Origin of the sequence: Meiothermus cerbereus (genome assembly GCF_051297115.1) — a bacterium.
GTDB classification, from domain to species: Bacteria; Deinococcota; Deinococci; order Deinococcales; family Thermaceae; genus Meiothermus; species Meiothermus cerbereus_A.
Genome location: NZ_JBEVAL010000007.1, coordinates 1 through 56,172, shown reverse-complemented (window position 1 = coordinate 56,172; position 56,172 = coordinate 1). Strand labels below are relative to the sequence as shown.

Here is a 56,172-nt window from a genome sequence, read left to right as displayed (position 1 = left end):
AGTCGGGGTGGTTGATGCCCATCAGCTTACGGCAGGCTTCCAGGGCGTAGGTGGCCGGGCTCAGGTAGGCCAAAGGCTGCACCCAGGTGGGCAGCACGCTCACGGGATAGTAGATGCCCGAAACCAGGAGCAAAATGCCCTGGAAGATGTTGGTGGCCTGGGCCCCATTCTCGGGCGACATCACCGGCAGAATGGCGGCCATCAGGCCCAGGCCCATAAAGGCCAGGCTGGCCACCAGCAAGACCACCAGCACCCCCAGCAGGTTGGCCCCATTCACCGAGACCTGGATGAAAAGCACCAGGCCCACCAGAATTACAATGGTTCGAACCACGCTGAAGATGATGGCAAACAGCGAGACCCCCGAAAGGTGGATGAGCCTCGAGACCGGGGCCATGAAGGTGTACTCGAGCGTACCCTCCCAGCGCTCGTAGCTGATGGAGTTGGCAATCTCGTTGTACATGGCCGACAAAAAGGACCACAACAGCACCCCCAGCAAAAGCGTGAGGGTCAGGCGAAAGTCGTCCTGGGCCTTGCCGATGAGGGCAATGGTGGCCGAGTTGACGATGGCGTAAAACACGAACACCACCACCCAGCTCATATAGCGCCGGGTCAGGTGCCAGTCACGGAAGACAAAAGCCCACATGGGGCGGATGTATCGTTCAAGCATAAAACTCCTTTCGCTCGGGAGCCCAGATTTCTGGCTATCTCTGAGCGCTTAAGGCCTCCGGCCACGCCAAGCTGTCCGCTAGATGGCGGCCTCTTCGTCCAGCTCCTCGCCGGTAAGGGCAATAAAGGCCTCCTCTAAGTCGGGGCTGCCTGCCTGGCGCTTGAGCTCCTCAGCCGTGCCCTCGGCCACCAGCCGTCCGTGGGCCAGGAAGCCAATGCGGTGCGAAAGGCGTTCGGCTTCGGCCATGTCGTGGGTGGTGAGCAGGATGGTGGTGCCTTCGCGGGCCCGCAGTTCTTCCAGGAAGGCCTGCACGTCACGGCGGCTTTTGGGGTCCAAACCCGTGGTGGGTTCGTCCAAGAGCAGGAGCGGCGGGTTGATGAGCAAGGCCCGGGCAATAGCGATTTTCTGCTGCATGCCGCGGCTCATCTCCTCGATGGGGTCACTAAAGCGGCGCGACTCGAGGCCCAGTTGCTCCAGAATCTGCATGGCCCGCTTTTCGGCCTGGCGGGGCTCGAGGCCATAAAGCTGCGCGGCATAGAGCAGGTTCTCCCGCGGCGAGAGCTTCTTATAGAAGGCCGCATCCACGCTCACCCGGCCCATCTTGCGACGCAGCTCCCGCTCCCCTTCGGGCAGGGTATGCCCCAGCATCCGCACCGTGCCCCCGTCGGCGGTGAGCAGGGTGGAAAGGATGCGTATCAGGGTGGACTTACCCGAGCCATTGGGGCCCAGAAGGCCGTAGGTCTCGCCCTCCTGCACGTAAAACGAAACCCCCTTCAGGGCCCACTCTTCCTTGAGGGGGGCCCGCAGCCCGTCGCGCTTGCGGAAGACTTTTTTGAGGTCGGAGACCTCGATGGCGAGCTTGGTTTGGGTAGATTGTATAGTTAGCATAGCTTATCCAGTGCCAGGAAAGTTCTGTGGTTTTAGGGCGGTGGCGGGGTCGGCTCTAGCGCATTCTTCCTCCAAATCAATCGGCGACCCGAAGGCCGCCGAGAAACGCAGAAAGCGTCGTGAATGCGGGTCGGGTGCGGATTTGCTCAGGCACGAAGCCAGGCCATACGGGTGACAATGGGGTCGTTCATGGTTCACCTACCGACTCCAAGTGTACGCGCTGGTTGTCCTGGTATGCAAGAGCAGCGCAGGCTATACGATGTTCTTTTCGAGCGTAGAGGACGCTCTGGAAAAGCGCTCATAGCGCAGCGAAGCGATGTCCAGGCTGTGCGCCTGGCCGTCCACCACCTCCTCGGCCATCAGCCGACCCACCATGGCTGCCTGCTGCACCCCGTGGCCGGAGAAGCCACAGGCGTTGACCCAGCCCTCCACCCCGGGCATCCGGCCCAGGATGGGGTTGTGGTCCGGTGTGACCTCGTAGTAGCCCCACCAGCTGGCCTTGCGGTCGAGCTGAAGCCGCTTTAACCAGGGAAAGCGGGCCAGGCCCACCTCGAGGGTGGGCTCGAGCCAGCTCCAGTCCATGCCTTCTTGGAAGCCCAGGTCGGCTGGGTTGCTGCGGCCAAATATCAGCCGGTCGTGCTCGGGGCGAAACCAGAAGCCACTCGAGAGGTCTATGGTCAGGGGATGCCAGGCCGGGTGGGGTATGGGGGAGGTACAGAAGACCATCCGCCGGGCTGGCTGCACCGGTATGGCTAGTCCGGCCCGGCGCCCCACCTCACCCGCCCAGGCTCCGGCGGCGTTGAGCACCAAGCGGGCCTCGAGCAACCCCCTCGAGGTCTGCACCTGCCAGCCGCCCCCTTTGGGCTCGGCGGCCAAAAACTCGGTCTCGGTGTGCACCTCGGCCCCTAGCTGCCTGGCCCGGCGCAGGTACTCCATACATATGCCATGCGGATCCACAATGCCGTCGGCGGGGCCGTAGGTTGCGCCCAGGATGGGCTCCAGGCCTTCGGCTTGGGGCAGAAAATCGAACCACTGCTGGGCCGCCTCGAGGTCGCGTACCTCGACCGGAACGCCCAGGCTCTGCTGAAGCTCAACCCCGACCAGGTGGGCCCTCCACTGGGAAGCGGGCACCAAAAACAAGTAGCCAATGGGCCGATAAGCGGCCTCCGGCATGGCCCGGTACTCCTGGATGGAGTGCCAGGATAAAAGGACGTTGGTGGCCTCGGTAAACTGCACCCGCACCCCCGCCGCGCTCCTGCCGGTAGAGCCCATCGCCGCAGCCGGGGCCTGCTCTATCACCCCTACCTTCAGCCCACGCTCGGCCAGGCGGTAGGCAGAGGCCGCGCCGATGATGCCGGCCCCCACAATCAGCACGTCGTAGCGAACCATCGCGCCTACTGTAGCGCATTGAACGGGTTGAGCAAAAGCCCAGGGTTGGCTCGCCCTGGTCTCGCGGCCCGCAAGATGCCTACCGCCTCTGACCGAGCGCATTCTTGCCTAGCGGCTCAAAGCCATCAGGCTGGCCCTACACAGCAGCTCCAGATATGCCGCTGGTGTGCTCGAGGGCCCCTGCACGATGCTTTGCACGCCTCGGTAAGGCCGGCTCAGGTCAAGCCAGTGTGTCTCTTTTTTTGCCGGCAGAATCAGCACGCCAGGTGCCAGCCAGGGCACTGCTTTTGCTGCTAGCGCCACTGCCACCCTCGCGGCCACCTGAGCTGTGGCTACTGGCCTGCGGGGAATGGGAGCAAAAGGCTCGTTGATCCACCCCTGCTGGTAGGCCAGTTGCCGATAGGTTGACCAGTCGTCTACGTCCGCAAACCACGGCCCTTCCCCCCACTCCACCACCTCGAGCTGCCCCTGGTAGGCGCGCAGAATGGCCCGTGCCCCCTGGTCTCCTTTTAGTCGATCAATTTCCGAGAAAAGCTTTGCAGACAGATACACCGGGGGATGTGCCTGGCCCTGTCTACCCGCGGCCACCGCCAGCGCCTGGCTACCTGGTCGCAGGATGGCCTTCTGCAGAAGCTCGAGCTTTTCCAGCTCCAGCACCGGCATATCGGCCAGAAATACCAGCACACCAGAAGAGCTGGTCAGTGCCCTTATCCCTGCTTTGAGCGAGGTGCTCTGCCCATGCCGGTAGTGGCGGTTCAATACCAAGACCACCCTCGAGCCAGCCCTGCCCGCCGTTTCCAGCCAGCGCTCTAGGGCATAGCGCGCCACCTTCGATTCTCGCCCCAAAACCACGGCCACGCACCCTTCGACTGCAAGCAAAGCCTGCTCGAGCACCCGGGTCAGTAGAACATGGCCCTCACCCGCCGGCAGCAGAAATTTGGGAACCCCGAACCTCGAGGCCATCCCGGCTGCTAAAACAATGGCATCTACAGGCGGCATACCCTAGCTTATCTGCCAGTCCAGCAGCGCCCTCTGGCTCCAATGGCGGCGCTAACCCAGCACAGCCCGCGCATCCTCTCGCAAGATACAGCAAGCGCAACACCAACAAAAGCCCCTTTACCCCTTACAAAGGGGCCGTCGGAGATGCAGTAAAGCCTTTCTGTGCCCAGCCTGGTGGTAAAAACCAGAGCCTGATAAAAAATGTGAGTTTAAGCAGCTTCCGTTACCCGGTTCTGGCAATAGAGTTAAGCCTGCAAAAGCAAAAAAGGAGGCTGGACTGCATGATACCCGCGGCCTTTGAGTATAAACGCCCATTGTCCCTGGAAGAGGCCCTGAGCCACCTGGCCGAGCATGGCTTCGAGGCTCGGGTGCTGGCTGGAGGGCAGAGCCTTATCCCGGCCATGCGTTACCGCCTGGCCCAGCCCACCGTGCTGGTGGATATCAACAAGTTGCCCAACCTGGACTACCTGCAAGAGGAAGACGGGGTGCTGCGCATCGGGGCGCTGGTACGCGATACCGATGTGGAATTTAGTCGAGAAATACAGACCAGATACCACCTTATTGGCGACGTTTCCATGGTGGTCGCGGACCCCATCGTACGCTACCGCGGTACTGTGGTGGGCTCTCTCTGCCACAACGACCCCTCGGGCGACTGGGCTGCTGCGGCCATTGCAGCACGGGCGCAGATGGTAATCCAGGGCCAGGGTGGGGCACGAGTCGAATCGATAGACCAGTTTTTGGTAGATAGCTTCGCCACTTCAATTGGCGCGGGCGAGATGGCTGTGGAAGTGCGGTTTCCTGCCCCCAATGCGCTCACCTCCGGTGCGTACGAGAAAATAGAACGTAAGGTGGGTGATTACGCTACTGCCGCCGCCGCTGTGCAAATTGAACTTAACCCGGACGGCACCATCAAGGAAGCCGGAATCGGCATTACCGCAGTGGCCCATATGGCCTTGCGCGTCGAGGAGGGTGAGAAAATTTTACGAGGTCAGAAACCTTCGCTCGAGCTGATCCGGGCCGCTGCCGAGGAAGCCCGCAAAATTGCCGACCCCAATCCTGATGCACGCGGTTCTGCCGAGTACAAAAAGGACATGGCAAGGGTATTGGTGGGGCGGGGTCTGATTAAGGCTTTGAAGCGCTTGAATGTGGTAGTGGCCTGAATAGCTTCCAAAGGCTCGGGTAAGCAGTACCCGTCGCCAGGGGCCACCTTTTCACCTGCTTCTAGGAGCACAGCTATGGAAATCACACTGAAAATCAACGGTTCGGAGAAAAAACTAAATGTTGAGCCCCGCACCCTGCTGGTTCACGCCATCCGCGACGCCGGCCTGACCGGAACCCACGTGGGTTGCGATAGCTCGTCGTGCGGGGTTTGTACGGTGGTGCTCGACGGCAAAACCGCCGTGAAAAGCTGCACCATGTTTGCTGTCATGGCCGAGGGCCACGAGATTACCACCATCGAAGGCATGGCCCAGGGCGGCAAGCTCCACCCATTGCAGCAGGCCTTCCACGACCAGCACGGCCTGCAATGCGGCTACTGCACACCTGGCATGATCATGGCGGCCCATGTTTTGTTGCAACACAACCCCAACCCCACCGAGGAAGAGATTCGCTTTGGTCTTTCGGGCAACCTCTGCCGCTGCACGGGCTACCAGAACATCGTCAAGGCCGTTCAGCAGGCCGCCCAGATGTTGCAGCAACCCGCTGGTGCCGCAGCCGATGACTAGTCACCTGGTCAAAAGTTGCGATCAAGTTGATTTGGATTGGCTTTAACCCAACTGAAAGGAGCAGCCATGGCAGTTCAAACCCCCAACCTCGAGCCCAAGGGTATCCAAGGGCTCGGCAAGGCCATTAAGCGCAAAGAAGACGCCCGCTTCATTGTGGGTAAAGGCAACTACCTCGACGACATCAATCTTCCAGGTATGTTGCACATGGCCCTGGTTCATAGCCCCTACGCCCACGCCAGGATTCTCAACATCGACAGCAGCGAGGCCCTCAAAATTCCTGGGGTTAAGGCTGTCATCACCGCCAAAGACCTGGCTGCTGCGGGCCTTTCCTGGATCCCCACCCTGGCCGGCGACAAACAGATGGTACTGGCCGACGGCAAAGTGCTGTACCAGTACCAGGAGGTCGCGGCGGTGTTTGCCGAAACCCGCCAGGCTGCCGCCGATGGTGCAGCCGCGGTGCAGGTGGAGTATGAGCCCCTGCCCGTGGTGGTAGACCCCTACAAGGCCACCGAGCCCGGCGCGCCCGTGCTGCGGGAGGACATTAAGGGCCAGATGGCAGGCGCACACGGCCCCCGACGACACGACAACCACATCTGGAGTTGGGAAGTAGGCTCCAAGGACGAGACCGAAAAAGCCCTGGAGCAAGCCGAAGTCCGTATCAAGCAGCACATGGTCTACCCCCGCAGCCACCCGGCCCCCCTCGAGCCCTGCGGCTGCATTGGCGATATGAACAAGGCCACCGGGCGGCTGACAGTTTACATGACCACCCAGGCCCCCCACGCCATCCGTACGGTGCTCTCGCTGGTGACCAAAATTCCCGAGAACAACATTCGGGTCATCTCCCCCGATATTGGCGGTGGCTTTGGCAACAAGGTGCCGGTCTATCCAGGCTATGTGTGCGCCATTGTGGGCAGCATTGTGCTGGGAGCACCGGTCAAGTGGGTCGAGACCCGCACCGAAAACCTCACCACCACCGGCTTTGCCCGCGACTATCACATGGACATCGAGATAGGGGCCACCAAAGACGGCAAGGTCACGGCCATGAAGGTCTACACCCTGGCCGACCACGGAGCCTTCGACGCTGCCGCCGACCCGAGCAAGTACCCAGCCGGGTTGTTCTCAATCTGCACCGGCTCCTACGACTTCCAAAAGGCCTATGCCCAGGTCGAGGCGGTCTACACCAACAAAGCCCCTGGCGGGGTGGCCTACCGCTGTTCCTTCCGCGTAACCGAGGCCAGCTACCTGATCGAGCGCAGCATGGATGTGCTGGCCCACGAGCTCAAGCTGGATCCCGCGGAATTGCGTCTGAAGAACTTCATCCAGCCCCACCAATTCCCCTATCCTTCGGCCCTGGGCTGGACCTACGACTCTGGCGACTACGAGAAAACCCTAAAGGTTGCGCTCGAGAAAATCGGCTATTACGAGTTGCGCAAGGAGCAGGCCGAGAAGCGGGCCAGGGGCGAGCTGATGGGCATCGGCATCTCCACCTTTACCGAGATTGTGGGGGCCGGGCCCAGCAAGGACTTCGACATCCTGGGCATCAAGATGTTTGACGGAGCCGAAATTCGCGTACATCCCACAGGCGCTGCCATCGTGCGGGCGGGCACCCGCCACCAGGGCCAGGGCCACGAGACCACCTGGGCCCAGATTGTCTCGGAAGAGCTTGGCCTGGACGTGGACAAGATTATCGTGGAGGAGGGCGATACCGACACCGCCCCCTACGGTCTGGGCACCTACGCCAGCCGCTCCACCCCCACCGCCGGCGGGGCGATGGCCCTGGGCGCCCGGCGTATCCGCGAGAAGGCCCGCAAGATTGCCGCGCACCTTCTGGAAGTTGGCGAAAACGATGTGGAGTGGGTGGATAAGAAGTTCCAGGTAAAGGGCGTACCAAGCAAGAGCGTGACCATGAACGAGGTGGCCTTCGCGGCCTACACCAACCTGCCGCCTGGACTGGAGCCTGGCCTCGAGACCACCTACTACTACGACCCCCCCAACCTGACCTTCCCCCACGGGGCCTACATCTGCGTGGTGGACATCGACAAGGGCACCGGCGAGGTCAAGGTGCGGCGTTTTGTGGCCATCGACGACTGTGGCACCATCATCAACCCCATGATTGTGGAGGGACAGGTGCACGGCGGCCTGGCCGAAGGCTTTGCCATAGCCTTTATGCAGGAGATCGCATTTGATGAACAGGGCAACCACCTGGCCTCCAATTTCACCGACTACCTGCTGCCCACTGCGCTCGAGACCCCCAGGTGGGAAACCGGCCATACCGTAACCCCCAGCCCCCACCATCCCATCGGGGCCAAAGGGGTGGGCGAGTCCCCCACGGTAGGCAGCCCGGCTGCTTTCGTGAACGCGGTGGTGGATGCCCTGGCCCACCTGGGCGTGCGCCACATTGATATGCCCATTACCCGCGAAAAGGTCTGGAAGGTATTGCGACAGGCTGGAGTGGATTCGTTCTAGCAGAGGCCAATAGCCCATAGCTGATGGCTCATAGCGAACTGCATGGCTTTCTCTATCAGCCATCGGCTATAAGCTATTTGCGAGGTTGAATATGAAGCTCGAGTACAGCGGACAAGAGAAGGTACAGACCAGCCCGGAAAAAGTGTGGAGCTTTATCCAAGACCCACAAAAAGTGGCCTCCTGTCTTCCCGACCTCAGGTCGGTGGAGATTAAAGACAGCAAAAACATGGTGGCTACAGTTGGCGTAGCAGTGGGCCCCGTGCGGGGTTCGTTCAAGTTGAATATCGAACTCGACCCCCACCCAGAGGAAAACAAGGTCATGGTGCGCATTCGTGGGGGCGGCCTTGGGAGTGCAGTGGATCTAACTGCAAGCGCCGATATCGTCGGCCAGGAAGACCAGACCACTTTGCTGAACTGGCAAGGCCTGGCCACCGTCAGTGGCCCCGCAGCTACCGTGGGGGGACGGGTGCTGGACGCCCAGGCCAAAAGGCTTATCGAGGCGGTCTTCGCCAATATGGGCCAAAAGATGAGCGAAGCCTAGCGGCCTCCAGAAGCGCTGCGGCCCCAAGAGCAAGGGGTCAGAAATTCCGGCCAGGCCTCTACCTTTGTGACCAACTGATGATTTTCCGGAGCCATCTGGCCTTAGCATGAACGGTAAATGGACATCTTCAGTAAAATTGCCGAACTGCGGCACAAGGGCGAGTCCTTTGCGCTGGCAACGGTGGTTTCGCGGCAGGCGCCGGTTTCCTCACACCTGGGCGACAAAGCCATTATCTTCGAAGACGGGCGCTTTGAAGGGTATGTGGGGGGAGCCTGCTCCCGTGAGATAGTGCGCAAGCAGGCGCTGGAGGTACTGCACCTGGGCAAGCCGCGCCTGGTCAAAATTACCCCCGAGGCTGCTGCTAAGGTGGTGCTCGAGCAGGCCGACGAGGTGGTGATCCCCATGACCTGCGCCAGCGAAGGGGCGGTGGAGGTCTACATCGAACCCTTGATCGCCAGGTCGAGCTTGCTGGTGGTGGGTGGCTCGCAAATTGCCCTTTCCACGGCGCAAATTGCTGCCCGCATGAACTATACCGTTACGCTGGCCTGCGATCAGCCCGAGCTGGCCGGGGTGAACCTCGAGTCCGAAATTCAGGTGCTGAACTGGCGCGAGCTGGGGCAGTGGCTCGAGGTTCAGAGCCCCACAAAAACCAGCATCGTAATTGCCTCACAGGGACACTACGACGAAGATGCCCTGGTGCTCATCGCCAAGCACATGCCCAACCCGGCCTACCTGGGGCTGGTGGCCAGCCGTAAGCGCGGGGCCGCCGTGCTGGACAACCTGGAAATCTTGGGGGTTCCCAGAACCACCCTCCCCCGGCTCAAATACCCTGCCGGGCTCGACCTGGGGGGGCGCGGACGCGACGAAGTGGCAGTCGCGATTCTAGCCGAAATCGTCCTGCTCAAAAACCGCCCGCAAGAATCCAGCGTAGAAGCATCAAGCCCGCCCAGGGCCCCCTCGAGCCCAGATCAACCTCGTTCTACACAGCCCGGCGACCTCTTGATCAAACAGGTGGAATCCATTGCGGCCCAAATTCCAGCCGCCAAGCCACCCTCGAGCCTCCCCGCCGGTACGGCCATAGACCCTACCAGCGGCGAAGTGGTTGAAATTGCCAGGGCCGTGAGCGCTGAGTACCTGGGCCAGACCTACTACTTTAGCTGCCCCAACTGCCGCGCCAAGTTCCTCAAGAACCCCGAAAAGTACCTGAGGGGCACCGCATGAGCCAGGCTGAAGTGAACCCGCTGCTCACAAGCGTCGAGGGCATCCAGGCTGTTTTGCGTGAGCATAGCTACATTGCCGACCTGCCCATGGCCACAGCCCTGCGGCTGGTCATGGCCCTGCGCAAGCCCCTGTTGGTTGAAGGCCCCGCCGGCGTGGGCAAAACCCAGGTGGCCAAAACCCTGGCCGAGGTGCTGGGAACCAACCTGATCCGGCTGCAGTGCTACGAGGGCCTCGATACCGCCCAGGCCCTGTACGAGTGGAATTATCCCAAACAGATGCTGCACATTCGCCTGACCGAAAATACCGGTATTGGCGTAGCCGAGCGCGAAGCACAGATTTTCAGTGAGGCTTATCTGCTGCGGCGTCCGCTGCTCGAGGCCATCTCGCAGGACAGGCCGCCGGTGCTGCTCATTGACGAGATAGACCGCACCGACGAGGAGTTCGAGGCTTTTTTGCTCGAGCTCTTGGCCGAGTTCCAGGTCACCATTCCCGAGCTGGGCACCCTCAAGGCCCGCCACCGGCCCTATGTGATTCTAACCTCCAACCGCAGCCGCGAGTTGTCGGATGCCCTCAGACGGCGCTGCTTGTACCTGTGGCAAAACTACCCCAGCTTCGAAAGGGAGGTCGAAATCATCCGCACCAGGCTACCAGGCATCAACGAGCGGCTGGCCCAAAAAATTGCAGCCGTGGTGGCCCACCTGCGCGAACTACCCCTGAACAAAGCCCCCGGCGTGGCCGAGAGCCTGGACTGGGCCGAGGCGCTGGTCTCGCTACACAAAGAGTCGCTCGATATCGGTGTCCTCGAGCAGACCTGGGGTGTGATTATCAAAGACAAAGACGACCTGGCCCTGGTAGAAAGCCACAAAGCCCGCCTCGCCGAACTGGTCGCTTGAGCCCATGTCATTGAGCGATTTTCCACATGGCAGCCTGCTGGAGAACCTGGTGGCCTTCAGCGAGCACCTGCGCCACACCGCCCAGCGGTTCAACCTCGGGCCACAGGAAGTCCAGGACAGCCTGCTTGCGCTCGAGGCCGTTCATCTGGGCAACCTGCAGGAGGTTCGACAGGCCCTCAAGCTGGTGATGTGCAGCAACCTCGAGCAAGAGCGGGTCTTCGACGATTTATTCTTTCAGTTTTTCCTGCAGAGCCGCCAACGATCCTCAACCAGCAACATTCAATCAGCACCCCCCGGTGCCCAGGAAGAAGCCCAGGAGAAAACCCAGGTGGCCCAATCCAACCCCTCGGAATCCTCAAACAGCCAGGAAGACCAGGGGAACAAAGGCCTTGTGCGACCAGACCACGACATTAAGGCCGACTGGGCGCTGCCCCTGCTCAAAGCCATGTTCAGCCGAACCGCGGGCGCCGAGGCGCAGGAGGTGGAAATACCCCAGGAAGACCTCGAGGCCATGCTGCAAGCTGCAACCCAGATGGTCAACCAGGTGCGGCTGGGGCGAAGCCGAGGCTGGGTACTGGCCAGCAAAGGGCTGCGGTTTCACCTCAGACGCACCCTGCGCAAAGCCCTGCACACCGGCGGCGACCCCATCTATCCCGCCTGGCAGCAACACCCCAAACGCCAGCCCCGCTTCTTGTTCGTGCTGGACGGCAGCCGCTCGATGCAAGACTACACCGACCGCCTGTTGCAGTTTGCCCTGGCCTTGCGAATGCGCTGCAACCGGGTCGAGGTTTTTGTGTTCTCCACTCAGCTTCAGCGTGTAACCCGACAACTCGAAAAAGCTAAAGCCCTTCCCGTGCGTCCCAGACTCAGTCGGCTGGGCCAGGCTTGGGGTGGCGGAACCAGCATTGGTGAAAACTTGTTACAGCTCGAGCGGCAGTACAGCGGACTGATCCGAGGCGACAGTGTGGTAATTGTCGCCAGCGATGGACTCGACACCGGAGCAACAGAAATCCTGGATTTGGCCCTGCGCAAAATTTACCAGCGCAGCGCCGCCCTAATCTGGCTAAACCCTCTGCTCAACAGCAAAGACTACGACCCCAGGGCCAACTGCATGAAGACCGCCCTCCCCTACCTCGACCGATTCTGCTCTGCCCAAAATCCCGAAGAGTTCGCCCGGCTCACGCATCGGCTCAAAATGCGAAAATAGCTCAGAATGCTTCTCCGAGTGGCAAAAAAGAGCCTCACCCGTTGGTGAAAAACCGCTTTATCGCACTCTTCACAGACGTTGCCTCCCATCCGGGAGGCAACTGTGCTGTGCAGGACAAAGCAATAAAGTCGTGAGCAGCTCAATATTTGTGAAGAGCGCTCTATGCCAAGTTTGGGTGAACCGTCACATGAAAAGTGAGGGTTCACTCCGAGCGAAGGGGATGGTCTTCGGTCGGGGTAGCCAGCCTCCCGATGGGAGACCATCTACCCAACCTTGGTTTTACTCCAAAATCTGGGCCCAACTGGTGGGCGCACGGGGCCTGGTGTAGTCGGTGTCCATCTGGGCTAGTTGCAGCTTGCCCGAATACTCTTCGTTCACGGCCTGCCAGTAGGTGTATTCCTCGATTACCCAGATGCCGCTTTCGCGCGCCCCATTGCCACTGCCCCGAATACCCCCAAAAGGCAGGTGGGCCTCGGCCCCCACGGTGGAGTTGTTGATGCTGGTCATGCCGGCTTTGATCTCGTTCTTGAAGCGGTAGGCCCAGTCGCGGCGGTTGGTGTACACCGCGCTCGAGAGGCCATAGGGGTGGGCGTTGGCCGCCTGGATGGCCTCGTCTATGCCGTCCACCCGCACCAGGTTGATGGTTGGGCCAAAAATCTCCTGCTCAAACTGCTTCATGCCAGGCCGGGCCTCCCAGACTGTGGGCCAGCCGAACAAGCCCGCCTCCGGGTCGCCCTTGAAGTGGGGGTAAGGGTTGGCGGCGGTAATACGGGCTTTGCCAAACAGCAGGTTGGCGCCCTCGGTCTGGCCCCAGGTGTAGTGCTCAATCCAGCGCTCGTACAGGCGGGCGTTGATAAAAGGCCCGTAGTTTACCTCGGGGTACTGGATCGGGTTGCCCACCACGGTAGACTCGGTCTTTTCCAGGAAGCGCTTTTTGAACTCATCGTAGATGGGGGCATCCACGATGATGTTGCCCGCGCTGGTGCAGCGCTGGCCTCCGGTTGCAAAAGCGCTCCACCAGGCCCCCTCCACCGCCAGATCCAGGTCGCTGTCGCGCAACACCACCAGGGGGTTTTTGCCACCAAGCTCGAGGGTCGGGCGCAGCAGGTTGCGGCCCGCCACCTCGCCAATCCAGCGCCCCACCGCGGTGCTTCCGGTGAAGGCGAATTTGTTCAGCAGCCCCTCGTCCATGAGTTCTACCAGCCACTGGCCGGAGGAGTCCTTGCCCTCACCAAACACCACATTGATGACCCCAGGGGGTAGTCCAGCCTCTTCAAAGAGCTTGACCAGCACATACGAGAGCGCCGGGGAGTCGTCGGAAGGCTTCCACACCACCGTATTGCCGGTCAGTATGGCCGGTATCAGTTTCCAGGAGGGCACCGCAATGGGAAAATTGCCCGCCGTAATCATCCCCACCACCCCGATGGGGCGGCGGAAGGTAAAGAGTTCCTTGTTCTTCATCTCGCTGGGCACGGTCTGGCCGTAAAGACGGCGCCCTTCCGAGGCGAAGAAGATGGCGGTGTCGATGGCCTCTTGCACGTCCCCACCGGCCTCTTTGAAGGTCTTGCCCACCTCGCGCACCATCAGCCGCACCAGAGTTTCTTTCTCGCGGGCCAAGACCCCGGCCAGGTTCATCAGCACTGCTCCGCGCACCGGCGCAGGGGTACGCGACCACTCCTGGAAGGCTTTTTGGGCGGTGAGGGCCGCTTTTCGCAGGGTTTCTTTGGAGGCTTCAGGGAAGCGGGCAATCAGGTCGGCGCGGTCGGCGGGGTTATGGCGCTCGAGCACCCGACCTTCAAAAACCTCTTCCTCTCCTATCAGATGGCCTATTTCCAAGGCTTTGCCGTATTTGCTCTGGTATGTTTTCATACTTTACTTCTCCACGGAGCTGAGCTTTTCCCTAAGGGCCTCCAAGGTAGCGGTAGGCACCAGTTTAGACACGTCGCCCCCGTAGCGGGCGATCTCTTTAACCATGGTGGAAGAGACAAACGACCAGCGGGTGGCCGCCATTATAAAGAATGTTTCGGGGTGGTTGCCGTACTGGCGGTTGAGGTGGGCCATTTGCAGCTCGCTCTCATAGTCGGATACCGCGCGCAGTCCCTTGACTATTACCCTCGAGTTAACCTGCTTCATGTAATCGGCCAGTAAACCACTGAAGGTATCTACCTCCACGTTGGAGAGCCGGGCCGAGGCCACGGCCCGCCGTATTATTTCGACCCGCTCGATGGGCGTAAAGAGCCATACCCCCCGCTTGGAGGGGTTCTCGAGCACCGCCACCGTCACTTTGGCAAAGTGCTTCGAGGCCCGCTGGATTACGTCAAAATGCCCGTTGTGCAAAGGGTCGAAACTGCCTGGGTAAACCACGTGCATAGCGCCTCGCTTTCGGCACGTATCTTCACATAGCACAGCACCCCTGGTCAAACGCTCCAATCTTCAGGGATTCTTACCGAAAATCGCCCTATTGCGGTTGGGCTTGAACCGCCTCTGCCTCGATTATGGTAAGGCAGTTGTAGCCATACTCCCGGCGCTCTCCCGTCGGTAAGTAAAGCTCGGTAGGGTGCTGCAAGATGTACAGGCCCCCAGATTCGACCACCTGGGCCTCGAGCAAACGCTCAAAATCCTGCAACAGGTCATGGGGGTAAGGAGGGGCCATAAAGGCTACCGTAAAGCGCAGACCCTGCCGTTTGGCTTCCAGCAAATAGCGCTCTACCGGCATCCCTTCAATCTTGACCTTCAGGCGGGCTTTGCTGGCGTTTTCACGCAAAAACTGAATCGCCTGGCGGTCTTTTTCCACCAGGGTGGTTTCAAATCCCTCCGAGGCCGCCTCGAGCCCCACCGCACCACTGCCCGCATACAAATCCAGGAAGCGACCCCGACGGGGATAGCGAAAGCGCAAAAAGTCGAACAGGGCCTTGCGCAGCCGCACCGGGCTGGGCCGCGCCGATTCCGGTACCTTTAAGGCCACCCCTCTGGCCGTTCCACCCAAAATTCGCAGCATCACTACACCTTTGCTGCTACTGCCCAGGCACCCAGGTCGGGACTTGCACATTGTCCGGGCTGCGAAAGCAAATCTGCCATCCCCCCATTTGCGTCAAGCGTAAAGCTCCGCTCGGTTACCCAAAGCTTGTACACCGTACCCTGCGCCTGAGCCAATCCAAAAAACCAGAAGATTCCCAGCAAAATGACATCTAATCTCATACGGCTAATGCTACCAAAGCCGGGCTGCCCTGTGCTTTTGTAAATGGGTTGTGTTGGAACCAACCCACCCAACAAAACACAGGCTTTCTTGTTATCACCAGGCTTAGCGGGGGTTGGGCACCAGGGTTGCAATTTGAATAACCTTTGGATTGCGAAACCACAGTTCGCAACGGCTAACTGTATCGAAGTTTGTACGAATCCGCAGCTCAAAACGGGCCGACTCCCCCGGAAGCAGGTTGCGGTCCTGCAAGGGCGCTGAATTGGTTGCCATGCGCAGTCCCGGCCCAATAATCCGGGCATTCACCCGCAGGTCCTGTAAAGGCCTCGAGCTGATGTTTCGCACCGTACCCTGAATCAGGACCCCGCGAGGAAATGCCAGGCAACTCCAGGAAAGAACCCTCAAGCGGTACGGGCTCGACTGTGCAACAGCCATCCCGCTGATGATGAGGGCCACGACAAGAACAAGAAAACGCTTCATGGCTCAACTGTGGTGTGTGTAGATGCCGAAACAGCGACATCGCCGGTATGGTATCTGTGCCTCCAGGGCACCAGTTTACCCCTTCCCGAGTTTCGCCAAACGTTATTTGAATCGGGTGAGAGCTTTGACCTTCAGGCCCGAGATAAAAGAACAAACAGCACAGATTGGTTGGTCGAGGAGACTGGATTCGAACCAGCGACCCCCTGCTCCCGAAGCAGGTGCGCTACCAGGCTGCGCTACTCCTCGGCACCAGCGAGTATTGAGTATAGAGCGGACGCGAAGCTTTGTCTAGGCCGCGCGGGGGCCGTTTGGCAAACAAGCCGCATGCCTTGGTCGGGTTGGTCCAAGCAGGCCTTTGGGGGCCACTTTAGCACTTGATAAAGCAAACCTTAATGCAAGGTCTAGGAATTAAGAGTTACCTCGAGCGTATCCTAAAAGTTAGCTGTGTAAAGGCCCTTGCGGCTGGGGTCTTTCTGCACAACACTATTTAGAGGAGTCTGGATGAAGCGTTGGCTGGGTCTGCTGTTTATCGCTTTTTTGGCGGCTTGTAACACGGATGGCACGGGTGCGCCCTCGTCCAACTGCACCAACCCCAGCCGCAGCGGGCTCTGGTCCGATCCAAACACCTGGCCCGGCGGGCAAAAGCCAAAGGCCGGAGAAGTAGCGGTCATCCCCTGTGGCGTCGCTGTTGAGCTCGACGAAAACGCAGCAGTCAGGGGACTGACCATCAACGGCGTACTGCGCTTTGCCAATAAGGACCTCGAGCTTCGCGCAGACTGGATCATGGTGCATGGCAGGCTCGAGGTCGGTACCCCCGAGCGCCCCTTCCGCCACCGCGCCACCATCACCCTAACCGGCAACAACCCCAGCGAAGACCAGATGGGCATGGGCACCAAGGTGCTGGGGGTCATGGGGGGCATCCTGGAGCTGCATGGCGAACCCCGCAAAGCCTGGACCAGGCTGGCTCAGACCGCAACCCGTGGGGCCAGTCAGATTACCGTGCTGGATGCGCGCGACTGGCGCGTGGGCGACCGCATCGTGCTGGCCTCCACCGACTACAACCCCGAACAGGCCGAGGTGCGTACCATCACAGCAATTTCCGGCAACACCCTCAGCTTGGATCAACCGCTCAGGTACCCTCACTTCGGCGAGATTACCTTTGGGGTAGACCAGCGGGGTGAGGTCGGGTTACTTTCCCGCAACATCCTGATTCGCGGGGATGACTCCTCGAGCAGTTCTGGCTTCGGGGGCCACATCATGGCCATGATGGGAAGCACCATGCGGGTTTCTGGGGTAGAGTTGTACCGCATGGGGCAGCGCAACCAGCTGGCCCGCTACCCCATCCACTGGCACCTTGTGGGCAGGGCTCGAGGGCAGTACATCAAGCATTCCTCCATCCACGATTCCTTCAACCGCTGCGTCACCGTACACGGTACAAACGAGGTCGAGGTGGTCGGCAACGTGGCCTACAACGCCCTGGGCCACTGCTATTTCCTCGAGGACGGCGCCGAAAGCAAAAACCTTATCGAAGGCAACCTGGGTATTCTGACCCGCCGTCCCGACAAGAACAAAGGTGAACTTGGGGTAATCCCCACCGATCAAACCCCAGCCACCTTCTGGATTAGCCACCCCGACAATATCGTGCGCAACAACGTGGCTGCCGGCTCTCACCATACGGGCTTCTGGTACGCCCTGCCCGAACACCCCACCGGCCCATCGGCCACCGCCGCCATCTGGCCCCGTCGTACCCCCCTGGGCGAGTTTTCCGGAAACGTAGCCCATTCCAACTGGGACGGCCTGATGGTGGACCGGGGCCCCAACAAGGACACCCTGGAAGCGGAGCCCTCCGCTTACAACCCCCGCAGCAACCCCGCCAACAGCAGCAACGACAACACCCAAAACCCGCCCGTAATAGCTGAGTTCAAAAACTTCACGGCCTACAAAAACCGCGGCAACGCCGCCTGGTTCCGCGGCATCAACCACAAAATGACCGGGGCAAAACTGGCCGATAATGCCATTGGGGTAACCTTTGCTTCATCAGCAAGTACGCTCGAGGACGCACTTATCGTCGGCGATAGCGAGAATAAGGGCTACCCCGAAGCCTGGGAGTTCCGCGGGGTAGATGGCCGCAGCCTGCCAAGACCCTGGGCCGCGAGCAATGGGGGCCCGATTCAAGACAGCTTCCCGATCCGCGGATTTGAGTTCTACGATGGCAAGATTGGCTTTCGCAACGTGCAGTTTGTCAACTTTCAGCCTCTGCAAATCCAGAATGCCCAAGGCGGACAAAGCGAAACCCGCGAGGCCGGGGCCATGAGCTACCTGCGCTTTACCGCTTTTTCCATTGACAGCCGGAACTTTGCCGAGGGTGCCCGCTTTTCCAACGCCAAGCCGGTATACCTGCCGCCCCGACCCGAACCCACACCCGAAGAAATTAGTAAAGACGAGAACGCCGATGGCTACCGCGGCAGCGTTTTTGTGGACCTCGACGGCTCAGTCAGCGGCAAACCCGGCCACGCCATTGTGCTCAACAACCCCTTCCTGCTCGATGCCAACTGCGAAACAAAACCAGACTGGAACGCCGCTGTGTGCAATTATAGCTACGGTCGGCTATACATCATCAACCAAAGCGGAGGCAACATCGCCCCGGTCTCGCTAATCCGGCAGGACAGCAGCAACCCGGTCTTTCGCATGTGGGGCTCACCCAAAGACGGCGATAACACCCGCTTTGGAGCCACCGTCATCAAGGGCCGTAGCTATACCCTGGGTGTGACGGGAAGCATGCCCAGCAAACTCAAGCTGCATTTTGATAATGGCCTGCCTGGAGACCGCATCATCTTAGCCATGCCCTACAGCGGGGCACCCTTCATCTACCGCGACTCCTGGATTGACAACCGCAACAAACTAACACCTGCTACTTCTCGAGCCGATTTCGACAGTAGCGCTGGGAATAAGTACTACAGCGAAGGCGGCACGCTATGGGTCAAACTGGTGGTTCAGCCAGGGCGAGACTGGGCAGTGCTGGACATCTGTCGCAACGATTTATGTAAATAAGCAACAGGCACAATCTATTGAGCTGGTGGAACTTTTGCCCTGGGTAGGCTGCCCTGGAACGGTATGGCCCAGGCAAGGGATGGGATTATCCGTCCTGGTAAAAGAACATATAATGGCGTGCGGCAGCTTAATGCGGCTGTTTGGTTGGCAAAAAAGCCACATCTACGGAGGCAAGCGTGAATCTACACGAGTATCAGGCTAAAGACATCCTCGCCAAATACGGCATACCGGTTCCCCCAGGCAAAGTCGCCTTTACCGCCGATGAAGCCAAGCAAATCGCCAGCGAGTATGGCGACCTGGTTGTCATCAAAGCCCAGGTCCACACAGGTGGGCGGGGCAAAGCGGGTGGTGTAAAGCTAGCCCGCAGCCCCGAAGAGGCCCGTGAAAAGGCCGCGCAAATACTGGGCCTCAACATCAAGGGTTTTATCACCAAAAAGGTGCTGGTAGCCAAAGGCCTGAATATCGCCCAGGAGTACTACGCGGGCATGATTCTGGATCGGGTGAGCCAGCGGGTGGTGCTCATGCTCTCCAAAGAAGGGGGTATGGACATCGAAGAGGTGGCGGCCACCCGGCCTGACGCCCTCATCAAGTATCCTATCGACCCCCATAAGGGGCTGCGCCCCTTTGAGGCACGCGAGCTGGTCAAGCGTGCGGGCATGGAAGGCAACCTCAACAAGCTGGCCGATGTGCTGGTCAAGCTGTACCAGGCCTATGTGGGTATCGATGCTTCCACCGCCGAGATTAACCCGCTGGTCATCACCGATACCGGCGAGGTAGTAGCAGCCGACGCGAAAATTGTATTGGACGACAACGCCCTGTATCGCCACCCCGAACTGACCCCGTTGCGCGAGTTTGAGGCCGAGCATCCCCTCGAGGTTGAGGCATCGAACTACGGCTTTAGCTACGTCAAGCTCGACGGCAACATTGGCGTAATTGGCAACGGCGCCGGGCTGGTCATGTACACCCTCGACCTGGTTCAGCGCTGCGGCGGCAAGGCCGCCAACTTCCTGGACATCGGAGGTGGCGCCAAGGCCGATGTGGTGTACAACGCCCTCAAGGTGGTGCTAAAAGACCCGGATGTAAAGGGCATTTTTATCAACATCTTTGGCGGTATCACCCGGGCCGACGAAGTCGCCAAAGGGGTCATCCGTGCGCTTGATGAAGGCATCCTGAGCAAGCCGGTGGCCATGCGGGTTGCTGGTACCGCCGAGGAAGAAGCCAAGGCCCTTTTGCAGGGTCGTCCAGTTTATATGTACCCCACCTCGACAGAAGCCGCCAAAGCCATTATTTCGATGACGGGAGGGACAAAGTGAGCATTCTGGTTAACAAAAACACCCAGGTCATCGTTCAGGGCATTACTGGACGTGAAGGGGCCTTCCACACCGAGGCCATGATGAAAGCCGGCACCAAAGTGGTCGCTGGCGTAACCCCCGGCAAAGGGGGCCAGACCGTGCTGGGCGTGCCGGTCTACGATACCGTCAAGGAAGCCGTTGGCCACCACCGCGTTGATGCTTCCATCATTTTCGTGCCCGCTCCAGCCGCTGCCGATGCGGCCCTCGAGGCCGCCCACGCCGGGGTGCCCCTGGTGGTGCTGATTACCGAAGGCGTTCCAACCATGGATATGGTAAAGGCTGTGGCCGAAATCAAAGCGATGGGCAACGTCCGCCTGATTGGCGGCAATTGCCCTGGCCTGATCACCCCAGAAGAGTGCAAGCTGGGCATTATGCCCGCCAGCGTATTCAAGAAGGGTCGTGTGGGGCTCATTTCACGCTCAGGAACAGTAACCTACGAAACCGCCAAAGCGCTTTCCGATGCAGGCTATGGCATCTCGACCTGTATTGGTATAGGTGGTGACCCCATCATCGGTAGCACATTCAAAGACCTGTTGCCCCTGTTCAACGAAGACCCCGAAACCCACGCCGTGGTGCTTTGCGGTGAGATTGGCGGCTCAGACGAAGAAGATGCCGCTGCCTACGTTAAAGAGCACATGGACAAACCAGTAGTGGGCTTTATCGGTGGACGTAGCGCCCCCAAGGGCAAAAAGATGGGCCACGCCGGCGCCATCATCATGGGCAATGTGGGCACGCCGGAGAGCAAGCTGGCAGCCTTTGCCGCTGCTGGCATACCCGTGGCCGACACCATAGACGAAATAGTGGAGCTCGTGCGGGCCAAACTGGGCTAGAGCACTCTTCATAATTATTGAGCCGCTCACAACTCGAATTGCTGTGTTCTGCACAGCACAGTTGCCTCCCGGATGGGAGGCAACGTCTGTAAAGAGTGCGGTACGCCCCATTGGCACTGGCCTTGCTTTCGCGTAAGGCTTTGGGTGGGGTTCACATCACAGGCCAAAACCATCAAAAAACCGTGTTCGCACCAGGCTAAGAAAACTGCTTAATGGTTGCCGAAGCACAGTAAGCAGCAACAGCATGGCTACTATCGCATAGGTGGGGTTCGCTTCCAGGCGCCAAATATAAGGATGCCAGCGTAAAGGCAGGAAGCTCTGCACAATTTTAGAGCCATCCAGGGGTGGAATGGGCAGTAAATTGAAAACCGCCAGGGTCAGGTTGATGCTAGCAGCCACAGCTGCTGCTTGGGCCAGTACCAACACAAAGCCACTGGGGTTTTCCAAATAGCCCGAAGCAAGCATCCAGCGCAATACTAAGGCAAGTGCGGTAGCAATCAGCAGATTGATTACGATACCGGCTATCGAGACTAAAAAAAGCCCCAGGCGGTAGTAGCGGAAGTTGGGCGGGTAAATGGGCACCGGCCTGGCCCAGCCAAAGCCCACCAGTAAGATCATGGCTGAACCAATAAGGTCAAGATGTTTGAAAGGATTGAGCGTTACCCGGCCCTGCTCTTTGGCAGTCGAATCACCCATCCAAAGCGCAGTAATCGCATGGCCCCATTCATGCAAGGCCAGCGACAGCAGCAAAATCGCTACTACCAGCCCAAAAGCCAGTGGGTCGCTTTGCAAAAGCGGCAGAAGACCCATTTACAATCCCATTGCGGCAAACAGGCTGTTTAGTAAACCACTCAGACCCGCGCGAATGGCTGGCAAAATCCCGCTCAGGTTCAGAACCAGGAAGATTACTATGAAACCCACAAAGCCATAGCTCTGAAGCTGATCCATAAAGCGCCGTGCCTCGGGGCTGCCAATTGCGTACACCACCCGCGCGCCGTCCAGCGGTGGCACGGGAAACAAGAACACCGCCGCGTGGCTAATCATCAAAGAACCAGCAACCTGCAAGCCCAGTGCGATACTCGAGGTGGCCGGACCCAGGTTGTCCAAAATCCTACCCAAAAGTATGTAGAAAAAAGCAGCCACAAAAAAGCCCAGCGGCCCCATCAAGGCAGTCTGGGCCCCCTTTGCTCCAAAAAGGCGCCAGGGAACCAGGCGTGGAAACCCAAAGCCTATTAGGGCCAGGAAAATCAGGCCCAGGCCATCGAGGTGCACCTTGGGCTCTACGGTCAAAAAACCATAGCGTCTGGGGTCACCATCCTTGTAGCGATCCGCTAGATAGGCTTGAAACAGGTTGTGTACAACCAGACCAAAAGCGGCTGCAGCAAATGCAACCAGATAGGCCAGGGGGTCGTTACCAAGAAGCTCGAAGAAAAACATGACGCTATTAGTTTACGGTTTTCTCACCGATTCGGTTATAGGCCATCGCTTTGCCTTATACGAACCCGGCTCTGGGTGTTCTTGCTAAAGGCCGGAAGCCCATCTAGCCACTTTTCGCGCCAGGCTGGCCGGGAAAAACAAGCGCATATTCAAGCCAAAGACAGCGCTGAAGCCACCCGGCGAGCGTTAAGGCAGATAAGCCATTGGGTTGCGCACGGCGCCCCCCACCCGCACCTCGAAGTGCAGGTGCGGGCCTGTGCTCCAGCCTGTCGAGCCCACATAGCCGATTAGCTCACCCCTGTCCACCCACTGCCCAGGACGAACCGCAATGCGTGACATGTGGGCGTAGAGGGTCTCCTGAGCCCCACCATGGTCTATTACCACGTGCAGGCCATAGCCGTAGCGGCTCCAGCCGGCGGTGTCCACCTGCCCTGCCCTGGCCGCATAAATTGGGGTACCCACAGGGGCCGCCAAATCGATGCCGGTGTGAAACCGCTGAAACACCCCCCGGCGCCCAAAGTGGGTGGTAATGGTAAAGTTCGACATCGGCCAGCGGTATCCGGCTGCCGCAACCACGGCATTGGCTCGGCGCAGGCGGGGCTGGCTTTGTGCCTGCTGCTGCAAACGAGCACGGGACTGCTGTTGCAAGCGGCGCTGCTCGGCCAGCCGCTGCCGGCGGGCCTCTTCCTGCTTGCGCCGTTCCTCGGCCAGGCGGCGGGCTTCTTCTTCGCGGGCTTTGCGTTCAGCCTCCTGGATTTGCAACAGGCGCTGGTAGGTGGTTTTAGCCTGCACCCCAGGCAAAAGAACCAGATCGCCGGCCCGCACATCGGTGGGTGAATCCAGCCCATTGGCCTTGGCCACTTCGGCAACCGAAAGGCCAAAGCGCTGGGCCAGATCCTGAATGGTTTCTCCACGTTTGAGCCGAAGCAGCAAGCCAGGCTCGGCAGTCGGGATATACAGGGTGGAGCCTACCTCGAGCCGATCCAGGCTTCGCAGGCCGGGATTGGCCGAAACCAGCCCCAGCATGGTCAGGTCGAAGCGCCTGGCAACCGACTGCACAGTATCGCCCCGGCGCACGACATAGGTGCGCACTCCAGGGGGCAGCCGGCTTTCGTCGCTGGACTCTTCGACCAGGGGGATTCGGAGCACCTGCCCGGGGCGCAGCGCAGCACCCTCGAGGCCACTGCTGTACATGATGGCCCTGGCATCTACCCGGTATCGGCTGGCAATCTGACTCAGGGTGTCGCCTGGACGTACGGTGTAGATCACCCAGCCTTTACGTGCAGGCGTGTCTACTTCTATTTCGGTTCCAGGCAGGTTGAGTTGGGCCATTCCCAGCGGGAAACCAAGCACCCCCGTCGCCAGCACACTGCTCAAGAGTTCGCTTATTGCCAAAGTCAACCTCCAAAACTGCGCTTCACTATAAAGGAGTTACCAGTAAGCAGCAGCTCCTTTGGCAGAACTTCAGGTTGACTATCCAAAAACGCAACCCGAGTTCCCCATGACTTCCGGGGGAAGTATACCTACTTTCCCCCCAATGTTGCAAGGAACTCTTTGTTGGTCTTGGTGCGGGATAAGCGCGCAAGCAGCATCTCCATGGCCTCGGCAGGATCCATATCGGCCAGGACTTTGCGCAACAACCACATTTTCTGAATCACCTCTTCGCCCAGCAGCAGCTCTTCCCGTCGAGTCCCCGACTTCAGGATGTCAATGGCCGGGAAGATACGGCGCTCCTCCAGACGGCGCGAGAGGTGGAGTTCCATGTTGCCGGTGCCTTTGAACTCTTCAAAAATCACGTCATCCATGCGGCTACCGGTTTCGACCAGGGCCGTAGCCAGGATGGTCAGCGAACCCCCGCCCCGGATGTTGCGGGCCGCACCCAAAAAGCGCTTGGGGAAGTGCAGGGCCGCCGAGTCCAGGCCACCCGATAGGGTACGCCCGGTAGGGGGGGTCACCAGGTTGTTGGCCCGGGCCAGGCGAGTAATCGAATCCAGCAAAATGAGCACGTGCCCACCCTCTTCCACAATCCGGCGGCTGCGCTCGTGGACAAACTCGGCCACCCGAATGTGGTTATGTGGCGGCTCGTCAAAGGTGGAGGCAATCACCTCGGCCCCTTCCACCGATTCACGGAAGTCGGTGACCTCTTCGGGTCGCTCGTCAATAAGAAGCACGATGACCTTGATGTCCGGCTCGTTTCTGAGCACGGCTCGAGCCACTTTCTTCAGCAGGGTGGTCTTACCGGCCTTGGGCGGCGCTACAATCAGTCCACGCTGCCCCCGACCAATGGGGGCCAGCAGGTCGATGACACGGTTGGAGGACTCCTCCCCGGTGGTCTCGAGGATTATCTGTCGGTCGGGAAACTGCGGAATCAGGTCGTCGAACTTCGGACGCTTGGCGGCCGCCTCGGGGTCGAGGTTGTTGACGGCTTCTACCTTCAAAAGCGTGCCGTAACGCTCGTTTTCACGGGCTACCCGGGCTTTGCCTACCACGTAGTCACCGGTGCGGAGCTGGTACTGCTTGATCAGGCCAGCCGAAACAATCGCGGTGCGGGAGTCCATGCTGTAGAGGTCTTCCTGCAAAAAGCCATAGCCATCCTGGCTAATCTCCAGGTACCCCTTGGCAATGACCAGGCCTTCTTCGGTGGCTTCCTGAGAGAGCAAGAGCATCACCAGCTCGTCCTTGGAAAGCTTCTTGTAGTTGGGAATGCCCGCCTCAGCAGCCAGCAGGTGCAGCTCCGGTAGGATGCGGCTGGAAAGCTCCTGGTAGCTCAGGGGCATTTTGCTTTCAACCTTGCGGCGGATTTTCTTGCCGGTACGGGTCACGGTAACCTGGGTCTCGGCGTTGGGGTCTGTTGTGCTTGATTTGGCCATTTCTGTTGCTCCGATATGGATTTATGGTTGCTGCCGATTGCTCAGACCTTGGGGTTGGCTTTGGCCCAGTCTTCCAGGAAAGCCTTCAGCCCAGCGTCGGTCAGGGGGTGTTTGATCAGCTGTTGAAAAACCTTGGCGGGCATGGTGGCGATGTCGGCCCCGAGCATGGCCGCCTGGGTTACATGCCGGGGGTGACGAATAGAAGCCGCCAGAATCCGGGTACTGAGGTTTTGCACCTGGAACAGCTCGGCAATCTCGCGAATCAAATCCATACCTTCCCAGGAGATGTCGTCTATGCGGCCCAGGAAAGGTGAAACACACCAGGCCCCGGCCTTGGCGCACAAAAGGGCCTGATTGGCCGAGAAAACCAGGGTCATGTTGATGCGAACACCTTCGCTGGAGAGGATTTTGCAAGCCTTGAGGCCATCGATGGTGGTGGGCAGCTTAACCACCACGTGTTCGTCAATAGCCGCCAGGCGGCGTCCCTCAGCCACCATATCGGCCGCAGTGGTCGAAACCACCTCGGCGGAGACCGGGCCCTGCACAATTTGGCAGATTTCCTTGATGGTGGGCTCGAGCGGACGTCCCGAGCGGGCAACTAAAGAGGGGTTAGTGGTAACTCCCGCCAGCACGCCCCAGGCCGCTATTTCTTTGATTTCAGCTATTTCAGCAGTATCCAGGTATAGATCCATGGCGAAACTCCTTCCCGCGACTGGTCACATTTGTACGGATTTTCCAGGCGAGTATATCGCCGACTAGCGATGAGAAACAAGAGATTGGTTGTTGACGCGGGGTTAGCAGCTTGCTACCATTCAGGTTAGCCGGTTGCCAGCAGTGGAATATAACACAGGCTTCAACCGGTGTAAAGGGCTGGGGACAGGTAGGCTTTCAAAGACCATCCAGCGAGCCTGGGAGGGTGCGAGCCAGGCGGCAACCTGAAAGCTGAGGATCACCCCAGGCGTTTTGGGAAGAAAGAGCCTGCGGGCTTTAGTAGACCCCAACGGGTGCGCCCGAAACAGCGTTCTTGAGTGCCTGAAATGGCCGAGCGCAAAAAGCTTTAGGCCCCTCACCTCAAAGCTTCTAGCCACTGGCTCATTTCAGGAAGTGCGGTGGTAACGCGGGAAACCTCGAGCCGAGCTTCTCGTCCGCACCTGAGGAACCTAGGGTCACGGGTCGGGCGTTTTTATTTTTTGCCCACCCCCTGGCTGCCTCAGAAAGGAACCGATTATGGTGGAGGAAAAAAAGCCATTTCAAGAGGTAACCGAGACCAATTTTCCCAAGCTGGAAGAGGCTGTGTTGGCTTTTTGGCGAGAAAACCAAATTTTTGCCAAATCGGATCGCAAAGCTGCACCCAGGGGGGAGTTTGTCTTCTACGAAGGCCCCCCAACCGCTAACGGCAAGCCGGCCATGCACCACGTACTGGCCCGCAGCTTTAAGGACATCTTTCCGCGCTACAAAACCATGCAGGGCTACCACGTCACCCGCAAGGGAGGCTGGGATACCCACGGCCTGCCGGTAGAGATTGCCGTGGAGAAAAAACTGGGTGTGCTGGGGCGCAAAACCCTGAACAGCCAAGAAATTGCCGAGTTCACCAAACAGTGCCGCGAGTGGGTTTTTGCCAACATCGAGGACTGGAACTACTTTACCGAGCGCATGGGCATGTGGGTAGACCTCGAGAACGCCTATGTGACCTACCACAACAGCTACATCGAGTCGGTCTGGAATCTTTTGAAGCGCATGTGGGACAAGGGCATGCTGGTACAGGACTACAAGGTGGTACCACTTTCGCCCCGCATCTCCACCACCCTCTCGCAGAACGAAATCGCCGATGGGTATAGGGAAGTGGATGACCCCAGCGTGTATGTGCGTTTTCCTTTGAAGCTTGAGACCACCCCTCAGGCCGTGCGGGAAAAGCTCCAGGCCCAGGGGGTGCGGCTGGAGGATCTGGAGGGCCTGGCCATTCTGGTCTGGACGACCACCCCCTGGACGCTGCCCTCCAACACCATGGCCGCAGTGAACCCCCAGATGGACTACGCCGTGGTTAAGTCGCCTTCGGTGGGCCATCTGATTTTTGCCAGTGAGGCCTTAGAGCGGCTGGAAGAGCTGCATAAGGAGGAGCTCGAGGTGGTCGCACACCTCAAGGGCTCTGATATGGAGTGGTGGGAGTACACCCCTCCCTTCCCCGAGGTATGCGTGGAGCTGGGGGTGGTGCAGCAGCAAGGGGAAAAGCGCCCCGATGGCAAACCGGTGATGCACTTTGTGGCCCTGGCCGACTTTGTCAGTGCTGAGGACGGCTCGGGTGTGGCCCACGAGGCTCCGGTCTACGGTGCAGAAGACCTCGAGCTGGCCCGCCAGTACAGTACCCCGCTGCTCTTTGGCACCAACGAATACGGCCTCATGCAGGTAACCGACGAGCGCGGCAAGTTCTTCAAGGATGCCGATAAGGGCCTCATTCGCATCATGAAAGAGCGGGGGGTCATGTACCACGCGGGACAGGTTCGCCACCGCTACCCCTTCCACGACCGCACCGGCGACCCCATCTTGTACTTTGCCAAGCCCAGCTGGTACATCAAAACCTCCAATTTTCGCCAGGCCCTGTACGAAAACAACGAAAAAATCAACTGGATTCCCGAACACATCAAGTACGGGCGCTTCGGCAACTGGCTCAAAGATAACGTCGACTGGGCCATCAGCCGGGAGCGGTACTGGGGTACCCCGTTGCCTTTTTGGGTCGCGGAGGACGGCTCAGAGTACATCTGCGTGGGCAGCGTACAGGAGCTTTCCGAGCTGGTGGGCCGTGACTTAAGCGACCTCGACCTGCACCGGCCCTACGTGGACGAAATTACCTTTGTTAAAAACGGTAAAACCTTCCGCCGGGTACCGGAGGTGCTCGACGTCTGGTTCGACTCAGGGGCCATGCCTTATGCCCAATGGCACCTGATGGTAGACCAGGAAGGCAAGCCGTTGCCGGGTTTCGAGAAAAACTTTGAGCTGTGGCGCAAGCACTTCCCTGCCGATTACATCTGTGAGGCCATCGACCAGACCCGCGGCTGGTTCTATTCGCTGCACGCCATCTCTACCTTGCTGTACAACCAGCCCTGCTTCAAAAACGTGATCTGCTTAGGGCACCTGGTTGACGAAAAAGGCCACAAGATGTCCAAAAGCAAGGGCAACGTGGTCGAGCCACTGCCCATGTTCGATAAGTACGGAGCCGATGCGGTGCGCTGGTATTTGTTCACCGGCTCCGAGCCGGGCGAGCAGAAGCGCTTCTCGGAGCGGCTGGTACAGGAGGCTCAGCGGGGCTTTTTGGGCACCTTGTGGAATGTGTATGGCTTTTTCGTGCTGTACGCCAACCTGGACAAGCCCAACCTGAACCAGCGGCCCCCCGTACAGGATCGCCCGGAAATGGATCGGTGGCTGGTAGCCCGCAAGCAGCAGCTCATCGAGCAGGTTACCTCTGCCCTGGAGGCCTACGACGCCCGGGGTGCCGGGAAGGCCCTCGAGCAGTTCGTGGAGGAGCTATCCAACTGGTATGTGCGGCGCAACCGTCGGCGCTTCTGGAAAAACGAGAACCCCACCGACCGCGAATCGGCCTATGCCACCCTCTGGGAAGCCCTGGTAGCGGTCATCCAGCTTGCCGCACCGTTTACCCCCTTCATTGCCGAGGCCCTGTGGCAAAATCTGGTGCGCTCCGTCCAACCCGAGGCTGCCGAGTCGGTGCACCTCTCGGACTGGCCGCAGGCCGACCCCAGCCTGGTTGATCAGGCCCTTCTTACCCAGATGGGGGCTGTGGTCAAGGTGGTCGGTCTGGCCCGCAGCGCCAGGGCCATCAGCAGTGTCAAAACCCGCATTCCCCTACCCAGGGTGCTGGTAACAGCCCCCAGCGAGGCCGAGCTGGCCGGTTTACGCCACTTCGCCGATGAAATTGCCGATGAGCTTAACGTAAAGCAGGTCGAGGTACTGGGCCTGGGCGAAGAGCTGCTCACCTACCGGGTTCTGCCCAACCTGCCGGTGCTGGGCAAGAAGTACGGTAAGCGGGTTCCTGCCATCCGGGCGGCCCTGGCTGAGCTGGACAGCCAGATGGTGGCCCAAACCCTCAAGGCCGGGCGGGAACTTAGCCTGGAAATTGACGGCGAACGCATCGTGCTGGAACCCCAGGAGGTGCTGCTCGAGGCCCTTTCGCCCGAAGGTTTTGCAGCCCAGGAAGATGGGGGTTACATGGCCGCGCTCGAGGTTCGGCTCGAGGAGGAGCTTTTGCTCGAGGGGCTTAGCCGTGACCTGATTCGGCTGGTGCAGCAAGCCCGTAAAGAGATGGGCCTGAATGTCTCAGATCGCATTCGCCTGACCTACATGGCCGATGGAAAGTATGCCCTTTCGCTAACAAAGTTTGGCAGAAGGCTCCAGGAAGAAACCCTGGCCCTCTCGCTGGAGCAGGGCGAGCCTGTAGGCTTCATTACCGAACTTTCCGATGAAGAAGGCTTTGTCAAGTTTGGCCTGAGCAAAGCCTAGACAGGCCCTCATCCCAGCACAACGTTTTGTGTTGTGCTGGGCTTTGCCCTGAGTGGGCCTACCTGACCGGCTTAAAAAAGTCGGCCTCGGTAAAAATGGGGTTGATTTCTACTTCCATTAGTTCGCCCCGTGCGGCCAGCACCCCGCCCACGTAGTTCTCCCACTTTTGCGGCAGGCGCACCCCCTGCACGGTCTGGTAGTTGGAAAAAAAGGTGATGCTCTCCCCCACCCCGGGAATGGTGAGGCGCTCGCCCAGCAGCAGACCATCGGCGTTAAACAAATAGGTGCTGACCCAGCCCTGGGTGCTCACGGTGAGCAGGCGGCCGGTCTGGTTGCGCAGGCTGCCCCGCGTCACACTGGCCCGCTCCCGATTGCTGCTGCCGTACTTCAAACCCAGCCAGCCGGTGTAGAGGCTCGAGCGCAAGATCTCCCGCTGGTCTGAGGGAAGGGGCCGCAGGGAGGTCTCTTTGCTCCAGAAAAAGCTCTCCTGAGGGCTGTACTGCTGCAACGCCAGGGGAATGGGGCTGGGGCTATTCACGCTTTGGGGGTCGTAGAGCTCGAGCCGGACGCGGCTGTTGGTAAAATCCACCAGCAGCAAAGTCACAATGCGGCTCTCCTCCTTGCCGTCGGGCGTGTAATAGATATTGGTGGTTACTTCGCGGTAGGTTTTCAAGTTAGCCAGGGTTGAACCACCCAGCACACTGCGACCACGCTCGAGGAGCTGCGCCGCCTCGGGCGAGACCTGAGCCCAGGCCAAACCAAAACACACGGCCATCCAAACAGAAGCAACAACGCGCATAATCATTCTGTGAAAAACCTTAGCATGGGCAGGTTTCACTTCCATGAGTATAAGTGCTTTATTTCACGATACACATGTTCGTGAAAAATATATTCGCTCGAGGTTGGCCCAGTAGAGTAAAGTTCCCTTCGTGGACTTCCAGCGTTTACTCAACGAACATAACCTCGATGTGCTTTTTGTTTCTAACCCCCACAACGTCCGGTATCTCTCAGGGTTCAAAGAGGGCAAGGATGCCCAAATCGTTATCACCAAAAACGGCCCAACCCTGATCACCGACGGCCGCTACATTGTAGAAGCCGCCCAACAGCCTTTTCCCCACCGCATCCTGCCCCGGCGCGGCGAGCTGAACAGGTTGCTCGCAGATTTTTTCCAGGGCCGGGTGGGCATCGAAGCGGAGCACTTGAGCGTTGCTGCCCTGGAAGGATTCAAGCGGGATTTTCCCGACCTCGAGTTCGTTTCCACCAGGGGCATTATTGAAACCCTGCGCCGCAGGAAAAGTCCTGAGGAAATCGCCCTCATCCGGCAGGCGGCCCATCTGGCCGACCAGGGTTTTGCGCATATTTTGCCCTTCATAAAGCCGGGGGTACAGGAGATTGAGGTGGCCCTGGAGCTGGAGTTTTTCCTGCGTAAAAACGGCTCAGAGGGACTGGCTTTTAGCACCACAGTGGCTTCGGGGGAGCGCAGCGCTATGCCCCACGGAGGCGCAAGCAACCGCAAAATTCGGTCGGGGGAGCTGGTCACGCTGGATTTTGGCTGCGTGGTGGGCGGCTACTGCTCCGACATGACCCGTACGGTGGCGGTGGGCAGGGTTTCAGATGAGCTGCGCGCCATCTACCAGGCCGTGCTGGAAGCCCAGGAACTGGCGCTACAGGCCGTGGGGCCGGGTAAGAAAGGCCAGGAGCTTGACGCCCTGGCCCGAAACCACCTGACAGAGCTTGGCTATGGGGCGCACTTTACCCACGGGCTGGGGCATGGGGTGGGCCTGTTTATCCACGAAGCACCCAGCCTGAGCCAGACCTCGGAAGATACCCTCGAGGCCCACAACGTCGTGACCATCGAGCCGGGGGTCTACATACCCAACCTGGGGGGTTGCCGCATCGAAGACCTGGTACTGGTAACCGAACAGGGGCATGAGGTGCTGTCCCAAAGCCCCAAACACCTGATTGAGCTATGAAGCGATGGTTTGCCCTAATGCTGTTTTTTGGTCTGGCCTGGGGCCAGGGCTATGTGGTGCAACCCGGCGATACCCTGGAGCGCATCGCGCGGCTTTTTCAGGTTAGCGTTCCCAACCTGATGCTGCTCAACGGTCTGATTGAGGACCCCTTGCCTGTGGGGCTGGAGATAGCAATTCCACCTTCGGAATGGGATCCCATGAATCTGGAGGTGCTGCCCCTGCCCGAAGCCATCGAGGAGCCTCCGGCGTGGGTGTTTATCCGTCCGCCGCAAGCCCCATTGGAGCCGCAAAAACCCGCGCAGGTTTATCAGCAGGGTCTGGCCTCCTGGTATGGGCCTCGCTTTCATGGGCGTCGCACCGCCAACGGCGAACGTTTCAACAAGTTTCATATGACTGCCGCCCACCGCACCCTACCCTTCAACACCTGGGTGCGGGTGACCAACCTAAAAAACGGTAAGAGCGTGGTGGTTCGTATCAACGACCGTGGCCCCTACGTTCGGGGCCGTATTATTGACCTGTCGTATGCGGCTGCGCGGCTGCTCGGAATGCACGCCCACGGGGTGGTGCAGGTAAAAGTGGAGATACTCGATTGAAATACGGTTTTCACATGTCCATCGCCGGCAAGCTGGGGATCGCCGGAGCCGCTGAAGAAGCAGGGTTGCTCGGGCTGGGCGCCATCCAGATTTTTGCCAAAAGCCCACGTAGCTGGAAAACCCGCGGCTTGAAGGCGGGCGAAGTGGAGGGTTTCCGGGCTCGAAAGGAGAATCTGGGCGGCCTACCAGCGGTTATCCACGCGTCTTATCTGGTGAACCTGGCTGCCGAAGGCGAGTTGGGGGAAAAGAGTGTGTTCAGCCTGGCCGACGACCTGGCCAAAGCCCAGGTACTGGGCATCGAGTATGTGGTGGTGCATCCGGGCTCGGGGCCTGCCGAAAAAGCCAGGGCAGCAGCCCTCAAGGCCCTCGAGCTGGCGGGCATAAGCAAAGCCGGGCCTCGCCTGCTCTTGGAAAACACCGCTGGGGGCGGAGAAAAGCTGGGCGCCAGGCTCTGCACCCTGGCCGAGATGATTGAGGGTACCCGGCTGGGGGTTTGCTTCGATACCTGCCATGCTTTTGCTGCAGGATACCGGCTCGAGGAGGCCCTGGAGGAGCTCGAGCAGTCCGTTGGCCTGGAACGGGTTCCGGTTATTCACCTCAACGACTCGGTGGGCGAACGGGGTTCGCAAATTGACCACCACGCCAACCTGTTGGAAGGTCAGATTGGCCCAGAACTCCAGCGCTTTACCCTGGACCCCAGGCTTCGCGGTAAGGTCTTCATTATGGAAACCCCTCGAGGCACCCAGCAAGATGCCCACAACCTGCGGGTTTTGCGTGAATGGTTGGCCTCAGCCCAGTAGCAAGCCTCGACCACTCCGCATGGGTTGCGGCAGGTTCCCAGGGACAGCAGGGTCACAACCAGTCTTCTCGATTCGCCTGGCTTGGAACTCTGTTGATCAATCCGGCGAAGCGCTTCGCACACCCTGCTGGATGGGTTCTAAGTTGCGCCAGGGTAGCCTGGCAAAACCCGCGGAATGAGTCTATGCGTACCTGGCGCAATTCCTAAAGCGAACTTTCGGTACGGCATCTTGCATTTCGCTTATGGAGACACTTAATCCTCTGGCCTGCTGTGAACCCCCGCTACTGGAGAAAGCGCTCAAACCAGTCCCGCACACCAGGCCACGCTTCGTCGCCGCCATGGGGCAGAAAGGCCACCTCGCCGGGCTCCTTGCGGAACCAGGTGTACTGGCGTTTGGCGTAGGCCCGTGTGGCCCGAATGATGGCTTGCCGTGCCTGCTCGAGCGTCATCTGGCCCCGCAAATGCGCGGCCACCTCTTTGTAGCCAATGCTCTGCAAAGCCGTGGGCATCTGCGGATACGCCCGCAGCAGCTGCTCAACCTCCTGCACCAGACCCTGTTCAAACATGCGTTCCACGCGGAGGGCAAGGCGGGGCTCGAGCCACCCCCAGGAAGGCCACAAGACCAGCTTCCGATAGCGAAACCGGGGCGTACGCTTGGGAAACCTGGCCGGGGGCAGGCCAGTACGGCGCAGCACCTCGAGGGCCCGCACAATGCGGCGGGGGTTGCGCTGCACCCGCAGGGCATCCTCGGGGCTGGCGGCCCGAAGTTCTTCCAACAGCGGTTCAACTCCGCCAACCTCCAGCGCCTGCCAGAGCTCGGCCTGAAGCGCCATATCGGGCTCGGGGAGCTGGTAGAGCCCCTCCGAAAGCGCACGGATGTAGTAGCCGGTTCCACCCACAACCAGCGGTGTGTGGCCTTGCTCGAGGGCCTCCTGAATGGCTTCCTCGGCCAGGCCAAGATAATCCGACACGCTGAAGCTCTGGCTGGGCCAAACCACATCTATAAGGTAGTGCTTAACCTGGTGCCGCTCGGCCTGGCTGGGCTTGGCAGTCCCAATGTCCATCCCCCGGTACACCATACTGGCATCGGCAGAAACCACCACCACCGGGAACAGCCGCCCCAGGCGCAAGGCCAGCTCGGTCTTGCCCGTTGCAGTGGGGCCGGTTAATAGCGGGATGATGGGCGCGTATTGCGAATCTGCGTTATCCATGGCACGGGCCCTCTGCTGCAATCATGATATTCTCGAGACCATGACCATTGAACACTTCGATGCGATTGAACGCTTGCAAACCATCCGGCAACAACTCGACGAACTCTCGAGGCGGTTTGCTTCCCAGGAAGCCCTGGGCGAATGGGTACCGGCCATGGATGTGATAGACGAAGGCACGCAGTTTCGCATTTTAGTTGACGTGCCGGGTGTAAAAAACGAAGACCTGGAACTTCAAGAAGAGGGTCAGACCATCATCCTGGCCGGGGTGCGGCATCCGCAGCAGGGTGGGTTTTACCGTCAAGAACGCCCCGCCGGACCATTTCGCCGCTCCCTGACCCTGCCCGAACCCATCGTCGCAGGCAGCGCGCAGGCCTCTCTGAAGGGCGGGGTGCTCGAGCTGGTGCTACAAAAAGCCCGCAAAACAGCGCGCAAAGGCAAAAAGTAAATCAGCTCACCCGCTACCACCTGCGGAAAGCCCATCCTGAAAGGGATCGTCCCCCAGGTGCATGGGCGCAGCCCATCCTGAAAGGGATCGTCCCCCAGGTGCATCTACAGTATCTCCTGCACCTCTTTGGTCACAACGGTGTGGCACTTGCGGCAGCGCGGCTCGTAGGCCTCGCTGGCCCCTACCAGAATTACTGGGTCATCGTAGCGGGCCGGTTTGCCGTTCACGAAGCGCTGGGTGCGGGTTGCCGGAGCTCCGCATGCCGGGCAAACCGCGTAGAGTTTTTCTACATACTCGGCCCGTGAAAGCAGCTGGGGCATGATGCCAAACGGCTCACCACGAAAGTCCATGTCCAGGCCGGCGCAAATTACCCGCACGCCCTTATCGGCGAGCTCGAGCACCAGTTTAATCAGGCCTTCATCAAAAAACTGCGCCTCGTCCACGGCCACCACATCGGGCAGGGGGTCGTATAGGTGGGCCCTCAGCTCGGCAGCGTCGCGCACGGGAATGGCCTCGGCCCGTCTACCATCGTGGCTGTAGACATCGCTGGCATGATAGCGGTCGTCAAGGCGCGGCTTGAATACCAGCACCCGCTGCCGGGCAATGAGGGCCCGCTTGATGCGCCGAATAAGCTCGTCCGACTTCCCGGAAAACATGGGCCCAACCACAACTTCAATCCAACCCTGGTGGTGCGGAAGATGGGGCAAACTCATAACCGCTGCCTAGCATATCCTACTCACAGCAGGGTCGGAACAGCTCGAAATTGTTGTGGTTGCTTGCAATACCGTGGGCTCGAGCCAAAAAAACAGGTGAGCTGCCGCTCACCTGCTCGAGCATGCCGCCGGCTATTACTTTTTGGCCTTCTTGCCGTAGGTACCACCGAACTTCTTCTGGAATTTCTCGACCCGGCCTTCGGTGTCCACAAAGCGCTGCTGACCGGTCCAGAACGGGTGGTTTCCGCTCCATACTTCGACGTGAATCTCGGGCTTGGTGCTGTAGGTCCGCATGACCACCTCGCCGTTGCAGATAATCTTGCAGGGAACCAGCTTGGGGTGAATTTTCTCTTTCATGTTCTCTCCTGGGCACGGATTTTGCCGTGCTGTCAACTTGCTAAATATAGCAGGTCTAGGCGGGAAGGGCAAGCTGGGATAAAATCGCGCACACAATGATGCGAGGGGTTCGTGGTGCCATTACAGTCGAGGAGGATAGCCGGGAAGCCATTCTGAGCGCTACCCGCGAGCTGCTGCAAAAGATGCTCGAGGCCAACCAGATCACCGATTTTGACACCATTGGGGCCATGTTCTTCACCCTGACCGACGACCTGCGGGCTGCCTTCCCGGCAGAAGCCGCGCGGCAACTGGGGATGCAGATGGTTCCCCTGATCAACTCCCGCGAGATTCCGGTTCCAGGCGCTTTGCCCAGGGTCATCCGGGTGATGATGCTATGGAACACCGACCTTCCCCAAAAACAGGTTAAACACGTATATCTACGTGAAGCCGTGCGCCTGCGCCCGGATCTGGAGAGCGCGCAGTAGTTCCCCTGAGCGCAACACGCCAGCAGCCTTTTATCGCACCTTTGCGCCTGGCGGCAGGTCTTGTTCGGGCGTAACCACCACAATTCTGCCCTGATCATCTTCGCCAGCCAGAATCATGCCCCGCGACTCAACCCCACGCAAAACGGCTGGCTTGAGGTTGGCCACCAGCACCAGCTTTTTACCCACCAGGCTCTCGGGCGTGTAGTGCTGGGCAATGCCCGAGACCACCTGCCGGGTGTGGTCGCCCACATTAAGCGTCAACACCAGCAGTTTGTCGGCTTTGGGGTGCTTCTCTGCCTTGACCACCTCAGCTACTCTAAAGTCGACTTTGGCAAAGTCGTCAATGCCGATGAGGCCGTTGGTCGTCTGAGGCTCGGCAGAAGGCCTGGCTTTGGGCTTCGCCCCATCGGTTTTTGCTTCGGCAACCTCGAGCTTGGGGAATAAAATGGGGGCCTCTTCAGGAATGCGTGTGCCTGCGGGCGAAAGTCCCCAGACTTCGGTCTGGGCCATGGTGTAGTCCCCAAGCCCCAGGGCCGCCCGCAGTTCTTTGGCTTTGGTCGGGAGGGCAGGTTCTAAGAGGACGCTGGCAATTCGCAATCCTTCAACCGCAGTGTAGAGCGCATCTTCAAGCTCTTTTTTCCGGCCTTCATCGCGGGCCAGTTCCCAGGGCCTGGCATCGTTGACAAACTTATTGAGGCTGCGTACGTACTGTAGCACTTCCTCCAAAGCCAGGTGAATACGCAGGGCCTCTACCTCTTTACGCACTTTGTTGGCCAGGGCCACCCCAGCTTTGGCAATATCAGACTCTGGCGACGAAGCAGCCGGAATAACACCCCCACAGTACTTCAGCAGCATGGTACGCACCCTCGAGAGCAGGTTGCCCAGGTCGTTGGCCAGGTCGGCGTTGAGGCGCTGCACCACCACCTCTTCCCCAAAGGGGCTATCCGAACCCAGGGTGGTGTCGCGCAGCAGGGCGTAGTGCACTGCGTCCACGCCAAACTTGTCCAGCAGGGCCAGGGGGTCGATGGCGTTACCCAGACTCTTACCCATCTTGCGGCCATCCATGGCCAGGATGTGCCCGTGCACCACCAGACGCTTATAGATGGGCAGTCCAGCGCTCTTGAGCATGGTGGGCCAGAAGATGGCGTGGGGTTTGAGGATATCCTTGCCGATTACGTGCCAGGCATAAGGCCAGTACTTCTCAAATAGCCCCCGGCTGGTCAGCGAGGACACGTAAGCCAAAAGCGCATCGAACCAGACGTACGTTACATGATTTTCGTCCCAGGGGATGGGAATGCCCCAGGGCACGCGGTCTTTGGGGCGGGAGATGGAAAGGTCGCCTATGGGTTCCTTGAGCATCTCCAGAACCTCGTTGCGGTACGCCTGGGGCTGGATGAGGTCGGGATGCTCGGCCAGGTACTCAACCAGCCAGGGGCGGTATTTCTCCATGCGGAAGAAGTAGTTGGCCTCTTTGCGCAGGATGGGCGGCTCCGAATCGCCCGGCAAAATGCCATTAACCAGCTCTTTCTCGGTCACAAAGCGCTCTGCGCCCACCGAATAAAGCCCCTCGTATTCGGCATAGTAAATATCGCCCGCCTCGTAAACCTTGCGCAGAATCTCCTGCACGTAGCGCTTGTGACGCTCGGAGGTCGTCCGAATATAGTCGTCGTAGCTGATGAGCAGGCGCTGGTAGGTCGGCTGGAATAGCTGCTCGGAGACATAGTCTACAAAAGCCTGGGGCTCCTGGCCTGCATTTTTGGCCGCTCGAGCGATTTTCTCTCCGTGTTCGTCTGTGCCAGTAACAAAATTGGTGTCGTAGCCATCCAGGCGGTGAAAACGGGCCAGAAAGTCGCAGATGATTTTCTCGTACACGTGACCGATATGGGGGGCCGCGTTGGCGTAGTCAATGGCGGCGGTTTCGTAGAAAACTTTGCTCACGGGTAACTCCTTAAACTTGCTTGTTTAAAGCTGGTTTATGGCAAAAAAAGGGGGCGCAACGCGCCCCGCCGATAGCTTCTTGCCGCTACCGTCGGGGCATTCGCATCATTCGGGTAAAGCTCCCAACCACAACCCGCATTTTATACCAGACCCAGCCTGTTCGTCATCGAGCACGAAAAGGCCGCGCCCGCGCCGAACAAGCGCCTCTGTTTGAGCAGGGTCTGGCACTTAAGGCTAGTTGGGGCGTGTTCCCAGGTACTCCAGCCCCTCGGGGCCTGCCACAATGGCCAGTGTAGCCAGGCCCACAAATAGACCGCTTTCTACCACACCTGGGATGCGTTTTAGCGCGACCTCGAGCTGCTCGGGGTTGGCAATTGGGCCAAAGTTGACATCCACAATCAGATTGCCCCCATCACTATAGAAAAATTCATCGCCATCCATACGCAAGGTGGGCTGCCCCATTCGCCCCAGCGCATGCAAGGTGGCACGATAACCAAAGCGCACAATCTCCACCGGAACCACCCCACGCCCTAGCTGGCTCACTTTCTTGGTGTGGTCGGCAATCACAATAAACTGTCGGGCGCTGGCCTCCACAATTTTTTCGCGCAGCAGGGCTCCCCCCAAGCCTTTAACCAGGGAAAGGTCGGGGGCAATCTCGTCGGCGCCGTCTATGGCCAGGTCAACCCCCTGGGGCCCTAACTCTGCCAGAGGAATCCCCAGGTCATGCGCCAGCATGGCGGTAGCCTCCGAGGTGGGCACAGCCACCACATCCGAAAGCTCGCCCTCGCGCAAACGGCGGCCCAGCTCCAGCACCGCATATCTGGCGGTAGAGCCCGTGCCAAGGCCCACCACCATACCCGACTGCACATATTTGACGGCCTCGAGGGCCGCTTGTTGTTTGAAGTTATCCAGGTTGTTCATAAATAGTGGCGCCCCAGACCAGGGCTCCTTCTAGCTTACCGAATTTGCGCCAGCGCTGGGCAGGGCTTTATAGCGTCTGCTGCCGTAACTCGATTAGCGCTTCCGCCACCTCGTGTGCGTGCTCGTCGGGCTTAACCTTCTCCCACACCCTGGCCACCCTGCCCTGGGGGTCAATCAGATAGGTGTGGCGAAAGACCCCCTCGTATTCCCTGCCGTACATGGTCTTGGTGCCCCAGGCCCCGTAAGCGCGAATCATGTCCTTATCGGGGTTGGACAGGAGGGGGAAATTGAGGCCATACTTGCTGTGAAACCTCCCGTGGCTGTTCACGTCGTCGGCCGACACCCCCAGCACCACCGCTCCGAGTTCTTCCAGGCGGCCTTTTTCATCACGAAAATTACAGGCCTCCTTGGTGCAGCCAGGCGTATCATCTTTGGGGTAAAAATAAAGCACCACCCATTTACCCCGGTAGTCCTCGAGGGTGTGCGGCTTGCCTTCCTGATCCGGTAGGGTGAAGTTTGGAGCAATATCGCCTATTTTCAGCATAGCAGCCGGATGATAACCCACAGCCCTACGGGCCAATGTTGCCTATATTGCAAGCCCCGGGCCAGCACCATGCAAGTTGCGCCAGGGCAGATTGGCAAAACCAGCGGAATGATACCAGATTCGGTTAGGTCGTCACCGTTCGGTGACGACCTAACCCAACCAACGGGATACGCTGTTTTCGCCGAGCGCAGCGAGGGGTGTGCTCTAGTCAAAAAGATGGCCTCTTGGGATTTTTGTTTGAAGACTATCTTTTTGAATCCGGTATGAGTCAATGCATACCTGGCGCAATTCCTAAAGCGAACTTTCGATACGGCATCTTGTATTTCGCTTATGGAGACACTCAGGCCAAATAAGCCTGCTGTGCTTCTAGCCAGCTTTATAGCCAAACTTACGCAGGATGTCCTTGCGCCACTGAATGTCTTCTTCAGCCTCCACCCCCAGGGGCTTGTGTCCATCCAGAACACCCAAAATTCCGCGCTGGTCATCTTGTTCGGCCACAATCACCGAGAGCGGGTTGGCCGTTGCAGCAAAAATCCGAACCACCTCCGGGCAGGCCTTGACGGCATGTAGCACATTGATAGGGAAATAGCCCTCACCCAGCACAATCAGAAAGGAGTGGCCCGCCCCAATGGCCTGGGCGTTCCTGACCGCAAGCTCCACCAGTTCGCTGGCAGTTCCACTCTTGCGGACGAGCCGCTTGCCCGAAGCCTCGCAAAAGGCCAGGCCAAACTTAATACCCGGCACTGCCGTAACCAGGGCTTCATGCAGGTCTTCAACCGTCTTGATGAAGTGGCTCATGCCCAGGATAACGTTCAGGTTTTCCGGTTTTTCCACCTTGACAATTTGAAGCTCCATACCCTATTTAGGCACACTAAACCTCACCAGGTCAACTGTTGCCCCATCGGGGGTGGCGTAGCGCACAATGCCCACCCCCGGCACGAAGTAAATCTCCATCACCTGGCTACCACCAGCGCTGGTCACGGTAGAGGTGCGAATCACATAGGCGTTGAAGCGCCCTGCCGGTACGTTTACTCCCTCAATGCGCAAAACCTTCCCAATCAAGGCCACGCTCTGCCCCCCAAAGCTGCTGCGGCCTCCCCATTCCTGACCAAGCGCCAGCGGCGGGGCGGGGTATAGCTGCAAGGGCGGGGTGTAGCGCTGCACTGCTTGCCCGATAATCAAGCCCTCCAGAAACACACCACTTTCGGTATAACGGAGCAGGTCGGCGCTCACGGGCTGCCTGGCCAGCCGCCGCTCGAATACCAGCAGGCCGTTTTGCTCGCGGGTAAACACCTGCTCCATGCCAGAGGAGTAAGTCCAGGAGTAACCGATGCCATTGGGGTAGTAGGCCGTAGGCGCTGCCAGCACCACAGCCAGCAGCAACCCAAGGGTCAGGTAACGCTTCATCGGTTTTATGCTACGTCCTTTTTAGGGATTGTGTGGTGCATTAATGCGCCGAGCATCCGTGGGGAAGCTCGAGGGCCCTCATCTTGATTCAGTTTGCTGGGAGCGGCGTTTACATCTGTTGGCTTTGACCTGCACTTTACGGTGAGCTTCGGGTGGGGTTAATTTCACTCGTCTTTCCCCAGCTCGTGCCCTCTCAGGGTGGCGGCTTCTACAGCCTCAATCAGGGCCGCACGGACGCTGCGGGCCTCGAGGGCCGCCAGACCGTATATGGTGGTTCCACCGGGGCTGCTAACTTCATCCTTGAGCACCGCAGGGTGTTTTCTTCGCAGGAGTTCGCCGGTCGCAATCAGCACATCGGCTGCAAGTTGCAGCGCCTGGGCCCGTGGAATGCCCTGCTTGACCCCCCCATCGGCCAGGGCTTCCGCTACCAGCGCCACATAGGCCGGGGCCGAGGCCGACATCCCAGTAAAGGCGTCGAACAGCCGCTCCGGCAAATCGTAGACATCGCCAACGGTTGCAAACAAAGCCCGCGTGAACTCTAAGTCGCCAGCCTCCTCGGCCTCGCGGGGGCCGGTAATGGCGGTGGAGCTTTTGCCAATGGTGGCCGCCAGGTTGGGCATGCAGCGTACCACCCGCCGGGTACCCAAACGGCGGGACAGTACCGCCGTGGAAACCCCGGCCATAATGGAGATGTACCCCACGTTGGGGTGGGCCACCTGGGGGGCCAGGGCCGCCAGGTCTTTGGGTTGCACACTAAGCAGAATTCGCTCACAGCGGCGCAAGTCCTCCAGGCGCAAGGGGTTGACCCCGGTCTCGTGGGCCACCTCCTGGATGCGTGCGGGGGTATCGAGGATGCCAATATCGCTGGGCTCGAGCATCTCGGCCCGCAACAAGCCCTCCAAAATGCTCTTGCCCATCTTGCCCACACCCACAATGGCCAATTTCATGGCCCCAAGTTTAGCAGCAAGCCGACACACGGGACAGGGGGAAGCCGTGCTGAGCCCGCGGCATATTGCTATACTCCTGTGGTGCTGGTACTTGCGCTGGACACCGCCACCCCCTATCTGGTGCTGGGTTTACCCCATGCCGAGCGTGCCATCCGCCTGGAGCGCCGCCATGCCGAGGTGCTGTGGCAGGAGCTCGAGGTTTTCTTGAAGCAGGCTGGGGTCGGGCTCAAGGAACTTGGCGGCATTGCGGTAGGGCGGGGGCCGGGTTCGTATACCGGGCTGCGGGTGGGCATTGCCGCCGGGCTGGGGCTGGCTCGAGGCCTGGGCATTCCGGTAACAGGCATCGACACACTGGAAGCCGTAGCACTGCGCTACCAGGGGCCGGTTACGGTAGTCCACCGCACCCGCAACGAGCTTTGCTACACTGCCAGTTACCGCATCGAGGGGAAACAGCTCGAAGTCTTGCAGCCTCCCAAACGTGCCCGGTTGGGCGAGCTGCAGCCTGGCGGATTGCTGGTGGTGGACCAACCCCCTTCCGGCCTGGCCCTGGCCAGGCTGGGCCAGGCCGCCCTGCAGGGCGGGCGTGTTCAAGTTGAACCTTTATACCTATGAACCTCGAGGACTACCACACCCTGCGCAAAACTCCAGTAAAAGGCGGCTTCCTGTATACCAAAGCCGGTGCACGGGGCACGCAAGACCCTGCCTACGAGCTGCTGGCAGGCCACCTAGAGCCCCACGGCCAGACCGCCCTCGACCTCAACCCGGGCATCGGGCTGGTTGCCCATGCCCTGCGTCAGCAGGGACTCACAGTACAGGCCATCGAGACCTCGAGGGCTTCCCTGCGCTGCCTGGAAGCCAGTTTTGGGGCTTCCGTGCGGGTGACGCGCGGCCTGCCCTGGGAAACCGAGCCCGACTCAGCAGACCTGGTGGCCCTGGTTCTTCCTGCCAATTGGGGCACCCGCTATGTGGAACTATCCTTACTGGGTGCAGCTCGAGCCCTGCGTACAGGAGGGCGATTGTGGATTGCTGGTAGCAAAGATAAGGGCTTCGAGCACTACTTCAAGCTGGCCCAGGAATGGCTGGGCTATGGTGTCCTCGTTCGCCGCCAGGGCGCTTTTCGCCTGGCCGTGCTGGAAAAAGAAAAACCCGCCCCAGACCTGCCACCAGTCTGGCAGTCTTTTGAGTGGGAATTCTCAGGCCAAACCTGGCATTTTTACTACCTGCCAGGCGTTTTTTCGGGTGGACACATTGACCCCGGTAGCGCCATGCTGCTGCGTGAGCTACCCCATGATCTCGGCCACGTGCTGGATATCGGCGGGGGTTATGGCGCCCTCAGCCGCCCCCTGGTAGACCGGGCCCAGAGCCTGACCCTCCTCGAGGACGATTGGGCCAGCCTGCTGTGCGCCCAAAGGAATCTGGGCGAACAGGCTACCGTGCTGCACTCCGATGTGGACAGTGCATTGACACCTGGCCAGACTTTCGCTACTATTGTCTCGAACCCCCCGTTTCACGTGGGGGGCCTTGTCGTGCTAGAAACCGCCATCGCATTTATCGAAGCCGCCTACGCCCGCCTGGAGAGGGGCGGGAAATTTTATCTCGTGGCAAACCGCTTTCTCCCCTACGAACCCCTTCTCGAAGCACGCTTTGCCACCGTGCGCACCGTGGCCGTGAACAGCCACAAAGTTCTGATGGCCCATAAGTTGGGCTAAACCCATCCGTAGTACCGGCATTGCCGGGGGCTTAGGGCCCTTCACTGGGAGGTGAGCAGCTTGAGCAAAAGCAAAAATGCCGCAAGCACCAAGACCCCTTTGGAACCGAGCGCGTCCCCTGCGTCCAAGGAGAAAAGTGCTTCCAGGGCTATCCGGGCCCAGAAGGCAGCTAAAACCGAAGACAAAACCGTTGCACCCTCGAAAGGCAAAGCCGCTACCAGCAATAGTCAAAGCCAGTTGCCATCCAGAGCCCCTGCACAGAGCAAGCCTGCTCCCCCAACCAAGCCCTCGAAAACGCAAGCCCAGTCTGCCCCAAAGTCCGATAAAGCCGGCGGTTCATCGGCCAAAACCCCTCCAGCAAAGGCAACTACCTCACCTGCTACCAAATCTATGTCTAAAAAGTCGTCGCAGCCCAACAACAAACCAACCGCAGCCTCCAATCAGCCCGAAACCAGGGAAAAGGCCGCCAAGGCCAAAAAAAGCATGGGAAAAACCGAGTCGGCCCAGCCCGAGGCCAAGCAAGCAAGCGAGCCGAAGCGCAAAGAGCCTGCTAAGAAGCCAGCAGATTCAAAACCCAAAGCCCAGAGCGCAGTGAGTTCAAAGGCCCAGTCCAAAGGTGCTGCGGTTCTGGAGCACGACGAGGTTCAGATGGATGAGGAGCTGGCCATTGGCGCCGATGAACTCGAGGCCCCCGATCTTGCAATTGCCGAGGTAGAAGACCTGGAAGTCGAACCCGACCTGGACAATCTGGTTGCGCCAATCCCCAAAGTGGGGGCTCTGGCAGCAGTTGCTCTTGCCGACGACGAGATCGCTGAGGAAATCCTCGAGGCGAACCTCGAGGACATCGAGATTCTCGAGCCAGACTTTGAACTGGGCACCCTGCCCATCGAAGAGGCCGAAGAGGAAATCGAGGAAGACCTCCCCCTCCCCCGCATCTCGACTTCCGATCCCGTTCGGCAGTACCTGCACGAGATTGGCCAGGTGCCCTTGCTGACGCTGGAAGAAGAGATTGATCTGGCCCGCCGGGTCGAGGAGGGGGTAGCTGCTGCACAGCGCCTGGCCGAGGAAACCGGTTTGGACGCCGAGCTGATTCGGCATGTGCTGCGTAGCCAGGTGCAGGGCAGTAGCCGCGTCACCAACATTCCCGGCACCGAGTTGCGCATCGACCCCGAGGCCATAGCGGCGGTGGATGCCCGCTTGCGGGCCCTGCCCCGCGAGGTCAAGCGCTATTTGCACATTGCACGGGACGGGGAAATTTGCCGCCAGCACCTCATCGAGGCCAACCTGCGGCTGGTGGTGAGCATTGCCAAGAAGTACACCGGCCGGGGCCTTAGCTTTCTCGATTTGATTCAGGAAGGCAACCAGGGCCTGATCCGGGCGGTGGAGAAGTTCGAATTCAAGCGCCGTTTCAAGTTTTCCACCTATGCCACCTGGTGGATTCGGCAGGCCATCAACCGGGCCATCGCCGACCAGGCCCGCACCATCCGCATTCCGGTGCACATGGTCGAGACCATCAACAAGCTGACCCGCACCGCCCGCCAGATGCAGCAGGAACTGGGTCGCGAACCGGCCTACGAGGAGATTGCCGAAGCCATGGGGCCGGGCTGGGACGCCAAAAAGGTAGAGGAAACCTTCAAGATTGCCCAGGAGCCGGTAAGCCTGGAAACCCCCATCGGCGACGAAAAGGACAGCTTCTATGGCGACTTCATCCCCGACGAGCATATGGCCTCGCCGGTGGACTCCGCCGCCCAGAGCATGCTCTCGGAGGAGCTGGAAAAAGCCCTGGGCAAGCTTTCTGAACGCGAGGCCATGGTCTTGAAGCTGCGCAAAGGCCTGATTGACGGACGCGAGCACACCCTGGAAGAAGTGGGCGCCTACTTCGGCGTGACCCGTGAGCGCATCCGCCAGATTGAAAACAAAGCCCTGCGCAAGCTCAAATACCACGAGTCGCGCACCCGCAAGCTGCGGGATTTCCTGGACTAAAGTCGGAGCTTATTAGCCACGGGACATCCTGAAGCTTGGTCGCAGCGGCCCAAAAAAGACAATTCCTAAACTTTTTCAGCCCTAACCGAGCTCGTCGAAGCCAACAAAAAGCTTTGCGTGAGGCTGTCAACATCAATTTCGTCAATGAACAAACACAATGGCTTGCTAGTTTTGGGCCGCCTCAAAAACCTGTGGGAGGGCCGGGGCTGCCCCAAATGCGAGACCGTGCAGGCCGTCGTGGCCTTTGGCCTGGCGGCCTGGGCGGGGTGGACACTGTGGGAAAACGCGCAAATCTGATACTCTATGGCACATGAAACGTGGGAAAAAGCGCCTTCAAAAGTGGCCCGACGATTTTCCGGTTATTGAACCCGTATCGGGAAAACCCCCTCTTCCAGCGCCCATCAAGCTCAAACCTGGCAAAAAAACCTCAATTGATTATGTCCGAGAACAACGGAGATAGGCTTACTGTCTTTTGATACAGGGGCTCTAATCCAACTGCATACACAAGAACGCTTCCACACATTGTCAAGGCAGGTGTACGTTCAAGCAAAGCAAATTGGGATCTGCAACCTGGCAATACCGGAGCTTGCTGGAGCAACCGGGCGCAATGGTGAAAAGCAGACGCATCTCACCAAAACAAAGATGCCAAATACAAAACTTTAGCTGAGCAAACTTGCTGCTTGAATCTGAAGGACGATGTGAGTGTGTTGTTTGGCAGCTCTCACATTCTTGTTTTAGTCTACGAACTCGAGGTGACGAGTGAAACACTATCTGCTCGCCGGAATCACAGCGTTGGGTTTATTGAGTGGGTGCTCGAGCGCCCCTCAGGTTAAGCTTCAGGCCTCTATCGGAACCTATAAGGCCTCCTCTACCGGGCGGTCGTATGTGCTGGTTCTCAGGCCCCAGCAGCAGCCAACGAGCATCACCGTAAATGTAAACGGTCCAGGCGGTTACAGCGAGAGCATCGCCCTGCAAAGTGCCTCAGCCCGCACCCCCTCGGGGGTGTGGTGGGAGATAGGGTGGGATGCCAGCAAAGCCCTGACCAGCGGAACCTACACGATTTCTGCAGTTATTGACGGCCAGACCGAGCAGGTCTCGGTGAGCGTAGACGCCAGCAGCACTTTAGTACAGCCCACCGTAACCATCGGCCCCAACCCCACCACCAAGTCGGTGACGGCCTCCTGGAGCGCGGTTCCGGGGGCCGGCGGATTTTTGGTGCGGCTGGTCAATCGCACCACCAACGCCGTGGTCGCCAGTGCCAGGGTGACCTCGCTCAGCACCACCTTCAGCAGCCTGAGCCTGAACCCCAGCGACCAGTACGCCGTGCAGGTTTATGCTGCCAGCAGCAACATTACTATGGACCCCCCCATCGTGCCAGGACAGTTCAATATGGCCCTGGGCGAGAGCGCTGACTTCACAGTGAGCCCGGCCCCCTAGCGCACCTACTGCATGCTCTGAACCTGGCACCTAGCACACAACCCCCAACAGGCCTTATCGGTATGCTTAAAGCATGCCAGACCTGGCCGCGCAGGTTCAGACCTATCTGCAGATCTACGACCCCTTGGGCCTGGGGGAGCTGGCACCCCTCGAGCAGTTGTATGGGCCGGTGGTGGCCGAAGTGGTGCAACAGCTCGCCCTTGTGCACACCGCCGAGGAGGCTGCCGTCGCTGTCCACCGCGTCCTGTACCTGGCCTATGGCAGCCAGGCCGGGCACGTGCGCAACTATGCCGAGTTGGGCCGGGACTTGTTCAATCTGGTACAGCAGAGCGCATAACCCCCTGCTTTGTGCACAAAGCTCTAGACCCCCTATCCCCCATCCGATAGCCTGATACCTATGACTGCTGAAGAACGCCTGGCGCAGTTGCCCCCCAAACTTCACAGCGTCGTGCAGATGCTGGGAAGTGCCCCAAAGGTCATCAAGACCGAGATGCTGCTGGAGTTTGCTAAAAAGATGCCCCCCTTGCCGGAGGGGATGCAGGGCAAGCTCGAGCAGGTTCACGAGTGCACCACGCCCTTTTTCGTGCACGCCGAGCTCGAGGACAACCAGGTGCACCTGTTTTTCGACGCTCCCAAAGAGGCCCCCACCGTGCGGGCCTTTGCCGGGCTGCTGGCCGAAGGGCTGGAAGGCGAAAGCCCCGAGGCCGTGCTGGGCGTACCGGAGGACTTCTACACCCTGGCTAAGCTCGAAGAAATCATTACCCCCCTGCGGCTCAGGGGTTTGCAGGCCGTGCTGGCCCGCATCAAACGTCAGGTGCGCGAAGCACAGAGTTAAAAAGCTAGGGCTTGTAGCCTGGGCTGCTGGTTTTTCGCCTTCTGCGAGGAGGGCGGGGCCTGTTTGCTGGGCTCGGCTTACTCGGAATAGGCGAGCCCCATCCGGCCCACTGCTTCACGTAGCCACTCCGGCCAAAGCTCCGACGGCCCACACGCACCACCTGGATGTCCTCGAGCTCAAAGGCTATCCGCAACACCGCGCGCAGGAGCCTCGGGCTGGGCTGGTCTTCCAGCACCAGCACGCCCCCCGTAAGCTGGCCCGAGCATTCTTGCTGGCCGCTCCAGAAACGCCAGAACCCCAGCTCTTCGTCGGCGAACACCTCCAGGCCCTCCTGTCGCACACGGTGGCGGTACGGATGTGGCCGAAAATAGTCGCGGGCATACTGCCGGTAGAGGGCCTCTTCCAGCGCCAGCAGGTCGGCACGCAGCCGCAAGCGGGCGCGGTCGGTCAGGGCGGATTCGTAGAGGCGCTCTATCAGGGCCATGCGCGCTTGCTCGAGGTCCTGTTCCTCCTCGGGCGGTTCTTCTTCCGGGGCGGTTTCGCCGTAGGGGTTCAGCCGAACGGCAGGCTTGCCCAGCATGGCCGCTTCGGCCTCGGCGTAGGTGGGGTACTCCACCAGCACCCCGTCCTCCAGGCCCCAGAAGCGTGTGGCCACCTTTTTGACCAGTTCCCGGTCGTGCGACACAAAAAGCAAGGTGCCGGGGTAGTCGGCCAGAGCGCGCTCGAGGGCCTCCAGGAGCTCGAGTTCGATATGGTTGGTGGGCTCGTCCATCACCAGCAAACCGGCCCGCAAGGCCCCCAACAGGGCCAGGCCCGCCCTGGCCCGCTCGCCCCCGGAAAAACTTCGGGGTATGTCGTGCCAGTGGGGCGGCCTGAAACCCATGCGGCCTAGCAGGGCCGCTGCACGGGCCTCGCCAAAGCGCGCCGCGAATTGGGCGAAGAGGGGTAGGTCGGGCTTTAGGCCGTGGTAGTGCTGGTCGAGGTAGGCGGTGCTCACCCCATAGCCCAGGCTCCGCTCGCCCGCATCGGGCAGTTCGCTGGACAAAAGCAGGCGCAGCAGGGTGGTCTTGCCCGCCCCATTGGCCCCCACCAGGGCAATCCGGTCGCCCCGGAAGATGCGCAGGGTGGCCTGGCGGATGACCTCCCGCACCCCCTCTCCCCTGCTCCCCTGCGCTTCAGTGCTCGGATACCGCTTCACCAATCCCCTGGCCTCGAGCACCAGCTTGGGCGTTCCCTCGGCGGCCATTTCCAGGCTCCAGCGGCGCTCGGGGGGTGGTGGGTCGGGTACTTGAATGCGTTCGGCTCGGGCTTGCAGCAGCGCCTTTTCGCTCCTGCGACGGTCCGCGCCCGGTCGCCTCTGGTCGGGCAGGGCTTGCAGCAATCGCTCACGCTCTTTCTCTGCTTGGTAGCGGGCTTTTTCCAGGGTTCGCCGGATGCGCTCACGCTCCTGCAGGTAAGCCGCATAGCCGCCCGCAACCCGGAACAATCGGCCCGCCTCCAGGTGATAGACCGTGGTGGCAACGCGGCCCACCAGCGCCCGGTCGTGGGAGATCAGGCCCACCGCGCCAGGGTAGGCCAGCAGCAGCTCTTCCAGGCTCAGGCGCATCTTCAGGTCGAGGTGGGTGGTGGGCTCATCCAGCAGCAAAACTTCTGCGCCGGATAGAAAGGCCATCGCCAGGCCCAGGCGCACCGCCTCGCCGCCAGAGAGCATCTGGGCAGGCTGGTCCCACCGTCCGCTAAGGCCAAACTCAGCCAGGGCACGGGCCACCCGGCCTTTCCAAAACGACAGCTCCCGGATACGGCTCCAGGCTTCGCCCGCGTATTCGGGTGGCGTGTGCTGGAGTTCCAGTTCGGCCTGGTGCAAAGGGGTCATGGCATAGGCCAGGTTCCAGACCGTTCCTTGGGCCGGGCGAAAGTCCTGGGGCAGGTAGAACAGGCGCACCTCGGGTGCGTGTACCAGTTGGCCTTCGTCGAGGGGCTGCCGCCCGCAGAGTATTTGAAACAGGGTGCTTTTCCCCGCCCCGTTGGGCCCTACCAGCACCGCCCGCTCTTGCGCGTGTAGCCAGAACTCGGCCTGAGTGAACAAGACCCGCTGGCCATAGGCCTTCTCGGCCCGGCTCAGGCGCAGCAACACTCGAGGTCGCGACACAACCCTTCAAGCCTAGCGCGGGCTGGGCCAAAGGTCAAAGCCGCTTTCGGGTGGCGTTTCTTAGAACCCAGAATTGGCGTAACCTCAACATAAAACCAGGGGGGCCTGGCGTAAATAATGGCAAGGTTCACCCTACAACAACACCAGGCAGTGTAAGGTAGGGGGACCATGTTAGAAGTGCACCTGCGCCCTCTGGTCATGAGCGACCTGCCCCGCGTGCTCGAGTGGAGCCGAGATGAAGCCTTTTGCCTGGCCAACGGCTGGCCGGTGGGTCTCCCCGCCGAACAGCTGCAGGACTGGTTCGTGCGGCTGCTCAACAACCCCCCGGTAGACCTTATTCGCAGGGGCATTGTGGTCACCAGCCCACAACACCCCGAAGGCCACCTGGTGGGGTTTGTGGATCTGCGCGAACTGAACCCCTTGGAAAAACGGGCCCGTCTGCGCATTGCCATCGGCGACGAAACCCACCGGGGGCAGGGGGTGGGGTATGCTGCTGGCTTACTAATGCTCGAGCACGGCTTTAGCGAGCTGGGCCTGGAGCGCATCACCGCCGAGGTGCACAGCTCCAACAGCCGGATGCTGGGTTTGCTGGAAAAATTGGGCTTCAAGCGGGAAGGGGTTTTGCGCCAGCACGAGACCCGGCAGGGCATTAAAGAGGATGTGCACCTGTTTGGCCTGCTGCGGAGGGAGTTCCAGCCGCCACGCGACGAAACCTGGCTGATTTCCTTTAACTCATCCTAGAGCGCTCTTCACAAATATTGAGCTGCTCACAACTCGATTGCTGTGTCCTGCACAGCACAGTGGCCTCCCGGATGGGAGGCCGCGTCTGTGAAGGGTGCGATAGGTAGTAGCGTGTGCGAGCAGGGGTTCCAGCAGGCTCTACTCACGACTGGCCCTCGAGCAGTCCCGCCTCTAGCTCTTCCAGCAAGGCGTAGAGCTGCTCGAGTTTGCGTTTACCCAGGATGCGCTCGATCTCCTTGTAGACCTCCACCACCTCGGGCTTAATCTGCTCCAACAGGGTCTGCGATGCCTCGGTAAGGCGCACCAGCGTGCTGCGGCCATCGGCCTGGTTGGCATCCCGCCGAACCAGACCCCGGCTTTCCATACGCTTCAAAATGCCGGTCATGCTGGGCAGCAGAATCCGGCACTGCTCGGCCAGGAGGGACACCTCGAGCCCATCGCGCCCATCCAGCGCCCGCAGGATGCGCCACTGTTGCTCGGTCAGGCCGTGTCGGCTGAGCACCGTGCGAAAGCGCTGCACCACCGCCTCGCGGGTACGCAACAGGGCCATTGGCAGCGAGTGTGTGAGGTCGCGCAGCAGTCGGGTGGAAGGGTGTTGGGGGAAGGTGGTGGCCATAGCTTTCTGAAGGGACAATTGTACTAGGGCTTGCAAACTATGCTATAGTTTTACTTAACATATTAACTATCTGAGTCGGGCAATAAGCAACCTGGGCTACATATCCATAGAGGAGTGCAATGGTCGAGTTCAAAGGCAGCATCGTACCCCTGGTAACACCGTTCAAAAACGGTGCCATTGACGAAGCCGCCCTCGAGCGGCTCATCGAGCGGCAGATTGAGGCAGGCTCCCACGCCCTGAGCGTGGGCGGCACCACCGGCGAGCCCGGCACCTTGAGCGTAGAGGAGCGCAAGTACCTGATTGAGCTGGCGCTGCGCTTCATCCAGGGGCGTGTACCCCTCCTGGCTGGCACCGGAACCCTGCGCCTCGACGAGACCCTGGACATCACCACTGCGGCCTACAAGATGGGCGCCCAGGGGGCTTTGGTCATCACGCCCTACTACATCAAGCCCAACCAGGAGGGGCTCTACCGCTTTTTTGGTCAGGTGGCCCAGGCCGTGCCAGAGATGCCCATTGTGCTCTATAACATTCCGGGCCGGGCCGGCATCGAGATCAAAATCGAGACGGTGGCCCGCCTGCGGCGGGATTTCAAAAACGTGGTGGGCCTCAAGCACTCCTCCAAAGACGTGGAGTACGTTTCGGAGCTTTTGCGCCGGGTGGGGCGGGACTTTAGCGTGTACTGCGGCCTCGAGGCCCTCACCTTCCCGATGATGTGCGTGGGGGCGGTGGGAACCATCGCCGCTACGGCCAACTGGCTGCCCAAAGAGACCGCCCAGATGTGCCAGCTCACCCTGGAGGGCCGCTACAAGGAGGCCCTCGAGCTCCACTACTACGGCCTCGAGGCCAACGACGCGGTCTTCTGGGATACCAACCCCATCCCCCTCAAAACTGTGCTGTCCTGGATGGGCCTGTGTCAGAAGGAGTGGCGCGAACCCCTGGGCCCCACCACCCCCGAGGTTGAGGCCCGGTTGCGCCGCATGGCCGAGTCATATGGCCTGATTCCTGCCAAAGAAGAACACCCGCCCGTGCTTCCCGACCCCTCTGGAAAGCAGTATGTCTAGCACACTATGAAACTCGCCCGTTTTCTCTCCAAAGGCCGCCTTCTGCAAGGGCACTTGCAGGACGGCATGCTGGTAGACCATGCCGGTGAAGCCCACCACCCCGAGGCCGTGCAGTGGCTACTGCCGGTAGAGCCCGGAAAAGTGATTGCGTTGGCGCTCAACTTTGCTGAGCACGCCGACGAATTTGGCCTGAAGCGCCCCAGCGAACCGGCTTTGTTCTGGAAGCCCAACACCAGCCTGCTGCCCCATAAAGGCACGGTGATATACCCCCAGGGGGCCCGGTTCATGCACTTCGAGTGCGAGCTGGCCGTAATTATGGGGCGCCATGCCCGCCGGGTTAAGGCCAAAGACGCCCTGGCTTACGTGGGCGGTTACACCATCGCCAACGACCTGGTGGTGCGGGACTACGTCACCAACACCTTCCGCCCGCCCATCCGGGGCAAGGGCTGGGACACCTTTGGCCCGCTGGGGCCTTACTACGTTACCGCCGACGAGGTTCCCGACCCCCACAACCTGAAGATGCGGGCTTACGTCAACAATGAGCTGCGCCAGGAGGCCAGCACCCAGGGCATGATTTTCTCAATTCCAGAGGTTATCGAGTTTATCAGCCGCTTCATGACCCTGGAGCCGGGCGACATCCTCCTAACCGGAACCCCCAAGGGCATCTCCCAGGTACACCCGGGCGACGTGATGCGCATGGAGATTGAGGGGCTGGGCGCGCTGGAAAACCCCATCGAGTGGGAAACCGAGGAAGCCGAGCCCATCATTTCGCAGGAAGGGGACAGGTCTATCGTGCTATGAAGGTATCGGATAACACCCAGTCCATCAGCCCCGAGTTTATCGCTCGGGTGCGGCACAAAATCGCCACCCACAGCGTAACCCACTTCATAGGCGGGGCCTTTGTGCCGGGGGTGCGGGGCGAGCTGTTCGAAAGCCTCGACCCCTCCAACAACCAGGTGCTGGCCAGGGCCTACAAGGGCCATGCCGAGGACGTGGACAAGGCTGCTAAGGCTGCCAAAGCCGCTTTCGCCAGGTGGAGGCTGAACGCCAAAACCCGCAAGAAGTACCTCTTGAAGATTGCCGAGGTGCTGGAAAAGCACGGCGACGAGCTGGCCGTGATGGAGTGTCTGGACGCCGGGCAGGCCCTGCGCATTGTGCGGGCCCAGGTGGCCCGGGCCGCCGAGAACTTTAGCTTCTATGCCGAGTACGCCGAGCGCTCCATGGACGGGCGCAGCTACCCGGTGGACAGCGAGTGGCTCAACTACAGCGTGCGGGTTCCGGTAGGGGTTTGCGGCATCATCACCCCCTGGAACGCCCCCATGATGCTCTCCACCTGGCGCATTGCCCCAGCCCTGGCCTTTGGCAACACGGTGGTCTTGAAGCCCGCCGAGTGGTCGCCCCTCTCGGCCTGGAAGCTGGCAGAAATTGTGCAGGAGGCCGACCTGCCTCCAGGGGTCTTCAATGTGGTGCAGGGCTTCGGCGAGGAGGCCGGCGATGCGGTGGTGCGGCACCCCGAGATCCCCCTGATTGCCTTTACCGGCGAAACCACCACCGGCAGCCTCATTACGCGCAACAGCGCGGAGCACCTCAAGCGGCTCTCCCTCGAGCTCGGGGGCAAGTCCCCCGCCATCATCTTCGAGGACGCCGACCTCGAGCGGGCCCTGGATGCCACGGTTTTCCAGATCTACAGCTTCAACGGCGAGCGCTGCACCGCCAACTCCCGCGCGCTGGTGCAGGAAAACATCTTCGAGGAGTTTGTGCGCCGGGTGGCCGAGCGGGCCGCCAGGGTCAGGGTGGGCCACCCCCTCGACCCTGAGACCGAGGTGGGGCCCCTCATTCACCCCGAGCACCTGGAGCGCGTGCTGGGCTATGTGGAGATTGGCAAGCAGGAGTCCCAGCATATCTTCGGCGGCGAGCGGGTGGGCACGGAAGGCAACTTCGTTCGGCCTGGCCTGTTTGTAGCGGAAAACCACCACCGCATCGCCCAGGAAGAGATTTTTGGCCCCATTTTGACCGTCATCCCCTTCAAGGACGAAGCCGACGCGCTGCAAAAAGCCAACGACTCCAAATACGGCCTGGCCTCCTACGTCTGGACCCGGGACGTGGCACGGGCCCACCGCATGGCCTTGCACCTGGAAGCGGGCATGACCTGGATCAACTCGCACAACGTGCGGCATCTGCCCACCCCCTTCGGCGGGGTCAAGATGAGCGGCACCCACCGCGAGGGCGGCGAGCACAGCCTGGAGTTCTACACCGAGCTGAAGCATATCGCTGTGCCCCTCAGCGAACATCCGATTCCTAAGTTCGGGAAGTGAGACTATGGGCGTGTTTTTACCCCCCACCCTGCCCTCCCCCACAAGGGGGGAGGACTTCACGCCACAGTGGGGTAGCTTGCGTGGTTGGTCGAGCAATGCTGGGGGTTTCCTACCGCTCGTTGAGTGCTTGGCGGATGGTCTCGAGCACCCCCTCCATATTGTTTCTAACCTCCCAGTTCCAAAAACGAAGCGTTTTGAAGCCGCGCTGCTCGAAGTAGGCGTCTCGAGCTCTGTCCTGCTCGCTGCCCGCGTGTTGACTGCCGTCCAATTCGATAATCAACTTCTTTGCAAAGCACACAAAGTCGGGAATAAAGGGCCGCATCGGCTCCTGACGACGAAACGCCACGCCAAGCTGGTTGCGGGCCAGACGCTTCCACAGCATGCGCTCTTCGGGAGTCATTCGCTTGCGCAGGGCTTTAGCCAACTCACCAAATTCCTTATCCGTCATAATCAAATCAATCATCACCAAACCAAGCAAATCTGGCAATTCGCCGTACCTAACCACACCGCCCTCCCCCCTCAGCGGGGAAGGGTTGGGGTGGGGGGCAGTTTCGGAGGAGATCATGGCTAGAACCGGCAAGGAATACCTACAGGCCCTGAAGGAAAACCCGCCCAACCTTTGGTACAAGGGCCAGAAGGTCGAAGACCCCACCACCCATCCGGTCTTTAGGGGCATTGCCCAGGCGCTGGCGCAGATGTACGACATGCAGCACGACCCGCGCTACCGCGATACCCTGACCTATGAGCAGAATGGTCAGCGCTACGCCATGAGCCTGCTGCCGGCCAAAAGCAAAGAAGACCTGGCCCGGCGCAGCGCGGCCTACAAGCTCTGGGCCGACGCTCACCTGGGCATGATGGGCCGCAGCCCGGACTATCTCAACGCCGTGTTGATGGCCTTCCAAGAGAGCGCCGAGTTTTTTGGCCCCTATGCCGACAACGTGCGGCGCTACGTGCAGCACGTGCGCGAAAAGGACCTCGCCACCACCCACTGCCTCACCAACCCCCAGGTCAACCGGGCCAAGAGCAACCTCGAGCAGCCCGACCCCTACATTCCCCTGGGGGTGGTGAGCGAGAACGAAAAAGGCATCGTGGTGCGGGGGGCCCGGATGCTTTCTACCCTACCCACCGCCGACGAACTGCTGGTCTTCCCCTCCACCCTGCTCAAGGAAGGGCCGGGGGCCGACAAGTACGCCATCGCCTTTGCCATTCCCACCAACACCCCCGGCCTCTTATTTATTAACCCAAGTTGCTACCTACAAAACGCTGGCCAGACGCTTGAAGTTGTGGGCAAAGA

Annotated in this window: 54 protein-coding genes and 1 tRNA gene (1 of these 55 only partly in view); 28 read left to right on the top strand and 27 right to left on the bottom strand. The window is 60.0% G+C overall.

Features of this window, described 5'->3' with window-relative positions:
* From ABWU19_RS02840 to ABWU19_RS02825, 4 genes are all read right to left on the bottom strand, one after another.
* Positions 1–667, bottom strand: partial view of an ABC transporter permease gene (locus ABWU19_RS02840; RefSeq protein WP_435900260.1) — the 5' portion only. 161 nt of this gene lie to the left of the window's left edge; the window shows 667 of its 828 coding nt (coding positions 1–667); the start codon lies at positions 665–667; its stop codon lies off the left edge, out of view.
* Positions 668–745: 78 nt separating this feature from the next.
* Entirely contained in the window at positions 746–1,555 is an 810-nt protein-coding gene (locus ABWU19_RS02835) for an ABC transporter ATP-binding protein (protein WP_435900259.1), read from the bottom strand.
* Between the two features lie 252 nt (positions 1,556–1,807).
* Positions 1,808–2,944: an NAD(P)/FAD-dependent oxidoreductase gene (locus tag ABWU19_RS02830; RefSeq protein WP_435900258.1), complete on the bottom strand. Its 1,137-nt coding sequence runs from the start codon at positions 2,942–2,944 to the stop codon at positions 1,808–1,810.
* Between the two features lie 108 nt (positions 2,945–3,052).
* Positions 3,053–3,943: a nucleotidyltransferase family protein gene (locus ABWU19_RS02825; RefSeq protein WP_435900257.1), complete on the bottom strand. Its 891-nt coding sequence runs from the start codon at positions 3,941–3,943 to the stop codon at positions 3,053–3,055.
* Positions 3,944–4,224: 281 nt separating this feature from the next.
* On the opposite strand from ABWU19_RS02825, the gene ABWU19_RS02820 reads away from it, so the two are divergent.
* The 7 genes from ABWU19_RS02820 to ABWU19_RS02790 all read left to right on the top strand — a co-directional run bounded on the left by ABWU19_RS02820 (position 4,225) and on the right by ABWU19_RS02790 (position 11,995).
* Positions 4,225–5,103 carry an FAD binding domain-containing protein gene (locus ABWU19_RS02820; protein ID WP_435900256.1) on the top strand — a complete coding sequence of 293 codons (879 nt, stop codon included), beginning with the start codon at positions 4,225–4,227 and terminating at the stop codon, positions 5,101–5,103.
* A gap of 75 nt (positions 5,104–5,178) precedes the next feature.
* Positions 5,179–5,667, top strand: a complete 489-nt coding sequence (locus ABWU19_RS02815; protein WP_435900255.1) for a (2Fe-2S)-binding protein — start codon at positions 5,179–5,181, stop codon at positions 5,665–5,667.
* Between the two features lie 66 nt (positions 5,668–5,733).
* Positions 5,734–8,133: an aerobic carbon-monoxide dehydrogenase large subunit gene (locus tag ABWU19_RS02810; RefSeq protein ID WP_435900254.1), complete on the top strand. Its 2,400-nt coding sequence runs from the start codon at positions 5,734–5,736 to the stop codon at positions 8,131–8,133.
* Positions 8,134–8,224: 91 nt separating this feature from the next.
* Positions 8,225–8,674, top strand: coding sequence for an SRPBCC family protein (locus ABWU19_RS02805; protein WP_435900253.1), 450 nt, complete (start codon positions 8,225–8,227; stop codon positions 8,672–8,674).
* A 117-nt stretch (positions 8,675–8,791) separates the two neighbouring features.
* Positions 8,792–9,895 carry an XdhC family protein gene (locus ABWU19_RS02800; protein WP_435900252.1) on the top strand — a complete coding sequence of 368 codons (1,104 nt, stop codon included), beginning with the start codon at positions 8,792–8,794 and terminating at the stop codon, positions 9,893–9,895.
* Positions 9,892–10,788 carry an AAA family ATPase gene (locus ABWU19_RS02795; RefSeq protein WP_435900251.1) on the top strand — a complete coding sequence of 299 codons (897 nt, stop codon included), beginning with the start codon at positions 9,892–9,894 and terminating at the stop codon, positions 10,786–10,788. The genes ABWU19_RS02800 and ABWU19_RS02795 overlap by 4 nt, the downstream gene beginning before the upstream one ends.
* Before the next feature lie 10 nt (positions 10,789–10,798).
* Entirely contained in the window at positions 10,799–11,995 is a 1,197-nt protein-coding gene (locus ABWU19_RS02790) for a vWA domain-containing protein (protein WP_435900250.1), read from the top strand.
* A 279-nt stretch (positions 11,996–12,274) separates the two neighbouring features.
* Here the strand turns inward: ABWU19_RS02790 and ABWU19_RS02785 are convergent, their stop codons facing one another.
* The 5 genes from ABWU19_RS02785 to ABWU19_RS02765 form a co-directional block, all read right to left on the bottom strand.
* Positions 12,275–13,864: an aldehyde dehydrogenase family protein gene (locus tag ABWU19_RS02785; protein ID WP_435900249.1), complete on the bottom strand. Its 1,590-nt coding sequence runs from the start codon at positions 13,862–13,864 to the stop codon at positions 12,275–12,277.
* A 3-nt stretch (positions 13,865–13,867) separates the two neighbouring features.
* The gene (coaD, locus tag ABWU19_RS02780; RefSeq protein WP_435900248.1) at positions 13,868–14,365 is read right to left on the bottom strand and encodes a pantetheine-phosphate adenylyltransferase; all 498 of its coding nucleotides are present in this window, start codon (positions 14,363–14,365) and stop codon (positions 13,868–13,870) included.
* An 88-nt stretch (positions 14,366–14,453) separates the two neighbouring features.
* Complete coding sequence (locus tag ABWU19_RS02775; RefSeq protein WP_435900247.1) at positions 14,454–14,993, bottom strand: RsmD family RNA methyltransferase; 540 nt, start codon at positions 14,991–14,993, stop codon at positions 14,454–14,456.
* Between the two features lie 303 nt (positions 14,994–15,296).
* Entirely contained in the window at positions 15,297–15,671 is a 375-nt protein-coding gene (locus ABWU19_RS02770) for an FxLYD domain-containing protein (protein WP_435900246.1), read from the bottom strand.
* A gap of 169 nt (positions 15,672–15,840) precedes the next feature.
* Positions 15,841–15,917, bottom strand: a tRNA-Pro gene (locus ABWU19_RS02765).
* A 255-nt stretch (positions 15,918–16,172) separates the two neighbouring features.
* Here ABWU19_RS02765 and ABWU19_RS02760 point away from each other — a divergent pair.
* The 3 genes from ABWU19_RS02760 to sucD all read left to right on the top strand — a co-directional run bounded on the left by ABWU19_RS02760 (position 16,173) and on the right by sucD (position 20,904).
* On the top strand, positions 16,173–18,722 hold the full coding sequence (locus ABWU19_RS02760; RefSeq protein ID WP_435900245.1) for a G8 domain-containing protein: 2,550 nt from the start codon (positions 16,173–16,175) through the stop codon (positions 18,720–18,722).
* Positions 18,723–18,898: 176 nt separating this feature from the next.
* Complete coding sequence (gene sucC, locus ABWU19_RS02755) at positions 18,899–20,035, top strand: ADP-forming succinate--CoA ligase subunit beta (RefSeq protein ID WP_435900244.1); 1,137 nt, start codon at positions 18,899–18,901, stop codon at positions 20,033–20,035.
* Complete coding sequence (gene sucD, locus ABWU19_RS02750) at positions 20,032–20,904, top strand: succinate--CoA ligase subunit alpha (protein WP_435900243.1); 873 nt, start codon at positions 20,032–20,034, stop codon at positions 20,902–20,904. The genes sucC and sucD overlap by 4 nt, the downstream gene beginning before the upstream one ends.
* A gap of 156 nt (positions 20,905–21,060) precedes the next feature.
* On the opposite strand, the gene ABWU19_RS02745 is transcribed toward sucD, so the two are convergent.
* From ABWU19_RS02745 to fsa, 5 genes are all read right to left on the bottom strand, one after another.
* Positions 21,061–21,714 (bottom strand): site-2 protease family protein, encoded by a 654-nt coding sequence (locus tag ABWU19_RS02745; RefSeq protein WP_435900242.1) that lies wholly within the window; start codon positions 21,712–21,714, stop codon positions 21,061–21,063.
* Entirely contained in the window at positions 21,715–22,341 is a 627-nt protein-coding gene (locus ABWU19_RS02740; RefSeq protein ID WP_435900241.1) for a site-2 protease family protein, read from the bottom strand.
* A gap of 186 nt (positions 22,342–22,527) precedes the next feature.
* The gene (locus ABWU19_RS02735; RefSeq protein ID WP_435900240.1) at positions 22,528–23,736 is read right to left on the bottom strand and encodes a peptidoglycan DD-metalloendopeptidase family protein; all 1,209 of its coding nucleotides are present in this window, start codon (positions 23,734–23,736) and stop codon (positions 22,528–22,530) included.
* A 128-nt stretch (positions 23,737–23,864) separates the two neighbouring features.
* Positions 23,865–25,142, bottom strand: coding sequence for a transcription termination factor Rho (rho, locus tag ABWU19_RS02730; RefSeq protein ID WP_435900273.1), 1,278 nt, complete (start codon positions 25,140–25,142; stop codon positions 23,865–23,867).
* A gap of 110 nt (positions 25,143–25,252) precedes the next feature.
* On the bottom strand, positions 25,253–25,903 hold the full coding sequence (fsa, locus tag ABWU19_RS02725; protein ID WP_435900239.1) for a fructose-6-phosphate aldolase: 651 nt from the start codon (positions 25,901–25,903) through the stop codon (positions 25,253–25,255).
* Positions 25,904–26,438: 535 nt separating this feature from the next.
* Between fsa and ileS the strand changes: the two genes are divergently transcribed.
* Positions 26,439–29,720: an isoleucine--tRNA ligase gene (ileS, locus tag ABWU19_RS02720; RefSeq protein ID WP_435900238.1), complete on the top strand. Its 3,282-nt coding sequence runs from the start codon at positions 26,439–26,441 to the stop codon at positions 29,718–29,720.
* 58 nt (positions 29,721–29,778) lie between these two features.
* Here the strand turns inward: ileS and ABWU19_RS02715 are convergent, their stop codons facing one another.
* Positions 29,779–30,558, bottom strand: coding sequence for a hypothetical protein (locus ABWU19_RS02715; RefSeq protein WP_435900237.1), 780 nt, complete (start codon positions 30,556–30,558; stop codon positions 29,779–29,781).
* Positions 30,559–30,649: 91 nt separating this feature from the next.
* Between ABWU19_RS02715 and ABWU19_RS02710 the strand changes: the two genes are divergently transcribed.
* The 3 genes from ABWU19_RS02710 to ABWU19_RS02700 are packed head-to-tail and all read left to right on the top strand — an operon-like array spanning position 30,650 to position 33,086.
* Positions 30,650–31,693, top strand: coding sequence for a M24 family metallopeptidase (locus ABWU19_RS02710; RefSeq protein ID WP_435900236.1), 1,044 nt, complete (start codon positions 30,650–30,652; stop codon positions 31,691–31,693).
* On the top strand, positions 31,690–32,286 hold the full coding sequence (locus tag ABWU19_RS02705) for a septal ring lytic transglycosylase RlpA family protein (protein WP_435900235.1): 597 nt from the start codon (positions 31,690–31,692) through the stop codon (positions 32,284–32,286). Before ABWU19_RS02710 ends, ABWU19_RS02705 begins: the two co-directional genes overlap by 4 nt.
* A gap of 14 nt (positions 32,287–32,300) precedes the next feature.
* A complete protein-coding gene (locus ABWU19_RS02700; RefSeq protein WP_435900234.1) occupies positions 32,301–33,086 on the top strand; it encodes a deoxyribonuclease IV in 786 nt (261 codons plus the stop codon).
* Between the two features lie 280 nt (positions 33,087–33,366).
* On the opposite strand, the gene miaA is transcribed toward ABWU19_RS02700, so the two are convergent.
* The gene (gene miaA / locus ABWU19_RS02695) at positions 33,367–34,296 is read right to left on the bottom strand and encodes a tRNA (adenosine(37)-N6)-dimethylallyltransferase MiaA (protein ID WP_435900233.1); all 930 of its coding nucleotides are present in this window, start codon (positions 34,294–34,296) and stop codon (positions 33,367–33,369) included.
* Positions 34,297–34,336: 40 nt separating this feature from the next.
* Between miaA and ABWU19_RS02690 the strand changes: the two genes are divergently transcribed.
* Entirely contained in the window at positions 34,337–34,741 is a 405-nt protein-coding gene (locus tag ABWU19_RS02690) for an Hsp20/alpha crystallin family protein (protein ID WP_435900232.1), read from the top strand.
* Positions 34,742–34,845: 104 nt separating this feature from the next.
* On the opposite strand, the gene ABWU19_RS02685 is transcribed toward ABWU19_RS02690, so the two are convergent.
* Positions 34,846–35,454 carry a thymidine kinase gene (locus tag ABWU19_RS02685; RefSeq protein ID WP_435900231.1) on the bottom strand — a complete coding sequence of 203 codons (609 nt, stop codon included), beginning with the start codon at positions 35,452–35,454 and terminating at the stop codon, positions 34,846–34,848.
* A gap of 135 nt (positions 35,455–35,589) precedes the next feature.
* On the bottom strand, positions 35,590–35,811 hold the full coding sequence (rpmE, locus tag ABWU19_RS02680; protein WP_435900230.1) for a 50S ribosomal protein L31: 222 nt from the start codon (positions 35,809–35,811) through the stop codon (positions 35,590–35,592).
* Between the two features lie 95 nt (positions 35,812–35,906).
* On the opposite strand from rpmE, the gene aroH reads away from it, so the two are divergent.
* Positions 35,907–36,275, top strand: coding sequence for a chorismate mutase (gene aroH / locus ABWU19_RS02675; protein ID WP_435900229.1), 369 nt, complete (start codon positions 35,907–35,909; stop codon positions 36,273–36,275).
* A 30-nt stretch (positions 36,276–36,305) separates the two neighbouring features.
* Here the strand turns inward: aroH and metG are convergent, their stop codons facing one another.
* The 6 genes from metG to proC form a co-directional block, all read right to left on the bottom strand.
* On the bottom strand, positions 36,306–38,213 hold the full coding sequence (metG, locus tag ABWU19_RS02670) for a methionine--tRNA ligase (RefSeq protein WP_435900228.1): 1,908 nt from the start codon (positions 38,211–38,213) through the stop codon (positions 36,306–36,308).
* A gap of 234 nt (positions 38,214–38,447) precedes the next feature.
* Positions 38,448–39,134, bottom strand: coding sequence for a ribose-5-phosphate isomerase RpiA (rpiA, locus tag ABWU19_RS02665; RefSeq protein ID WP_435900227.1), 687 nt, complete (start codon positions 39,132–39,134; stop codon positions 38,448–38,450).
* Positions 39,135–39,201: 67 nt separating this feature from the next.
* Positions 39,202–39,678 (bottom strand): thioredoxin-dependent thiol peroxidase, encoded by a 477-nt coding sequence (gene bcp / locus ABWU19_RS02660; RefSeq protein WP_435900226.1) that lies wholly within the window; start codon positions 39,676–39,678, stop codon positions 39,202–39,204.
* A 366-nt stretch (positions 39,679–40,044) separates the two neighbouring features.
* On the bottom strand, positions 40,045–40,533 hold the full coding sequence (locus tag ABWU19_RS02655) for an adenosine-specific kinase (RefSeq protein ID WP_435900225.1): 489 nt from the start codon (positions 40,531–40,533) through the stop codon (positions 40,045–40,047).
* Between the two features lie 3 nt (positions 40,534–40,536).
* Positions 40,537–41,085, bottom strand: coding sequence for a hypothetical protein (locus ABWU19_RS02650; protein WP_435900224.1), 549 nt, complete (start codon positions 41,083–41,085; stop codon positions 40,537–40,539).
* 164 nt (positions 41,086–41,249) lie between these two features.
* Complete coding sequence (proC, locus tag ABWU19_RS02645; RefSeq protein WP_435900223.1) at positions 41,250–42,032, bottom strand: pyrroline-5-carboxylate reductase; 783 nt, start codon at positions 42,030–42,032, stop codon at positions 41,250–41,252.
* A gap of 81 nt (positions 42,033–42,113) precedes the next feature.
* Here proC and tsaB point away from each other — a divergent pair, with 81 nt between their 5' ends.
* From tsaB to ABWU19_RS02610, 7 genes are all read left to right on the top strand, one after another.
* On the top strand, positions 42,114–42,644 hold the full coding sequence (tsaB, locus tag ABWU19_RS02640; RefSeq protein WP_435900222.1) for a tRNA (adenosine(37)-N6)-threonylcarbamoyltransferase complex dimerization subunit type 1 TsaB: 531 nt from the start codon (positions 42,114–42,116) through the stop codon (positions 42,642–42,644).
* Entirely contained in the window at positions 42,641–43,741 is a 1,101-nt protein-coding gene (locus ABWU19_RS02635; protein ID WP_435900221.1) for a methyltransferase, read from the top strand. The genes tsaB and ABWU19_RS02635 overlap by 4 nt, the downstream gene beginning before the upstream one ends.
* 390 nt (positions 43,742–44,131) lie before the next feature.
* Positions 44,132–45,724 carry an RNA polymerase sigma factor RpoD gene (gene rpoD / locus ABWU19_RS02630; protein WP_435900220.1) on the top strand — a complete coding sequence of 531 codons (1,593 nt, stop codon included), beginning with the start codon at positions 44,132–44,134 and terminating at the stop codon, positions 45,722–45,724.
* A 144-nt stretch (positions 45,725–45,868) separates the two neighbouring features.
* The gene (locus ABWU19_RS02625; RefSeq protein WP_435900219.1) at positions 45,869–46,021 is read left to right on the top strand and encodes a hypothetical protein; all 153 of its coding nucleotides are present in this window, start codon (positions 45,869–45,871) and stop codon (positions 46,019–46,021) included.
* Positions 46,022–46,483: 462 nt separating this feature from the next.
* On the top strand, positions 46,484–47,161 hold the full coding sequence (locus tag ABWU19_RS02620) for a hypothetical protein (protein ID WP_435900218.1): 678 nt from the start codon (positions 46,484–46,486) through the stop codon (positions 47,159–47,161).
* A gap of 73 nt (positions 47,162–47,234) precedes the next feature.
* A complete protein-coding gene (locus ABWU19_RS02615; protein WP_435900217.1) occupies positions 47,235–47,498 on the top strand; it encodes a DUF1871 domain-containing protein in 264 nt (87 codons plus the stop codon).
* A gap of 60 nt (positions 47,499–47,558) precedes the next feature.
* On the top strand, positions 47,559–47,996 hold the full coding sequence (locus ABWU19_RS02610; protein WP_435900216.1) for a SufE family protein: 438 nt from the start codon (positions 47,559–47,561) through the stop codon (positions 47,994–47,996).
* A gap of 4 nt (positions 47,997–48,000) precedes the next feature.
* On the opposite strand, the gene ABWU19_RS02605 is transcribed toward ABWU19_RS02610, so the two are convergent.
* Entirely contained in the window at positions 48,001–50,145 is a 2,145-nt protein-coding gene (locus tag ABWU19_RS02605) for an ABC-F family ATP-binding cassette domain-containing protein (RefSeq protein WP_435900215.1), read from the bottom strand.
* Between the two features lie 168 nt (positions 50,146–50,313).
* Between ABWU19_RS02605 and ABWU19_RS02600 the strand changes: the two genes are divergently transcribed.
* Complete coding sequence (locus ABWU19_RS02600) at positions 50,314–50,886, top strand: GNAT family N-acetyltransferase (RefSeq protein ID WP_435900214.1); 573 nt, start codon at positions 50,314–50,316, stop codon at positions 50,884–50,886.
* Between the two features lie 142 nt (positions 50,887–51,028).
* Here ABWU19_RS02600 and hpaR read toward each other — a convergent pair whose 3' ends face one another.
* Entirely contained in the window at positions 51,029–51,502 is a 474-nt protein-coding gene (hpaR, locus tag ABWU19_RS02595; RefSeq protein WP_435900213.1) for a homoprotocatechuate degradation operon regulator HpaR, read from the bottom strand.
* Positions 51,503–51,621: 119 nt separating this feature from the next.
* On the opposite strand from hpaR, the gene hpaI reads away from it, so the two are divergent.
* From hpaI to hpaE, 3 genes are read left to right on the top strand one after another with little or no spacing between them, the layout of a single operon-like run.
* Positions 51,622–52,563, top strand: a complete 942-nt coding sequence (gene hpaI / locus ABWU19_RS02590) for a 2,4-dihydroxyhept-2-ene-1,7-dioic acid aldolase (RefSeq protein WP_435900212.1) — start codon at positions 51,622–51,624, stop codon at positions 52,561–52,563.
* 6 nt (positions 52,564–52,569) lie between these two features.
* Complete coding sequence (locus ABWU19_RS02585) at positions 52,570–53,364, top strand: fumarylacetoacetate hydrolase family protein (protein ID WP_435900211.1); 795 nt, start codon at positions 52,570–52,572, stop codon at positions 53,362–53,364.
* A complete protein-coding gene (gene hpaE, locus ABWU19_RS02580) occupies positions 53,361–54,878 on the top strand; it encodes a 5-carboxymethyl-2-hydroxymuconate semialdehyde dehydrogenase (RefSeq protein ID WP_435900210.1) in 1,518 nt (505 codons plus the stop codon). The genes ABWU19_RS02585 and hpaE overlap by 4 nt, the downstream gene beginning before the upstream one ends.
* A gap of 109 nt (positions 54,879–54,987) precedes the next feature.
* Here the strand turns inward: hpaE and ABWU19_RS02575 are convergent, their stop codons facing one another.
* Positions 54,988–55,383, bottom strand: a complete 396-nt coding sequence (locus tag ABWU19_RS02575; RefSeq protein ID WP_435900209.1) for an endonuclease domain-containing protein — start codon at positions 55,381–55,383, stop codon at positions 54,988–54,990.
* A gap of 58 nt (positions 55,384–55,441) precedes the next feature.
* Here ABWU19_RS02575 and ABWU19_RS02570 point away from each other — a divergent pair.
* The coding region (locus tag ABWU19_RS02570) for a 4-hydroxyphenylacetate 3-hydroxylase N-terminal domain-containing protein (RefSeq protein WP_435900208.1) at positions 55,442–56,172 on the top strand (731 nt) is incomplete at its 3' end.

What these genes read in the sequence shown, in the direction of transcription:
- ABWU19_RS02740 (WP_435900241.1), bottom strand. Translation starts at nt 22,341, where the DNA reads ATGTTTTTCTTCGAGCTTCTTGGTAACGACCCCCTGGCCTATCTGGTT.
- ABWU19_RS02760 (WP_435900245.1), top strand. Translation starts at nt 16,173, where the DNA reads ATGAAGCGTTGGCTGGGTCTGCTGTTTATCGCTTTTTTGGCGGCTTGT.
- hpaI (WP_435900212.1), top strand. Translation starts at nt 51,622, where the DNA reads ATGGTCGAGTTCAAAGGCAGCATCGTACCCCTGGTAACACCGTTCAAA.
- ABWU19_RS02685 (WP_435900231.1), bottom strand. Translation starts at nt 35,454, where the DNA reads ATGAGTTTGCCCCATCTTCCGCACCACCAGGGTTGGATTGAAGTTGTG.
- ABWU19_RS02820 (WP_435900256.1), top strand. Translation starts at nt 4,225, where the DNA reads ATGATACCCGCGGCCTTTGAGTATAAACGCCCATTGTCCCTGGAAGAG.
- ABWU19_RS02785 (WP_435900249.1), bottom strand. Translation starts at nt 13,864, where the DNA reads ATGAAAACATACCAGAGCAAATACGGCAAAGCCTTGGAAATAGGCCAT.
- ABWU19_RS02585 (WP_435900211.1), top strand. Translation starts at nt 52,570, where the DNA reads ATGAAACTCGCCCGTTTTCTCTCCAAAGGCCGCCTTCTGCAAGGGCAC.
- ABWU19_RS02700 (WP_435900234.1), top strand. Translation starts at nt 32,301, where the DNA reads ATGTCCATCGCCGGCAAGCTGGGGATCGCCGGAGCCGCTGAAGAAGCA.
- proC (WP_435900223.1), bottom strand. Translation starts at nt 42,032, where the DNA reads ATGAAATTGGCCATTGTGGGTGTGGGCAAGATGGGCAAGAGCATTTTG.
- fsa (WP_435900239.1), bottom strand. Translation starts at nt 25,903, where the DNA reads ATGGATCTATACCTGGATACTGCTGAAATAGCTGAAATCAAAGAAATA.
- ABWU19_RS02600 (WP_435900214.1), top strand. Translation starts at nt 50,314, where the DNA reads ATGTTAGAAGTGCACCTGCGCCCTCTGGTCATGAGCGACCTGCCCCGC.
- ABWU19_RS02800 (WP_435900252.1), top strand. Translation starts at nt 8,792, where the DNA reads ATGGACATCTTCAGTAAAATTGCCGAACTGCGGCACAAGGGCGAGTCC.
- ABWU19_RS02610 (WP_435900216.1), top strand. Translation starts at nt 47,559, where the DNA reads ATGACTGCTGAAGAACGCCTGGCGCAGTTGCCCCCCAAACTTCACAGC.
- ABWU19_RS02625 (WP_435900219.1), top strand. Translation starts at nt 45,869, where the DNA reads ATGAACAAACACAATGGCTTGCTAGTTTTGGGCCGCCTCAAAAACCTG.
- ABWU19_RS02745 (WP_435900242.1), bottom strand. Translation starts at nt 21,714, where the DNA reads ATGGGTCTTCTGCCGCTTTTGCAAAGCGACCCACTGGCTTTTGGGCTG.
- ABWU19_RS02810 (WP_435900254.1), top strand. Translation starts at nt 5,734, where the DNA reads ATGGCAGTTCAAACCCCCAACCTCGAGCCCAAGGGTATCCAAGGGCTC.
- ABWU19_RS02655 (WP_435900225.1), bottom strand. Translation starts at nt 40,533, where the DNA reads ATGGAGCTTCAAATTGTCAAGGTGGAAAAACCGGAAAACCTGAACGTT.
- ABWU19_RS02805 (WP_435900253.1), top strand. Translation starts at nt 8,225, where the DNA reads ATGAAGCTCGAGTACAGCGGACAAGAGAAGGTACAGACCAGCCCGGAA.
- ABWU19_RS02830 (WP_435900258.1), bottom strand. Translation starts at nt 2,944, where the DNA reads ATGGTTCGCTACGACGTGCTGATTGTGGGGGCCGGCATCATCGGCGCG.
- ABWU19_RS02650 (WP_435900224.1), bottom strand. Translation starts at nt 41,085, where the DNA reads ATGAAGCGTTACCTGACCCTTGGGTTGCTGCTGGCTGTGGTGCTGGCA.
- coaD (WP_435900248.1), bottom strand. Translation starts at nt 14,365, where the DNA reads ATGCACGTGGTTTACCCAGGCAGTTTCGACCCTTTGCACAACGGGCAT.
- ABWU19_RS02835 (WP_435900259.1), bottom strand. Translation starts at nt 1,555, where the DNA reads ATGCTAACTATACAATCTACCCAAACCAAGCTCGCCATCGAGGTCTCC.
- rpmE (WP_435900230.1), bottom strand. Translation starts at nt 35,811, where the DNA reads ATGAAAGAGAAAATTCACCCCAAGCTGGTTCCCTGCAAGATTATCTGC.
- ABWU19_RS02825 (WP_435900257.1), bottom strand. Translation starts at nt 3,943, where the DNA reads ATGCCGCCTGTAGATGCCATTGTTTTAGCAGCCGGGATGGCCTCGAGG.
- rpiA (WP_435900227.1), bottom strand. Translation starts at nt 39,134, where the DNA reads ATGAACAACCTGGATAACTTCAAACAACAAGCGGCCCTCGAGGCCGTC.
- bcp (WP_435900226.1), bottom strand. Translation starts at nt 39,678, where the DNA reads ATGCTGAAAATAGGCGATATTGCTCCAAACTTCACCCTACCGGATCAG.
- ileS (WP_435900238.1), top strand. Translation starts at nt 26,439, where the DNA reads ATGGTGGAGGAAAAAAAGCCATTTCAAGAGGTAACCGAGACCAATTTT.
- ABWU19_RS02815 (WP_435900255.1), top strand. Translation starts at nt 5,179, where the DNA reads ATGGAAATCACACTGAAAATCAACGGTTCGGAGAAAAAACTAAATGTT.
- ABWU19_RS02615 (WP_435900217.1), top strand. Translation starts at nt 47,235, where the DNA reads ATGCCAGACCTGGCCGCGCAGGTTCAGACCTATCTGCAGATCTACGAC.
- ABWU19_RS02795 (WP_435900251.1), top strand. Translation starts at nt 9,892, where the DNA reads ATGAGCCAGGCTGAAGTGAACCCGCTGCTCACAAGCGTCGAGGGCATC.
- aroH (WP_435900229.1), top strand. Translation starts at nt 35,907, where the DNA reads ATGATGCGAGGGGTTCGTGGTGCCATTACAGTCGAGGAGGATAGCCGG.
- ABWU19_RS02635 (WP_435900221.1), top strand. Translation starts at nt 42,641, where the DNA reads ATGAACCTCGAGGACTACCACACCCTGCGCAAAACTCCAGTAAAAGGC.
- rpoD (WP_435900220.1), top strand. Translation starts at nt 44,132, where the DNA reads ATGTCTAAAAAGTCGTCGCAGCCCAACAACAAACCAACCGCAGCCTCC.
- ABWU19_RS02705 (WP_435900235.1), top strand. Translation starts at nt 31,690, where the DNA reads ATGAAGCGATGGTTTGCCCTAATGCTGTTTTTTGGTCTGGCCTGGGGC.
- hpaE (WP_435900210.1), top strand. Translation starts at nt 53,361, where the DNA reads ATGAAGGTATCGGATAACACCCAGTCCATCAGCCCCGAGTTTATCGCT.
- ABWU19_RS02690 (WP_435900232.1), top strand. Translation starts at nt 34,337, where the DNA reads ATGACCATTGAACACTTCGATGCGATTGAACGCTTGCAAACCATCCGG.
- ABWU19_RS02775 (WP_435900247.1), bottom strand. Translation starts at nt 14,993, where the DNA reads ATGCTGCGAATTTTGGGTGGAACGGCCAGAGGGGTGGCCTTAAAGGTA.
- hpaR (WP_435900213.1), bottom strand. Translation starts at nt 51,502, where the DNA reads ATGGCCACCACCTTCCCCCAACACCCTTCCACCCGACTGCTGCGCGAC.
- miaA (WP_435900233.1), bottom strand. Translation starts at nt 34,296, where the DNA reads ATGGATAACGCAGATTCGCAATACGCGCCCATCATCCCGCTATTAACC.
- ABWU19_RS02770 (WP_435900246.1), bottom strand. Translation starts at nt 15,671, where the DNA reads ATGAAGCGTTTTCTTGTTCTTGTCGTGGCCCTCATCATCAGCGGGATG.